Here is a 53,919-nt window from a genome sequence, read left to right on the forward strand (position 1 = left end):
CCTGAAAGCAGCGCACTGACCGGTGTGCCGCCGACCACGGGCCTGCTTCTGACCGGCGGCGGCGCCCGCGCCGCCTATCAGGTGGGCGTGCTCGAAGCCATTGCCCATATCCGCCGCAGCTGCGGGCATGGCCATGACCCCAACCCTTTTCCCATCCTGACCGGCACCTCGGCGGGCGCGCTCAATGCGGCGGCGCTGGCCTGCGGCGCCGACCATTTCGATCTCACGGTGCGCAGAATGGCCCATCTCTGGAGCCATCTGCATGCCGAGGACGTCTACCACGCCGATGCGCTGAGCATGCTGCGCAGCGGCGCGCGCTGGCTGAGCCTGCTGTCGCTGGGCTGGGCGCTGACGCGCCTGCGCACCATGCGCCCGCGCTCGCTGCTCGACAACGCGCCGCTGGGCCGGCTGCTGCAGACCGATCTGGTGCCGCTGGAACGCCTGCCCGAAGTCATCGCCGGCGGGCATCTGCGCGCGCTGGCCGTCACCGCGTCCAGCTATTCGTCGGGCGAGCATGTGACCTTCTACGAAACCCATGCCCAGCTCCAGCCCTGGGTGCGCTCGCAGCGCCGCGCCGTCGGCGGCCACATCACCCACGCCCATCTGCTGGCCTCTTCGGCCATTCCCTTCATCTTCCCCGCGACCGCGCTGGAGATGGGCGAGCACACCGAATACTTCGGCGACGGCTCCATGCGCCAGACCGCGCCGCTGGCCCCGGCCATCCATCTGGGCGCCGACCGCGTGCTGGTGATAGGCGCGGGGCGCATGCACGGCCCGCAGGAAAGCCCGCCGCCCAGCGCCACGGCCAGCTATCCCACGCTGGCGCAGATCGCCGGCCATACGCTGTCGAACATCTTTCTCGATGCGCTGGCGCTGGACATCGAGCGCGCCCGGCGCATCAATGGCACGCTGGCGCTGATTCCGCCCGACGTGCGCGCGCGCAGCAACCTGCGACCGCTCGATCTGCTGGTGATTGCGCCTTCGCAGCGGCTGGATGCGATTGCCGCGCGCCATGTCGGCGATCTGCCGCGCAGCATGCGCAGCCTGCTGGGCGCTCTGGGCGTGACCACCGATGCCAACGACGCGCGCGGCGCGGGCCTGGCGAGCTACCTGCTGTTCGAGCCCGGCTACATCCGCGAGCTGATGGCGCTGGGCCGCAAGGACACCCTGGCGCAGCGCGAGGAAGTCGTGCAATTCTTCCAATGGAACCAGGCCGCCAAGGCGCCCGCGGCCAGCCCGCGGGAAGCGGCCTGGGCCTAGGCCGCGCAACCCCACTTCAGCCACGGACCGCGCAAGCCTCTAAAATCACGGGTTCCCCTAGAGAAAGCCGCTTCCGATGTCTGCACGCAAGATCTTCGCCACCACAGCCCTGCCCTACGCCAACGGCAACTTCCATATCGGCCACATCATGGAGTACATCCAGGCCGACATCTGGGTGCGTTTCCAGCGAATGCAGGGCAACGACGTGAATTTCGTCGGTGCCGACGACGCCCATGGCGCGCCCATCATGATCGCCGCCGAGAAGGCCGGCGTCACGCCCCAGCAGTTCGTCGCCAACATCGCTGCAGGCCGCAAGCAGTACCTCGACGGCTTTCACATCCAGTTCGACAACTGGCACAACACCGATGGCGAGGAAAACCATGTGCTCGCCAAAGAGATTTATCTGGACCTGAAAAAGGCCGGATTCATCGACACCAAGGTCATCGAGCAGTTCTTCGATCCCGAGAAGAACATGTTCCTGCCCGACCGCTTCATCAAGGGCGAATGCCCCAAGTGCCACGCCAAGGACCAGTACGGCGACAACTGCGAAGTCTGCAGCGCCGTCTACGCGCCCACCGACCTGATCAACCCCTACTCGGCACTGTCCGGCGCCCAGCCCGTGCTCAAGAGCTCGGAGCATTTCTTCTTCCGCCTGTCGGACCCGCGCTGCGTGGAGTTCCTGCAGGAATGGACGCAGAACGGCAAGCATGTGCAGCCCGAGGTGGCCAACAAGGTCAAGGAATGGTTCAGCGTGCGCACCAATCCTGACGGCTCGACCAGCGAAGGCCTGGGCGACTGGGACATCTCGCGCGATGCGCCCTATTTCGGCATTGAAATTCCCGATGCGCCGGGCAAGTACTTCTACGTGTGGCTGGATGCGCCCGTGGGCTACCTGGCCTCGCTGAAGAACCTGCTGGACCGCCGCGGCGAAGACTACGCGGCCTACATGGCCGACGAAAAGCTCGAGCAGTACCACTTCATCGGCAAGGACATCGTGACTTTCCACACGCTGTTCTGGCCCGCGATGCTCAAGTTCAGCGGCCGCAAGACGCCCACGCAAATCTTCGTGCACGGCTTCCTCACCGTGAACAACGGCGAGAAGATGAGCAAGAGCCGCGGCACGGGCCTGGACCCGCTCAAGTACCTGAGCCTGGCGATGAACCCCGAATGGCTGCGCTACTACCTCGCCGCCAAGCTCAACGGCCGCAACGAAGACATAGACTTCAACCGCGAAGACTTCATGGCGCGCGTCAACAGCGACCTGATCGGCAAGTTCGTCAACATCGCTTCGCGCGCCGCGGGCTTCCTGTCCAAGCGCTTCGAAGGCAAGCTCGCCGCCCTGGGCGCCGAAGGCCAGGCGCTGCTGGAGCAGCTGCGCACCCAGGCGCCGGCGATCGCCGACGCATTCGAGAAGCGCGACACCGCGCGCGCCGTGCGCGAAATCATGCAGCTGTGCGACCGCGTCAACGCCTACGTCGATGCCAACAAGCCCTGGGAGCTCGCCAAACAGGAAGGCATGGACGCACGCCTGCAGGAAGTCTGCACGACCTGCATCGAAGCTTTCCGCCTGCTCGCCGTGTACATCAAGCCGGTGCTGCCGGCGGTCGCGCAACAGGTCGAGGTCTTCCTCAATGTCGCGCCGCTGGGCTTTGCCGACGCACAGAACCTGCTGGGTGCAGGCCATGCGATCGGCAGGTACGAGCATCTGCTGCAGCGCGTCGATGTGAAGCAGCTCGACGCGCTGTTCGAAGCACCGCCCGCGCCGGTCGTGGAAAAAGTGCTGCCCGGCGGTGAAGAGATCGCGCAAACGATTGGCATCGATGACTTCACCAAGGTCGACCTGCGCATCGCGAAGATCGTCAACTGCGAAGCCGTCGAAGGCTCGACCAAGCTGCTGCGCCTCACGCTCGACGCGGGCGAAGGCCGCATGCGCAATGTGTTCAGCGGCATCGCCAGCCACTACCAGCCTGCCGACCTGATTGGCAAGCACACGGTGCTGGTCGCCAACCTCGCGCCACGCAAGATGAAGTTCGGCGTTTCCGAAGGCATGGTGCTCGCCGCGAGCCATGCCGACGAAAAGGCCCAGCCCGGCATCTACGTGCTCGAGCCCGTGGCCGGCGCCACGCCCGGCATGCGTATCAACTGAGACAGCCCACCATGGCCTGGCTGCCGCAATGGCGCTGGCTGCTCGCGGCCGGCGCGCTGAGCCTGCTCGGCGGCTGCGCCGTCGTTGCCGTGACTTCGGCGGCCGTGAGCGTCACGGCCGGCGTGGTGGGCCTGGCGGCCGATGCCGCCATAGGCACGGCCCGCATCGCGGGCAAGGGAATCGGCAAGGCGGCCGACGCGATGATGGGCGACGATGCGCCCGCGGCTGCGGACAACAGCGGTGTGAACGTCAAGTACAACATTGCACCTGCGCCCTGAACTTTGACGGCACAGCGTGCTCCAAAGCTGCTGCGCTTCGACAGGCTCAGCGCGAACGGAGAGGGAGGTTGTGCCTTCTTCCCCGTTCGCCCTGAGCCTGCCTCGCCGGCCGCGTCGAAGGGTGAACGGCCTGCCCTATAAATTCCTTCAAGGCCCATCGCGCTGCACCAGGCTGCGCCCGGTGCGCAGCACCCGCCCATCCGTGCCGAACGTCACGGTGAACAGCATCTCCGTGGTCGGCGGATCGATAAAGCGCCAGTCCCACTCGGTCTCCTGCTTGCGTTCATAGGTCATGCGCTTGGCGGGCTTGCCCAGCATGCGGCGCACTTCCTGTTCGGTCATTCCCGCGCGCACCTGCTCGAACGTGTGCGGCGCCACCACCTGGCGCAGTGCCGTCATCTTGCCGTTGGGGCCTATGGTGATCATGTAGTTCTGGTGGCCCGCCGGCTGGCGGTTGTACTCGAAGGTGCGCGCGCCATCGGCTTCCTGCCAGATGTTTTCGGGCTCGCCGAAGCGGTCGCGCACATCGACTTCGGTCGATACATCCTCTTCGAGTTCGGCGATGCGCTGCGGGTCGCAAGCCGCCAGCGAAAGCAGGCCAAAAGCCGCGCCCAGACTCCAGATCCAGCGATAGATTGGTCGCATAGCTCCATGTCCCGTAAAATCATGTATTCCTACGAGGTTAACAGTCCATGTCTTTTTTCGCCCGCCCCGATTACAAATCCGACACCACCCAGTTCATCGAGCAGTTGCGCGCGCAAAAGCCCGATCTCGAGGCACGCCAGCTGGAGGGCCGCGCCCTTCTGTGGGACAAGAACGTGGACAGCGAGATCTGGCAAGACTACCGTGCCGGCCGCGTGGAACAAAAGCCCTACGTTTACCAGACCAAGGCCTGAGCCTGACGACCGCCAGGCGCCCGCCTGCTGAGTCATGAGTGGCCCGACAGACGCAGCGCTCGCCATAGCCCCGGGCGAAGCACTCGCGCCCGACGGCCTGGTCGACATCGTCGACCGGGTGGCTTTGGCGCGCCTGTATGGCGAGCCGCTGTTCGCGCTGCCCAACGACCTCTATATTCCGCCCGACGCGCTCGAAGTCTTCCTCGAAGCCTTTGAAGGCCCGCTCGACTTGCTGCTCTACCTGATCCGCAAGCAGAACTTCAACATTCTCGACATTCCGATGCTGAGCGTCACGCGCCAGTATCTGCGCTATGTCGACGAGATCCGCAGCCGCAACCTCGAACTGGCCGCCGAATACCTGCTGATGGCCGCGATGCTGATCGAGATCAAGTCGCGCATGCTGCTGCCGCCCAAGAAGTCGGCCGACGCGCTCGAAGCCGAGGACCCGCGCGCCGAGCTGGTGCGCCGGCTGCTCGAGTACGAGCAGATCAAGCTGTCGGCCGCACGCCTGGGCCAGTTGCCCCAGCATGGCCGCGACTTCCTCAAGGCCCAGGTGCATATCGAGCAAAGCCTGCAGCCGCGCTTTCCCGACCTGGTGCCGGGCGAGCTGCAGCAGGCCTGGCAGGACATCCTCAAGCGCGCCACGCTGATCCAGCACCACCGCATCACGCGCGAGGAACTGAGCGTGCGCGAATACATGAGCCAGATCCTCAAATCGCTGCAGGGCAAGCGCTTCGTGCCGTTCGAAGACCTTTTCCAGCCCGCGCGCGGCTCCACCGTGCTGGTCGTGACTTTCATCGCCCTGCTCGAGCTGGCCAAGGAAACGCTGATCGAGATCACCCAGGCCGAAGCCTTCGCACCGATTTACGTGCGACTGGCCTACACACCGCTCTAGGGCTGGCTTGCCCTGAGCTGACCGTCATCCTTCCACGGACGTTTCACCATGGCATTGCACGATTTCGACGTACTCATTGTGGGCAGCGGCCTGGCCGGCCTCACGGCCGCGCTGGAACTCGCGCCCACGCTCCGCGTCGCGGTGCTGACCAAGCGCAGCCTCGACGACGGCGCGAGCAACCAGGCCCAGGGCGGCATTGCCGCCGTGCTCGCCGAAGACGACAGCTTCGACGCCCATATCAACGACACGCTGATCGCGGGCGCGGGCCTGAGCGACCTGCCCGCGACGCGCCAGGTGGTCGAGAACGCGCCCGCGGCGATTGCCTGGCTGCAGTCGCTGGGCGTGCCGTTTTCAGAAGAGAACGGCGAGCTGCACCTCACGCGCGAAGGCGGGCACAGCGCGCGGCGCATCGTGCACGCGACCGACGCCACGGGCGCGGCCGTGCAGCGCCAGCTGATAGACACCGTGCGCCGCACGCCGGGCATCACCGTGCTCGAAGACCACACGCTGGTCGACGTGATCACGTCCAAGCGCCTGGGTCTGGGCGGCGCGCCGCGCTGCCTGGGCCTGTATGCGCTCAACGGCACGACCGACGAAGTCGACACCTTCCGCGCACCCCACACCATCCTGGCCACGGGCGGCGCGGGCAAGGTCTACCTCTACACCACCAATCCCGACACCGCGACCGGCGACGGCATCGCGGCCGCCTGGCGCGCGGGCTGCCGCGTGGCCAATCTGGAATTCATCCAGTTCCACCCGACCTGCCTCTACCATCCGCACGCCAAGTCGTTCCTGATCAGCGAAGCCGTGCGCGGTGAAGGCGGGCGGCTCTTGCTGCCGGCCGCGCTCGGCGGCCAGCGCTTCATGGACGCGCATGACGAACGCGCCGAACTCGCGCCGCGCGACATCGTCGCGCGCGCCATCGACTTCGAGATGAAGAAGCACGGGCTCGACTGCGTCTACCTCGACATCTCGCACCAGAGCCCCGAGTTCCTGCAGGCCCACTTCCCCAATATCCTGGCCAAGTGCCTGGAACTGGGCATAGACATCACGCGCGAGCCGATTCCTGTCGTGCCCGCGGCGCACTACACCTGCGGCGGCGTGCTCACCGACCTTGCCGGGCGCACCGATGTCACCGGCCTGATGGCGATAGGCGAAGCCGCCTGCACGGGCCTGCACGGCGCCAACCGCCTGGCGAGCAACTCACTGCTCGAATGCATGGTGTTCGCGCGCAGCGCCGCCGACGCGATCCGCGCCGCGGCGCCCGCCGAGACCGGCGCCCTGCCTGACTGGGACGACAGCCAGGTCACCGACGCCGATGAAGCCGTGGTGATCGCGCACAACTGGGACGAGCTGCGCCGCTTCATGTGGAACTACGTGGGCATAGTGCGCAGCAACAAGCGCCTGGAGCGCGCGGCGCGGCGCATCGCCTTGCTCACGGCCGAAATCGACGAGTTCTATGCGCGCTTTCATGTCACGCGCGACCTGCTCGAGCTGCGCAACCTGGTGCAGGTGGCCGAACTCATCGTGCGCTCGGCGCAGATGCGCCACGAAAGCCGCGGCCTGCATTACAGCCGCGACTACCCCGCGCTGGCCGCGCCCAGCGCCCCGACCATCCTGGTGCCGCCGGCCCCCCGCTGAGCGCGCACCGCCCCTTTTTTTACCGAGGAGACTTCCATGCCCCATCTTTACGTCGAATACAGCGCCAACCTGGCCGACCTGCCCGAACAGCAGTTGCTCACCGAACTGGTGAACTCCGTCTGCGGCCACCCCTCCATCATCGATGAGTTCGATGTCAAGGGCCGCATCACCAAGACGCAGCAATACGTGATCGGCAATGTGGCGGGCGCGCGCGGCTTCATCCATGCCGAACTGAAGCTGCTGTCGGGCCGCACGCCCGAAGCCAAGAAGGAGCTGTCGGACGGCATTGGCGAAATACTGCGCCGCCTCACGCCCCACCCCGAAGGCATGCTGGTCCAGGTGAGCGTCGAGATCAGCGACATGGACCGCGGCAGCTACCACAAGAGCAAGCTGTAAGCGCTGTTGGCGCGGCGCGGACCGGACAGCCAGGCAGGCCCACGGCCTACAGCGCCCGCCGCGACCGCGCCACATAGTGTGGAGCTACCCTCAAAAGGAGCCCACGATGCCACGACAGCCTGCCAAGTCCAAGCCCGCCAAAAACAGCGAATCTGCCTCCAGAGGCCAGGGGGGTGAACTCCAGCAGCAGGCTGGCGGCACCCACCCCGTGCTGACCACCCAGCAGGGCATTGCCGTTCCGGACAACCAGAACTCGCTGCGCAGCACGCCGCGCGGGCCTACCCTGCTCGAAGACTTCATCCTGCGGGAGAAGATCACCCATTTCGACCATGAGCGCATTCCAGAGCGCGTGGTGCACGCGCGCGGCAGCGGCGCGCATGGCTTCTTTGAACTCACGCATTCGCTGGCCGAACACACGACCGCCAAGGTGCTGTCCGAAAAAGGCCTGCGCGTGCCCGTGTTCTGTCGCTTCTCCACTGTGGCGGGCGGCGCGGGCTCGGTCGATACGCCGCGCGACGTGCGCGGCTTCGCCGTCAAGTTCTACACGCCCGAAGGCAACTGGGACCTCGTGGGCAACAATATTCCGGTGTTTTTCATCCAGGACGCGATGAAGTTTCCCGACCTGGTGCATGCCGTGAAGATGGAACCCGACCGCGCATTCCCCCAGGCCGCGAGCGCGCACGACACGTTCTGGGACTTCATCTCGCTGATGCCCGAATCCATGCACATGGTGATGTGGATCATGAGCGACCGCACCATTCCGCGCAGCCTGCGCATGATCGAAGGCTTTGGCGTGCACAGCTTCCGCCTGGTCAACGCCCAAGGCAAGAGCACCTTCGTCAAGTTCCACTGGCGCCCGGTGCTGGGACTGCAGTCGACGGTCTGGGACGAAGCCGTCAAGCTGCAGGCCGCCGACAACGACTTCCACCGGCGCGACCTGTTCGAATCCATCAGCGCGGGCAACTTCCCCGCCTGGGATCTGGCCGTGCAGCTGTTCTCCGAGGAAGAAGCCGACGCCTTCGACTTCGACCACCTCGACGCGACCAAGCTGGTGCCCGAGGAGCTGGTGCCGCTGCAGGTCATTGGCCGCATGACGCTGGACCGCTGGCCCGACAACTTCTTCGCCGAGACCGAACAGGTCGCGTTCTGCCCGGCCAATGTGCCGCCGGGCATCGATTTCTCCAACGACCCGCTGCTGCAGGGCCGGCTGTTCTCCTATCTCGACACCCAGCTTTCGCGCCTGGGCAGCGCCAACTTCACGCAGATTCCGATAAACGCGCCCCAATGCCCGTTCGCCCACAACCAGCGCGACGGCCATATGCAGATGCAGCGCCCCAAAGGCCGCGTCGCCTATGAGCCTTCGAGCCTGCAGGCCGACAGCCCGCGCGCCAGCGCTGCCACCGGCATGCGCCATTTCGCCGAAGCGCCCGACGACGGCGTCAAGGGCCGGGTGCGCGCCGAGAGCTTTGCCGACCATTTCAGCCAGGCGCGCATGTTCTTCCAGAGCCAGGGCCACATCGAGCAGGCGCACATGGCGTCGGCGCTGGTGTTCGAGCTGTCCAAGGTGGAAACGCCCGCGGTGCGCGAAGCCGTGGTCGGCCAGCTGCAGCATATCGACAAGGGCCTGGCCGAACGCGTGGCCAAGGGCCTGGGCATGGCCAAGCTGCCGGCGCCGCCGCCCGCGGCCCAGCCTGCCAAGGAGATGCCGGTCTCGCCGGCGTTGCGCTTGATCGACCGCATGAAACCGACGCTGGCCGGCCGCTGCATAGGGCTGCTGGTCGCCGACGGCTCGAATGCCGAATCGATCGCCAAGATACGCAAGGCCGTCGAAGCCGCGGGCGCGACGCTCAAGGTGGTCGCACCCAAGATACAGGTGCAGCTCAGCGACGGCAGCACGCTCGCCGCCGACGGGCAACTCGCGGGCACGCCTTCGGTGCTGTTCGACGCCGTGGCTTCGGTGATTCCGCTGGAGCAGGGCTCGCTGCTGTCGCACGAGGCCGCGGCCGTCGACTGGTTCCGTGACGCGTTCGGCCACCTCAAGGCGATTGCCGCGTGCAAGGGCACGCGGCAGATTCTCTCGGCCGGCGGCATCGAGCCCGACGCGGGCGTGTTCACTCCCGACCAGATCGCGGAGTTCCTCAAAGCCGCGCAGACCCGTCAGTGGGTGCGCGAACCCAAGCTGCGCTCGCTGGCCTGAACGACTACGCCCCAAGATGCAGCGGCCCTCGTGCGCGGGCCGCTGCACAGGCCGGCGATTGACGTTACAGTCTGCGGCCTATGTCGACTCCCGATTCCCTCTCTTCCCTGTCGACCGCCTCCAGCGATCGCCAGCGGAAAATCCTGCTGGCGCTGAGCCTTCTGCTGATCGCCTGCAATCTGCGTCCCGTGTTTGGCAGCCTCTCCGTGGTGCTGCCCGAAATCATGCGCGACACCGGCCTGAGCGCTGCGGGCGCGAGCCTGCTGACCACGCTGCCCATCCTGTGCCTGGGCCTGTTCTCCGCGCCCACACCCTGGCTGTCGCGCCGCTTTGGTGCCGAGCGCGTGCTGCTGCTGGCCTTGCTGCTGATAGGCACGGGCACCTTGCTGCGCGCCGCGGGCAGCCTGCCCTTTCTGTTTGCATCCGCCGTGCTGGCCGGCGCGGGCATCGCCATGGGCAACGTGCTGCTGCCCAGCCTGGTCAAGCGCCATTTCGCACGGCATGCGGCGCTGATGACCGGCATGTACATCCTGGCGATCTGCATTGGCGCGACGATCGCCACCGCATCGACCGTGCCGCTGGCCACCAACCTGTTCGATGGCGCCTGGCCCTATGCGCTCGCGGTCTGGGCCCTGCCCGCGCTGCTGGTGCTGGCGCTGTGGCTGCCCCAGGCGCTGCGCATGCACACCGAGCCCACCGATGCGGCCGCGCGCGCCGGCAGCCTGGGGCGCGACCCGCTGGCCTGGCAGGTCACGGCCTTCATGGGCCTGCAGTCTTCGCTGGCCTATATCGTCATCGGCTGGCTTGCGCCCATCCTGCGCGAGCGCGGCCTCGAAAGCGACATGGCCGGCTATGTGGTGGCCATCACCACGCTGTCGCAGCTCGTGACGTCGCTGGTCGTGCCTTCGATCGCCGCGCGCTGCCGCGACCAGCGCGCGCTGGCCGTGGGCCTCACGGCGCTGGCCTTCGCGGCGCTGATGGGCTTGATCCTCGCGCCGCTGGCTTCGGTCTGGCTCTGGGCGCTGCTGCTGGGCTGCGGCCAGGGCGGTTTGTTCGCGCTCGCGCTGAGCCTGATCGTGATGCGCAGCGGCAATGCCCAGGTCACGGCCCAGCTGTCGGCCATGGCCCAGGGCTGGGGCTATATGCTCGCGGCGTTCGGACCGCTGCTCACGGGCCTGCTGCACCAATGGACAGGCAGCTTTGCGTCGAGCATCTGGCTGATCGCGCTGCTGTCGGCCGCCATGGCCTGGAGCGGCTGGGGCGCGGGCCGCAATCTGCTGGTCCGGCCCGGCACGCGATGAACGCCGCCGCCGGCCGCGCGCTGTGCACGCGCTGCGCGCGGCCGCAGCGCAACTGCATCTGCGCGCTGGCGCAGCGCGTCGACTGCGGCCCGCAAGTGCTGATACTGCAGCACCCGCTTGAAGTGAATGAAGCCAAGGGCACGGCGCGGCTGCTGCATCTGTGCCTGGCGCGCAGCCGGCTGGAAATCGGCGAGCAGTTCGATGCGCAATCGCTTGAAAACTGGCTGACGCAGGACTGGCACGGCGGCCCTGGCACAGCGCGCAGCGTGCTGCTCTACCCCGAGTCAGCTCCCGACCCGGCGCTGCCGCTCATACCTGCGCCGCCGCTGCCCGAAGAATGGCTGCAGGCACCTGAGCGCCTGCGCCTGGTGGTGATCGACGGCACCTGGCGCAAGAGCCGCAAGATGCTTTATCTCAATCCGCTGCTGCAGCAGCTGCCGCGCCTGACGCTGCACGATCTGCCCGCCTCGCGCTATGCGATACGCCGTGCGCACCGGCCGGGCCAGTTGTCGACGCTCGAAGCCACAGCCTGCGCGCTGGCGCAGCTGGCACCGGACAATCAACAGATCGACCAACTGCTGCTGGCCATGGACGCGCTGGTGCGGCGCGAGCAGCAGTGGCGGCCTCAGGCCTGAGGCGCTGACGCCAGTTCGGCCGCGAGCCAGCCGCGCAGGCTGTTGAGAAATGCCCAGGCCTGCACGCGCGGCAGGTCGTCCAGATGCAGCACGGCTTCGCTCACACGCCCTGCCTGCAAGGCCATGGCCCGGCCCACGCCGGGCAGCAGGCCGCAGGCCACGGGCGGCGTGATCCAGCGGCCATCGATCAGCGCCGCGATATTGCCGCGCGTGCATTCGGTGATCTGGCGCTGTTCGTTGAACAGCAGGGTATCGAAGACCAAGGGATCGGACGGCGCGAACGCGTCGTAATGCGCGCGGCGCGTGGTCTTGTGGCGCACGAACTGGCCATGGGCCCAGCGGTCTTCGAGCGGCGCCGCGGCCAGCTGCAAGCGCACGGGCGCTGGCGTGGGCGCGCAGGCAAACGCTTCGGCGACAGCCTCGCCCTGCGCATCGAGCTGCAGCCGCACGCGCCACAGCCCGTTCGGGTGCGCGGCGGCAACGGCTGCCAGACTTTGCGCCACGCGCCCCGACCAGGGATAGGAAAAATGCGCGGCCGTGGCCTGCAGGCGCTGCAGATGCTCGGGCAGATGGCGCCAGGCGCCGTCTTCCAGCGCCAGCGTTTCGAGCAGCGCGAAAGGCGCGCTCGCGCGCTCGACGAAGGCGCTCTTGTGCAGCCATTCACGCCATTCGCCATCGGCCTGTGCGCCCGAAGTAATGCCGCTGCCAATGCCGCAGACCGCCTGCACGCCGCGCAGCACCACGGTGCGAATCGGCACATTGAACGTCGCGTGCATGCCGCCCGCGCCCGTGGGCCGCAGCACGCCCAGCGCGCCGCAATAGACGCCGCGCGACTGCGGTTCGAGCGCGTGAATCATCTGCATCGCCGCGACCTTGGGCGCGCCCGTGATCGAGCCGCAGGGAAACAGCGCGGCGAACACATCGGCGAGGCGCGTTCCGGCGCGCGTCGTGGCCTGCACATCGGAAGTCATCTGCCAGACGCTGGGCAGGGCCTGCGTGTGGAACAGCCGCGGCACCTTGACGCTGAACGGCTGGGCAATGCGCGACAAGTCGTTGCGCAGCAGGTCTACGACCATCACGTTCTCGGCACGCTCCTTGGGCGCGCTGCGCAGGGCCTGGGCCAGCGCAGCGTCCTGTTCGGGCGTTTCGCCGCGCGGCGCCGTGCCTTTCATGGGCCGGGCGAGAATGCGCTCGCCGTCCCAGTCGAAGAACAGCTCAGGCGAGACCGACAACACCTGTTCTTCGCCCGTGTCCACGCATGCCGCATAGCCTTGGGGCTGGGCGCGCAGCAGCGCATCGAACAGCGCTTCGGGCGTACCCTGCAACAGCTCGCCGTGCAACGGCGCCGTGTAGTTGACTTGATAGAACGCGCCGTTCGCGATCGCTTCATGGATCTGCGCCATCGCCGCGTCGAACGCCGGGCGCTTGAGCGTGCTGCGCCAGTCGATGCGCGCCGCTTCACTGGCATGCGGCGCAGCGTCGTCATCCCAGGGCAAGGCCTCGGAATAGGCCGCGAACCAGGCCAGCGGCCCATCGGCGGCATGGGTCACAAGCGCCGGATCGAATGCCGCGGCGGCTTCATAGCGCACAAAGCCCACGCACCAGGCGCCGGCGCGCGCGGCGTTCTCGGCCGCGTCGAGCACGGCGCGCACTTCGCCGGGCGCATGCGCCACCCACACCTGGTGCGGTGCGCCGAAACGCCGGCGCAGGCGCGCATCGGCCGCGCCCTGCGGCAAGGTGAAATCAATCCGAGTGTCCATGGTCCAATGCGCTTTCAACGCCCGCGAAGCCGGCGCGGGCCGCCATCAAACCGGCATTATCCCGCCCGGACTCAGGCTGCGCCCAGATGCGGCACCAAGCCCGCAATCGGCGCTCCGCTCTTGAGCGCAGCGGTGAACGCCAGCATGCGGTCTATGGGCTGGCGCGCGCGCGGAATCAACGCGGGATCGACATGGATCGCATTGCGCCCGGTCTCGAGAATGTCGACCAGGCCGGCCAGGCCGTTCATCGCCATCCAGGGGCAGTGGGCGCAGCTCTTGCAGGTGGCGCTGTTGCCCGCCGTGGGCGCCTCGATGAAGCGCTTGTGCGGAAACAGCGTGCGCAGCTTGTGCAGCATGCCGTTGTCGGTGGCGACGATGAACTCGCTGGCGTCCATGTCGCGCGCGGCGTTCAGGATGCCCGACGTCGAGCCCACGGCGTCGGCCAGCGCGACCACATCGGCCGGGCTTTCGGGGTGGACCAGCACCTTGGCGCCGGGATGCTCGCGCTTGAGCGCTTCGAGCTCGAAGGCCTTGAATTCGTCGTGCACGATGCAGGCACCGTTCCACATCACCATGTCGGCGCCGGTCTCGCGCTGGATGTAGCCGCCCAGGTGGCGGTCGGGCGCCCAGAGGATCTTCTGGCCGTCGGCCTTGAGCGCGCGCACGATGTCGAGCGCGCAGCTCGAAGTCACGACCCAGTCGGCGCGCGCCTTCACGGCGGCGCTGGTGTTCGCATAGACCACGACCGTGCGATCGGGGTGCTGGTCGCAGAACGCGCTGAACGCATCGACGGGGCAGCCCAGGTCGAGCGAGCAGGTCGCGTCGAGGTCGGGCATCAGCACGGTCTTGTGGGGCGACAGGATCTTGGACGTCTCGCCCATGAATTTGACGCCCGACACCACCAGCGTCTGCGCCGCGTGGTCGCGGCCAAAGCGCGCCATTTCGAGCGAATCGCTGACCAGGCCGCCGGTTTCCTCGGCCAGATCCTGCAGGTCGGGGTGCACGTAGAAGTGCGACACCATGACCGCGTTCTTTTCCTTGAGCAGCGCGCGGATGCGCTCCTTGAGCGCCACGCGCTCGGTGGGCGAAGGCTCGGCCGGCACGCGCGCCCAGGCATGGCGCGTGGCGCAGACCCCAGCGTCGCTCAGCGGCTGCTCATATTCCACGTCCAGACGCGGATCGGCAACAAGTGAAGTCATCACAGCTCCTCCATGCGCATCGAGAAGTCGGTCGCACGCACATCCTTGGTCAGGCCGCCTATCGAAATGCGGTCCACGCCGGTTTCGGCCAGCGCGCGCAGGCCGTCGAGCGTCACGCCGCCCGAGATTTCGAGCACCGCGCGCCCGGCGTTGATTTCCACGGCCGTGCGCAGCATGTCGAGCGGCATGTTGTCGAGCAACACCATCTTCGCGCCCGCATCGAGCGCCTCGTGCAGCTCGTCGAGGTTCTCGACTTCGATCTCGATGAATGCGGCGGTGCTGGCCACGGCCTGGGCCGCGCCCAGCACGGCGGCGATGCCGCCTGCGGCCGCGATGTGGTTTTCCTTGATCAGCACGGCGTCGTGCAGGCCTATGCGGTGGTTGGTGCCGCCGCCGCTGTGCACCGCGTACTTCTGCGCCAGCCGCAGGCCGGGCAGCGTCTTGCGCGTATCGACAATCTTGGCGCGCGTGCCCGCGACCACAGCCACATACTCGGCGGTCTTGGTCGCCACGCCCGACAGCAGCTGCAGGAAGTTCAAGGCCGTACGTTCGGCCGACAGCAGCGCGCGCGCCTGGCCTTCGGCTTCGAGCACCAGCGCATTGGCCGCGAGCCGCTGGCCTTCGTGCGCATGCCAGGTGATCTTCACGCCCGGATCGAGCGCGCGCAGCGCCTCCTCGAGCCAGGGGCCGCCGCACAGAACGGCGCTTTCGCGCACGATCACGCGCGCGCGCGCCCGGCGTGCCGGGTCTATCAGTGCAGCCGTGAGATCGCCTGCGCCCACATCTTCTTGCAGCGCCAGCGCCACATCGTGGCGGGCCAATGCGCGGATGGCCTCTTTGTCGGTCCAGTCATTCATGGGCCCGAAGTCTAGACGCATAGCGCGCGCAGCGAACAGGAAATTGTGACCATTTCCAAGCCCGTGGGCAGGCCGCAACGTTGCACTCTGTCAGCCGACAGGCGATAGCCGGCGCGCCAGGGCCGCGGCCTCGTCCTGCAAGGCTTGGAGCAGCGGCTGCACTTCGGGCAGCGCGGGCCGGTGCAGCGGCAGCAGCGCATGCACGCGAAACGGAATCGAGAACGCCAGCGGCCGCCACAGCAGGCGCTCGCTGGCGCAGGCCAGGGCCGTGAGCGGATTGACGATGGCCAGCCCCAGCCCCTGCTCGACCATGGCGCAGACCGCGACCGCATTGTGCGTCTGCACGCGCAGATCGCGCGCCACCCCGGCCTGCGCGAACACCGCGTCGATCTGCCGGCGATAGGGGTCGTCGGCCGACAGGCTCACGAACGGCTGGCCGGCGAAATCCTCGGCACGCAGCAGCGCACGCGACGCCAATGCATGGCCCGCGGGCAGCACGCAGACTTCGTCGAGCGCGAGCAGCGGCAAGGCTTGCGTGCCCGCGGGCGCGGTTTCGTGCTCGCTCAGGCCCAGGTCGAAGCGCTGCGCGGCCATCCATTCCTCGAGCAGCGGCGACTCCTGCGGCGTGACCGCGAGCCGCGCCTGCGGATAGCGGGCGAGCAGCCGCGCGGCGGCGCCGGGCAGCAGCGCATGGCTCAGCGCGGGCAGGCACAGCACGCTGATCTGCGCCTCTTCGGCCCGGCCCAGCGCCAGCGCCTTGTCGACCACGCGCTCCAGCCCCTGCCACGAGCGCTGCACTTCATCCCACAGCGCCAGCGCGCGCGCATTGGGCCGCAGCCGGCCCTGGCTGCGCGCGAACAGCGCATAGCCCAGCAGCTGCTCCAGGCGCGCGAGCTCGCGGCTCACCGTGGGCTGGGAGCTCGCGAGCAGCGTCGCCGCGCCCGTGGCGCTGCCCGTGGTCATGACGGCGCGAAACACTTCGATATGGCGGTGGGTGATACGGGAAATCATCGCCAAAGCATATCGAAAATGAATGACATGGGAAAAACAAAGCATTGGACGGCATGAACAGACGCGCGCATGATGGCGGCCATTTCGCGGGCAACCTGGCCCGCGCCCTTCCCCCTTTTCGCCTCTGGCCGCACTGCAATGACCTGCCCTTTCACTTCCGCCCAACTGTGGTCGCTGGCCGACCAATTCGGCACGCCGCTGTGGGTGTATGACGCCGCGACCATACGCGCGCGCATCGCCGAGCTGGCGCGCTTCGACACCATCCGCTTCGCGCAGAAGGCCTGCTCCAACATCCACATCCTCAAGCTGATGCGCGAACAGGGCGTGAAGGTCGACGCGGTCTCGCGCGGCGAAATCGAGCGCGCGCTGGCCGCGGGCTACCAGCCCGGCGGCGCCCACGCCGAAATCGTCTTCACGGCCGACGTGATGGACGAAGCCACGCTGGCCACCGTGGTCGAACACAAGGTGCCGGTCAACGCCGGCTCGATCGACATGCTGCACCAGCTGGCCGAGGCTTCGCCGGGCCACGCGGTCTGGCTGCGCATCAACCCCGGTTTCGGCCACGGCCACAGCAACAAGACCAATACGGGCGGCGAGCACAGCAAGCACGGCATCTGGCACACCGACCTGCTCGAAGCGCTGGCCGCGATTCGCAGCGGCGGCCTGCACCTGGCCGGCCTGCACATGCACATCGGTTCGGGCGTGGATTACAGCCATCTGTCGGAAGTCTGCGGCGCCATGGTCCAGCTGGTGCAGACCACCAAGGACGCAGGCCACGACCTCGAAGCGATTTCGGCCGGCGGCGGCCTGTCGATCCCCTACCGCGCAGGCGAGCCGGTGATCGACACCGCCCACTACCACGGCCTCTGGGACGCGGCGCGCAAGCAGGCCGAAGCCATCGTGGGCCATGCGCTGGGCCTCGAAATCGAACCCGGCCGCTTCCTGGTCGCCGAATCGGGCGTGCTGCTGGGCACGGTGCGCGCCACCAAGAACGCGGGCAACAACCACTTCGTGCTGGTCGACACGGGTTTCAACGAACTCATGCGCCCGTCGATGTACGGCAGCTTCCACGCGATGCACATCGAGCGCCGCGACGGCGCGAGCCTGCCCGCGCGCGACAGCGTGGTCGCGGGCCCGCTGTGCGAGTCGGGCGACGTGTTCACCCAGGGCGATGGCGGCGTGGTGCTGCCGCGCTCGCTGGCGGGCGCGACCGTGGGTGATCTGCTCGTGATCCACGACACCGGCGCCTATGGCGCGTCCATGTCGAGCAACTACAACACCCGCCCCCTGGCCGCCGAGGTGCTGGTCGACGGCGAACGCGTGCAGCTGATCCGCCGTCGGCAGACGGTGGAACAGTTGCTGGCGTTGGAATTGGGGCTTTGAGTCCAGCCTTGGAAAATACGTGACCCCAAACGCATGCAGCGACCTGTATAGCAGAGCGTCTCGGGAGCGCGAGCGAGCCGCCGCCGGGCCGCCCCAAGGCGGCGAGGGCCCCCTTGGGGGGCAGCGCAGCCACGCGCAGCGAGCAAGCGTGGGGGCGATTTATTCTTCGCGCGGGTCCCGCGCCATCAACGACTGCACGGCTTCGCTCACATGCAGCCGGCCGTCGAGCAAGGCCACCACGGTTTCCGTGATCGGCATGTCGACACCCACAAGCTGCGCGCGCCGCAGCACGGTGCGCGCGCTGTAGACGCCTTCGGCCACATGGCCCAGCGATTGCACGGCCTGGTCCAGCGTCTGGCCCTGGGCCAGCAGCAGGCCGACCTTGCGGTTGCGTGACAGATCGCCCGTGGCCGTGAGCACCAGGTCGCCCAGGCCCGACAAACCCATGAAGGTTTTTTCGGTCGCGCCCAGCGCCAGGCCCAGCCGCGTCATTTCGGCCAGGCCGCGCGTGATGAGGGCCGCGCGCGCATTGAGCCCGAGCTGCAGGCCGTCGCACAGACCGGTGGCGATCGCCAGCACGTTCTTCACCGCGCCGCCGACTTCGACACCGACGATGTCGGTGCTCGCATAGACACGCACATGGCTGCTGTGGAAAGCCGCAACCAGCGCTTCGCTGACCTGCGGATGGCTGCTCGCCGCGACCAGCGCCGTCGGCTGCTGGCGCGCGACTTCGAGCGCAAAGCTAGGGCCGCTGAACACGCCGGCGCGCAATTGAGGCGCGACGGCGGCGCAGACTTCATGCGCCATCAGGCCGGCAGCGCCGGTCTGGGCCGCCGCTTCGAAGCCCTTGCTGAGCCAGGCCACGGGCGCGCGGCTCTGGGCCAGGCGCTGCAGCCATTCGCGCAGCGCCGCCATGGGCGTGGCGACAATGATCAATTCTGCCTGGGCTGCAGCGGCCGTGATGTCGCCATCGATGACCGTGAGACCAGGGGGGAAGGCAATGCCCGCGAGATAGCGCGAGTTTTCGCGCGCCGCGCGCATGGCCTGGGCCTGGGTCGCATCGCGCGCCCAGAGCTGGACCGCATGGCCCGCGGGATGCGCCGCAGCGCTCATGGCCAGCGCCGTGCCCCAGGCTCCGGCACCGATGACGAGAATGTTCATGGTGTGCAGCGAGGGTCGCGCGGCGCAGCGCCGCGCGCCCCCGAAAGCCGGCTTATTGCAGGGCGGGGTTGGGATTGGCGTCAGCGCCGCCCTGGGCAGCCGCGGCCTGGGCCTGCTGCTGCTCGTACATCGCCTGGAAGTTGATTTCGGCGAGGTGCACGGGCGGGAAGCCGGCGCGGGTCACCACGTCGGCCACATTGCCGCGCAGGTAGGGATAGATGATCTGTGGGCAGGCGATGCCGATCACGGCGCCCATCTGGTCTTCAGGCAGGTTGCGGATCTCGAAGATGCCGGCTTGCTTGGCTTCGACCAGGAAGACAGTCTTGTCGTTGATCTTGGTCTGCACGGTCGCGGTCACGGCGACTTCGTAGACGCCTTCGGCCACGGGAGTGGCTTCGACACCCAGCTGGATGTCGACGCTGGGCTGTTCCTGCTCGAGCAGGATCGCGGGCGAATTGGGCTGCTCCAGCGACAAATCCTTGAGGTAAACGCGCTGAATCTGGAATACGGGATTTTCTTGGTCGGCCATGGCGTCGGTCTTTCTCACTTAAACGAACCGGAATCAAAACAAAGCCCGCCCGGGAGACGCTCCCGCAGCAGGCACTTGGGAAAAGCATTATGCAGCCGCGGACAGCGCCGCGGCCAATCTGCGCAGGCGATCAGGCCGCGAGCAGGGGCTGCAGGCCGCCCTGCGCGTCGAGCGCGATCAGGTCGTCACAGCCGCCCACATGGGTCTCGCCGATGAAGATCTGCGGCACCGTTCGACGGCCCGTGGTCTGCATCATGTGGTCACGCGCGACCGGGTCCATGTCGATGCGGATTTCCTCGATCTGCTCCACGCCCTTGGACTTCAGAATCTGCTTTGCACGGATGCAATAAGGGCAGACGGCGGTGGTGTACATCTTCACAGCTTGCATCAGGAGTTCTTTCTTCAAAGCGGGACAATGCCCGTAGATGGGGCTGGTTCAGCCTTTTTCAATCGGAAGATTGGCTTCGCGCCAGGCCTTGATGCCGCCGGCGAGCGCCTGGGCACGGGGATAGCCGAGCTTGCGCGCAATGCCTTCGGCGCGCTGTGCGCGCGGGCCCTTGGAGCACACCAGGATCACCGGCAAGGCCTTGTTCTTCACGATGCTGGGCAGGCGGTCCTGCAGCTCGCCCAGAGGCACGTTGCGCGCGCCGTTCACATGGCCCGCGGCAAATTCCTCGGGCTCGCACACGTCGATCACCACGGCCTTCTCGCGGTTGATCAGCTGTACCGCATTCGCGGCCGACAGCGTGCCGCCCGTGCTTCCTTTGAGCAAGGGCACAAGCAGCATGCCGCCGGAAACCAGCGCCAGCAAAATTAAATACCAGTTATCGATGATGAAATTCACGTCATTCCTTGGGTTGGCAAACCGGTCAATTTTAGAATGGCAGACTTTGACCTCCGGTCATCTCCTGCTTTGTCGTCTTAAGGGACCCCATGTTCAAGCTCGTTCTGATACGCCACGGTGAATCCACCTGGAACCTCGAAAACCGCTTCACCGGCTGGACCGATGTGGATTTGACCCCCACCGGCGTGGAACAGGCGAAGAACGCCGGCCGCCTGCTCAAGGCCGAAGGCTATGACTTCGATGTCGCCTACACCAGCGTGCTCAAGCGTGCCACGCGCACCCTCTGGCACACGCTGGACGAAATGGACCGCACCTGGCTGCCCGTGGTTCACAGCTGGCGCCTCAACGAACGCCATTATGGCGGCCTGCAAGGCCTCAACAAGGCCGACATGGCCAAGCAATACGGCGACGCGCAGGTGCTGCAATGGCGCCGCAGCTACGACATTCCGCCACCGGCGCTCGAGCCCACCGACGAACGCAGCGAACGCGGCGATCTGCGCTACGCGAAGCTGCAGCCCGAGCAGATTCCGCTGACCGAATGCCTCAAGGACACCGTGGCCCGCGTCATTCCGTTCTGGAACGAAGCCATGGCGCCTGCCATCCTGGCCGGCAAACGCGTCGTGGTCGCCGCGCACGGCAACTCGATCCGCGCATTGATCAAGTACCTGGACAACATCTCCGATGACGAAATCGTCGGCGTGAATGTGCCCAACGGCATCCCGCTGGTGTATGAGCTCGATGACAACCTCAAGCCCCTGCGCAAGTACTATCTGGGCGATGCCGAAGCCGCCGCCAAGGCCGCTGCGGCCGTCGCCGCGCAAGGTAAAGCCTGATTCAGACGTCATACGTCCGGCACGGCATTAAACAAGACGGCACAATAGAGCATCGGTGCGTCATGCGCCGGTGTCTCAAGGCTGCCCCGGTCAACCGCGTGGGGCAGACACCTGTCAGGTGTATATTGAAGCGGTAAAGGTGTTTTATGGGCCAAAAACTCAAAATTGCTGGATGGGTCTCCGCGGGCGTTCTTGCCGGTGCATTGACCACGGTATCCCTGCAAACCATGGCCCGTGGCGCCATGGCTCCCCTTCCACTGGAAGAAATCCAGCAGTTGTCGGCGGTATTCGGTCTGATCAAGACCGACTACGTCGAGCCTGTGGATGACAAGAAGCTCATCACCGATGCCATCTCCGGCATGGTGGCCAGCCTTGACCCGCATTCCCAGTATTTCGACAAGAAATCCTTCAAGGAATTCAAGGAAGGCACGTCCGGTCGATTCGTGGGCGTTGGCATAGAGATCACGCAGGAAGACGGCCTGATCAAGGTGGTTTCGCCCATCGAAGGCTCGCCCGCGTTTCGCGCCGGCCTCAAGACCAACGACTTGATCACCAAGATCGATGACACGGCCGTCAAGGGCCTGTCGCTCAACGATGCCGTCAAACGCATGCGTGGCGAACCCAATACCAAGGTGTTGCTGACCATCCTGCGCAAGGACGAAAGCCGCAGCTTCCCGGTCACGATCACGCGCGAGGAAATCAAGACCCAGTCCGTCAAGGGCAAGGTCATCGAGCCCGGCTATGCATGGATTCGCCTGAGCCAGTTCCAGGAACGCACGGTCGACGACTTCGTGCGCAAGGTCGAGGAAATCTACGCCAAGGACCCCGGACTCAAGGGCCTGGTGCTCGATTTGCGCAACGATCCGGGCGGCCTGCTCGACGCGGCTGTCGCCATCTCGGCGGCCTTCCTGCCCGATGGCGTGACCGTGGTCTCGACCAACGGCCAGCTCGAGGAAAGCAAGGCGACCTACAAGGCCGCACCCGAGTTCTACCTGCGCCGCGGCCAGGGCGACCCGCTGCAACGCCTGCCCGCGGCCCTCAAGAAGGTGCCTGTGGTGGTGCTGGTCAACGAAGGCTCGGCCTCGGCCAGCGAAATCGTTGCCGGCGCGCTGCAGGACCACAAGCGCGCCACGGTGCTCGGCAGCCAGACTTTCGGCAAGGGCTCGGTGCAGACCGTGCGTCCGCTGGGGCCCGACACCGGCATCAAGCTGACCACCGCGCGCTACTACACGCCCAGCGGCAAATCGATCCAGGCCAAGGGCATCGTGCCCGACGTGATGGTCGATGAAACCGCCGAAGGCGACATGTTCGCCGCGCTGCGCATGCGTGAAGCCGACCTGGACAAGCACCTGGGCAGCGGCCAGGGCGACGAAAAGGCGGCCGAAGTGGCGCGCGAAAAGGCGCGCGAGGAAGCCCGCAAGCGCCTCGAAGCCGAAACCAAGAAGCCCGCGGCCGACCGCAAGCTGCCCGAATACGGCACGGCCGAAGACTTCCGCCTGCAGCAGGCCCTGCGCCAGCTCAAGGGCGAGACCGTGGTCGTCAGCAAGACGCTGACCGAGCGGGAGCTCGAAAAGAAGGAAGAGTAAGCCGCCCGCTGCCCTCGGGGCAGACTGAGCGCACCGGCCGGGCAGCATGCCCGGCCTTTTTCATGGACCCTCGCATACCCACACCGCCATGACTGATGACCAGCTGCTGCGCTACTCGCGGCACATCCTGCTCGACGAGATCGGCATCGAAGGCCAGGAGCGCATTCTTGCCGCCCATGCCGTGATCATCGGCGCCGGCGGTCTGGGCTCGCCCGCGGCCCTGTACCTCGGCGCCGCAGGTGTGGGCCATATCACCGTGATCGACGACGACAGCGTCGATCTGACCAATCTGCAGCGCCAGATCGCCCACACCAGCGACCGCGTGGGCAGTCCCAAGGTGGAGTCGATACGCGCCGCGGTGCATGCCATCAATCCTGAAGTGCGCATCACGGCGCTGCAGCAGCGCGCCGATGCCGAGTTGCTCGATCGCCTGCTGCCGACCGCGACCGTCGTGCTCGACTGCTGCGACAACTACCGCACGCGCCACCTGGTCAACGCGGCCTGCGTGCGCCACGGCATACCGCTGGTGGCCGCCGCGGCACTGCGCTTCGATGGCCAGTTGATGGTCATAGACCCGAACGAGAAGGACGCGCCCTGCTATGCCTGCGTGTTTCCGCCCGAAGCCGATTTCGAGGAAGAACAATGTTCGACCATGGGGGTATTTGCGCCCTTGGTCGGCACCATGGGCAGCCTGCAGGCGGCCGAAGCGCTCAAATTGATCTCCGGCTGTGGCCCGTCCGCCACGGGGCGATTGATGATGTTCGACATCCGACGCATGGATTGGTCGAGCATGCAAGTCACCAGAATGACCCTTTGCCCTGTTTGTGGTAACCATTCGTAGGAATCGGCCTACTTTTGCAGCGTGCAGTCGCTGGCAAAATGATTCGATGGACGTCCAAGCGAAATGCGGGCTGCCACGCCTGTCGCAGTGTCCCGAAGCTGCGCCAGCCGCCTATTACCTGGACACCACCGTGAAATTGCGTACGTATATTGTTGAAGACAATGCCACCATCCGTGAGAACCTGATTGCCACGCTCGAAGAGCTGGCCGAGATCGAGTCCGTAGGCATCGCCGAAACAGAATTCGAAGGCACTGACTGGCTCACGCGCCACACCGCGCAATGGGATGTAGCGATTCTTGACCTGTTCCTGCGCCAGGGAAGCGGTCTGGGCGTGCTGGCTGCCTGCAGCAAACGCCTTGCGCACCAAAAAATCGTGGTGCTCAGCAACTACGCGACGCCCGACGTGCGCACGCGCTGTGCACAACTGGGCGTCGACGCAGTCTTCGACAAATCCAACGAAATCGACGCCTTGGTCGACTACTGTGTCGAGCTCAGCGCCCAACACAAAGCCAACAAGCTCAATCGATCAGCCGATTCTTGAGCGCGTAATAGGTCAGATCGCTGTTCGACGACAGCGCCATCTTCTCCATCAGCCGCGTGCGGTAGGTGCTGACCGTCTTCACGCTCAGCGACAACGACTTGGCGATATCGCCCGCGGTTTCGCCGCGCGCAAGCTTGAGAAACACCTGGAACTCGCGCTCCGAGAGTTGCTCATGCGCAGGCGCATCGTCCTTGCGGTTGAGTTGCTGGGCCAGCAGGTCGGCGACTGCCGGCGTCAAATAACGCCGTCCCAGCGCGATCGTGCGAATCGCTTCGGCGATCTCCTGGGGATCGCATTCCTTGTTGAGATAGCCGCTTGCGCCCTGACGAATCAGGTTGATCGCGTAATGCTCTTCAGGGTAGCCACTGAGAATCAGAATCCCCATTTCGGGCGCCTTGGCGCGCAGCATGGCAAGTGCATCCAGCCCGCTTTGGCCGGGCATCGACAAGTCCATCAACAGCACATCGATTTCCTGCTCACGCACCAGATCGATGGCTTCACGGCCATTCGAGGCCTCTCCCACTACGCGCAAATCAACATGTTCCGACAAAAATTGGCGCAGGCCGGAACGAACGATGGCGTGGTCATCCACAATGCCTATCTTGATCATTGAAGTCTTTCTCCCTAAGACGGGCGACTGCCCTTCAGTTACCACAAAGTGAACACTTAGTTACGACACACGCATTGCAAATGCGGTGTATCGACGTGTCTTGATTATGCAGAATATCTCGCTGAAACTCCTCAGCAGGAGGAACAACATGCGTTGGTCACAATTACGCAGGCTCGCAATCAGCTTGCCACTCGCCATTCTCGCGGCTGTTTTGCTGGTCGGCATCAACGAGGCAGGTTACAAGCGTTCGCGCGATGCGCTGGACAACTTGTCACACATTCACAACGCCCGCGCCTCGCTCAGCATGCTGCTGCAGAACATGCTCGATGCCGAAACCGGCATGCGCGGCTACCTGCTCACCAACGATGAGCGCTACCTCGAGCCTTACGAAAAAGCCGTGGCGTCGGTCAACGGCAACCTCGACAACCTGCGCAACATCTTCATGACGTCGCGCCCGGACCTCGACTCCTTCGCTCCGCTGTCACGCCAGGTCGCGCGCAAGCTCTCGGAAATGGAGTTGAGTCTGCGCCTGTACCGCCAGGGCAACGAGGAGGCCTGGCGCTTCGTGCTGTTCACCGACCTGGGCAAGGAGAACATGGACGCGATCCGCGCCTATAGCCGGACCTTGATGGAAAGCACCACCGAACGCAGCCGCGTGAGCCAGTCCGACATCGAGCAATCGCTGCTGCTGTCGCGCATAGGCATCGCGACCGTGACGGTGATCGGCCTGCTGGCGTTCTACATGTATCTGCGCCAGGCCCACAGCCTGCAGGCCTCGAACGAGCGCGAGCAGGCGCTGCAGCATGACGAACGCATGCGCCTCGAAGAACTGGTGCGCGAACGCACGTCCACGCTGACCGAACTCGCCAACCATCTGCAACAGGTGCGCGAGGATGAGCGCGGCCACCTGGCGCGCGAACTCCACGACGAGCTCGGCGCGCTGCTGACCGCGGCCAAGCTCGATGTCGCGCGGCTGAAGTCGCGCATCGACATGAGCTCGCCGGAAATCTCCGAGCGCGTGCAGCATCTGATCGAAGCGCTCAACAGCGGCATTGCGCTCAAGCGCCGCATCATCGAAGACCTGCGCCCTTCGTCGCAGGCCAACCTGGGGCTGATCACTTCGCTCGAAATCCTGACGCGCGAATTCGCCAACCGCAGCAACATCGAAGTCGAAGCCAACCTCGAAGCCGTGGTGCTGTCGGAGACCACCCAGCTCACGGTCTACCGCATCGTTCAGGAGTCCCTGACCAACATCGGCAAGTACGCCAAGGCCAGCCATGCGGTGGTCACGGTGCACAACTACCCGACCTATGTCGCCGTGCAGATTCAGGACGACGGCGAAGGCTTCGATACCGCCACGGTACGCCTGAACTCCCACGGTCTGGCGGGTATGCGCCACCGCGTTGAAGCCGCAGGCGGGCGCCTGACCGTATCTTCCGAAGTGGGCAAGGGCACGACCATTTCGGCGGTGATTCCGCTGACCACGGCGACGCCCGGAATCGCCTGAAATCCTCCGCCAGGCATGGGCCTGGCAGCATGGCGCGGCGTTGTAGGAGCAGGACCACTCAGGCAACCACCATAAGGCTGACGAGGTCGCCCGTTGGACACTGGCAGCGCGGCGCCGGTCCGACTCCTACAGTAGTTGTTACAGCAACGCCTGCAGCAAGCACTCTTTCAAGCTTGCCGGTGCGGGCTTCTAAGGAGAATTGCATGTTGCATTACGCCGTCGTTTTTCTGGTCATCGCCCTGATTGCAGCCATTTTTGGCTTTGGCGGTATCGCCGCAGGCGCAGTGGGCATTGCCAAGATCCTGTTCTACATCTTCGTGATCATGGCCGTCGTCACGTTCGTGCTGAGCCTGTTGAAAAAACGCTGAGCCTGAACACCACGCTGCCAAGACCGTAATTTATTAGGAGGAATCCATGAGCTCGAACACCCCTGCAGACAACGCCCAAAAAGCCGCTGACGCCACCAAGGATCTGGTCAACAACGCCGCGGAAGCCGCCAAGGAAGGCGTGAACGCCACGCGCAAGGTTGCCTCCGAAGCCGTCGACAAGGCCCAGGAAGGTCTCGAAGCCGCTCAAAAGCAGATCAACCCCGTGATTGACGACCTCGCCGCTCGCGCCCAGGAACTCGCCAACCGCAGCATTCACTTCTGCGCCGACAGCTCCGAGCGTGCGCGCCGCCAGATCCAGTCGGCCGCCGAAGCCACCAACCGCTATGTGGTTGACCAGCCGGCCAAATCTCTGATGCTTGCCGCCGCCGCCGGCGCAGCCGTCGCGACTGCCCTGCTGTGGGGCTCGCGTTCACGCCATTGAGCCTGCACGCTCACTCGTTTCCCTCTAGGCCCAGCGCCTACCAATTCTAAAAACGCTTTTATCCACCTCGAAGGAAGACACCATGAAATTCACCCGCGCCATTGCTTTCGCTGTAGTTACCGGTGCCACCCTGGTTGCCGCCACCGGCTGTTCCGTGTTCCGTGACCAGCAGTCTGTCGGTTCCTATGTGGACGACGCCGGCATCACTACCGCGGTCAAGGCCAAGATGGCCGAAGACAAGTCGGTGTCGGCCACTTCGATCAGCGTCGAAACGCTCAACGGCACGGTGCAGCTGTCCGGCTTTGCCAAGTCGCAAACCGAAAAGAGCCGTGCGGAACAAATCGCACGCTCGACCAATCACGTGCGTGAAGTGCGTAACAGCATCGTGGTTCGCCCCTGATTTCTCGGGCCTGGCAACAGGCCCGACATCGCCCTACAAAAAGGGCCGGAAGCGATTCCGGCCCTTTTTGTCGTTAGAGTAGGCCCATGCAGGTATTCAATTGCGACCAATGCGGTCATCTGGTTTTTTTTGACAGCGTTCAGTGCCTGCACTGCGGAGCGGCGCTCGCGTTCCTGCCGCAATCACTCGAAATGGTGGCCATGAAGCCGCTTGATGGCGGCTGGTGGCAGCGGGCCTCGCCCAAGGACACGGGCAAGGCCGAAATCTTCCGCTTCTGCCGCAACCGCACGCTGTACGACAGCTGCAACTTCACGGTGGTCGGCGGCGATGCCCACGCCCAGTGCGTTTCCTGCCGCCAGACACGCTGGCTGCCCGACCTGTCCGATCTGTCCAATCTGCGCCGCTGGAAGCAGATCGAGGCCGCCAAACGCCATCTCTATTACTGTCTTGCACGGCTGGGTCTGCAGCCCGGCCAGGGCGAGCGCGCGCCGCAATACGATCTGCTGGAAGAAGTTCCGGGCCAGCCCCCGGTGATGACCGGACACGCGAGCGGCACGATCACGCTGAATGTGGCCGAAGCCGATGACGAAGAACGCGCGCGCCGGCGCCTGGCATTGAATGAGCCCTACCGCACGCTGATCGGCCATCTGCGCCACGAGTGCGGGCATTTCTTCTGGGACCTGCTGGTGCGCGACAGCGCGCATCTCGAAGGCTTTCGCGCGCTTTTCGGAGATGAGCGCGAGGACTACGAGCAGGCACTGCAGAACTATTACGCCAAGCAGGACAAGCTGGTCGGCTGGCAGGAGAAGTTCATCAGCAGCTATGCCCAGTCCCATCCTTGGGAAGACTGGGCCGAGACCTGGGCGCACTATCTGCACATGGTCGACCTGCTCGAGACGGCGGCCAGCTACCAGACCCATGTGACCGTGCCCGACCCCTCACAGCCGCATGACCAGTTGGTGCAGGACCCGTTTGGCACCACCCCGCCTGACTTCAACGCCATGCTGGAGCAATGGGTGCCGCTGACGCTGTTGCTCAACAGCCTCAATCGCAGCCTTGGCCACCAGGACGCCTACCCGTTTGCGCTTTCGGCAGGCGCAAGGCGCAAGCTGCTGTGGGTGCATGAACTGCTGCAGCAACGACTGCTGCAGCGACAGCCGCAGCCTTTGGCCCGGTCCGAATAATTGCCGCTCAGGGGCCAGCAGGGCCGGAGACTTTCTGGCGCAGGCGCGCGTAGACGTCGGCCGACACAAACTTGTCGACTTCACCGCCCAGGGTGGCGATCTCGCGCACAAAGGTGCTGCTGATGAACTGGAACTTGTCGCTGGGCGTGAGGAACACCGTCTCGACTTCGGGCATCAGCGTGCGGTTCATTCCCGCGAGCTGGAATTCGTAGTCGAAGTCGGTGACCGCGCGCAGGCCGCGCACCATGGCCTTGCCGCCGCGCTGCACGACAAAGTCACGCAGCAGGCCCGAAAAGCTTTCGACCGTCACCTGGGGATAGGGCTTGACCGCTTCGCGCACCATGGCGATGCGCTCGTCCAGACTGAACATGGTCTTCTTGTGGTGGCCCGCGGCCACGGCGACGATCACCCGCCCGAAGAGCTGGGTCGCGCGGCGCACCACATCTTCATGGCCCAGGGTGATCGGATCGAAAGTGCCGGGATAGACGGCGAGCACGTTTTCGGCCATGGCGTGGGAGTCTCCAAAGTAGCAAAAGGGTGGCGCTGCACCCCTTAGGTGCAGGCCTTGCGCGCATTATGCCCAAGCGCTGCGCGCGTGCTCAGTCGGCGGCTGCAGACGCTTCGTCGACTGCTTCGGCAGCCGCCACGACCGGCCCCTTGCGCAGCAAATGCGCATGCACCGCTCCGGCCTTGAGATAGCGCTGGCGCGTGAGGCCCAGCGGCGCAAGCGCGGCCTCGCCCCACTCCGCGGGCGCTTCGAGGTAGACCCAGCCGTCGGCGCCGATGGCGCTGCGCGCGGCGCGCAACGCCGGCAGGAACAGCGCGTTCTCGGTGAACGGCGGATCGATCAGCACCAGGTCCAGGCTGTCGGCCGTGATCTGCTGCAGAATGCTCAGCCCGTCGCCGCGCTGCACCTTGACGGCGGTCGCGCCCAGGCGCTGCTGCAGGGTACGCAGCTGCGCGACCAGGCCGGCATCGAGCTCGACCATGCTCACGTCCTTGGCGCCGCGCGATGCGGCCTCGAAGCCGAGCACGCCCGTGCCCGCGAACGCATCGATGCAGCGCCAGCCCGTGAGGTCCTGGCCCAGCCAGTTGAACAGCGTTTCGCGCACACGGTCGGGCGTGGGCCGCAGTCCGGGGCGCTGGGCCACGGACAGGCGCGTGCGCCGCCACTGGCCGCCGATGATGCGGATCTCGCCCGAGCCGCCGGTCGTGCCGGCCTTGGCCGCGGCTTCGGCCTTGGCGGCTTTCAACGCCTTGCCCTTGAGCGGCGCGGGCGCTTCGACGACTTCGGGCAGGTCACGCGTGCGCACGCGTGTCTTGTGTTCGAGTGCCTTGATCGCATCGGCCACGGCCATGGATTGCACATCGATATGAATACGGGAACGGCTCATGGTTTGCTTCCTCCGACCACCACAGTCACCATGCGATCGGGCTGGAGCATGCGGGCCATCGCGGCACGCACCTCGTTGGCGGTCAGAGCCTCGACGCGTTTTGTCCAATGCTCGAGGTAATCGAGCGGTAAATCATTCCAGGCGATGTTCGCCACGTTCGACAGCAGCTTGCGGTTGCTGTCGATGCGCAGCGCGAAACCGCCGATCAGGTTGTCCTTGGCCGCGCGCAGTTCTGCGTCGGTCGGGCCCTTGGCGACGAACTCGGCCAGCACCTGCTGCGAAACCTTGACGGCTTCGGGTGCCTGGTCGCCGCGGGTCTGCAGGCCGATCTGGAACGCGCCCGCATGCAGGCCGGGCGCGAAGCCGCTGTACACGCTGTAGCTGAGCCCGCGCTTTTCACGCACCTGGGCCATCAGCCGCGACGTGAAGCCGCCGCCGCCCAGAATGTGGTTGCCGACCATGACGGCCAGAAAGTCAGGATTGCGCCGCGTGATGCCGGGCTGGCCGATCAGCACATGGGCCTGGGCCGAAGCGAAGGGGATATCGATGGTGCGTGCCGCCGAGAGTGCCGCCACTTCGGGCAGCGCGGGCTGCTGCGGGCAGGCCGAACCCGCGGGTCGCGCAGCGGCATCATGCGCCTGCAAAGGCGCGAGCAGCTGGGTGACCAGCGCATCGGCCTGGGCGCGATCAAGCGCTCCGACGATGCTCACGCGCGCGCCGCAGGCGTTGATCAGCTTGCGGTGGAAAGCCTGCATGGCGCTCACATCAATGCGCGCCAGCGTGGCTTCGGACGTCTGTTGGCCATAGGGATGACCGCCGTAGACGGCCGCGGAAAAGGCCTTGGCGGCGACCGTCGCGGGGCGGGTATCGGCCTCCTTGAGCGCCGCGCTCCAGCGCGCGCGGTCGCGCTGCCAGATGTCCTGCGGCCAGCTGGGCTCGGCGATCTGGCGTGCGGCCAGGCGCGTGGCCTTGGCCAGCAGGTCGGGCTCGGTCAGCGAGCGCAGCAGATAGCTGAAGCCGTCATCGTCGGCGCCCGCGCCGAAGTTTGCGCCCAGATCGGCCCAGGCTTCGCCCAGCGCGTTCTCGTCCTGGGCAGGAGCGTCGCCGCTGGCGCGCACGCCCTTGGACGCCATCAAGGCCACGGCCGCGGCCAGGCCCGATTGATCGGCGGGATCACGGCGGTTGCCGGCGTCGAATGCCACCTGGACATCGACCATGGGAATGCCCGGGCTGTCGACCAGCCAGACCTGGGCGCCGCTGGGCTGGGTCCAGTGCTGGATAGGCAGCAAGGCCCAGGCCGGCTGGGCAGCCATCAGGCCGCCCGTGAGTGCCAGCAGCAAGCTGGCGGTGCGTGTGGGAAAAGCTTTCATGCGTTCACTCCGAAGCAGGCTCAATGCAGGGGCTGCTCGGAGGCAGACTCGGGACGGCGGGGCTTGGCCGGATCAAGGGGCTGCGGCTCCAGCGTGGCGATGGTCAGTTGGTCGTCGCCGAAATAGCGCGCGGCGACGTCCTGGACCTGGGCCGACGTGATCTGTTTCAACTGCTGCAGCAAGCGCTCCTCGGCATCGACCGGCATGCCCATGCTCCAGTAGCTGCCCAGCGTCTGTGCCTGGCTGAACACCGAATCGCGCTCATAGACCGTACCCGCAACCCATTGCGTCTTGACGCGCGCGAGTTCGGTCGCATCGACGCCTTCGCGCGCCACGCGCTGCACTTCGGCACGCAGCGCGGTTTCGACTTCGGCGACCGTCTTGCCGGCCGCGGGAATGCCCGTCAGCATGAACATGCTGGGACCGCGGCCCAGCAACGACGCCGAGCTGCTGGCAGAATCGGCGACCCGCTGCGGGCCCTGCTCCAGCGCGCGCTCCAGGCGTGCGCCGCTGTAGCCGCTAAGCACTTCCGACAGCATCATGAGCGCCAGCGCGTCCTTGTCCTGCGGACCCAGATTCTCGAGCCGCGAAATGCCCGGAACCTTGAAGCCCAGCGTCACGAAAGCCTGTTCGGCCGGCAGCTTGAGCGCCACGCGGCGCAGGCCCTTTTGTTCGGGCTCGACCTGGGGCTTGCGCGCCGGCGTGGCCTTGGCGGGAATGCTGCCGTAGTACTTCTCGGCCAGGCGCCTGACCTTGGCGACATCGACATCGCCGGCCACGACCACCACCGCGTTAGAGGGTACATACCACTTGCGAAAGAATGCGCGCGCGTCATCGGGCGTCATCGCTTCGAGATCGCTCATCCAGCCGACCACGGGCCGGCGATAGGGCGAAGCCGTATAGGCCGTGGCATAGAGCTGCTCGAACAGCGCGGCGCGCGGCTGGTCGTCGGTGCGCATGCGCCGCTCTTCCTTGACCACTTCGAGTTCCTTGCGGAATTCCTCGTCGGGCCACTGGTTGTGGGCAAAGCGATCCGATTCGAGGCGCATCACATCTTCAAGGCGCTGCGACGGAATCTGCTGGTAGTAGCCGGTGTAGTCGCGGCTGGTGAACGCGTTGTCGCGCCCGCCCAGCGCCGCCACGCGGCGCGAGAACTCGCCCGCGGGCAAGGCCTTGGAACCCTTGAACATCATGTGCTCGAGCACATGGGCCACGCCCGAAGTGCCGTCGACCTCGTCCATGGAGCCCACCCGCACCCAGACCATGTGCACGGCCGTGGGCGCGCGTCGGTCGGGCTGCACGATCAGCTGCATGCCGTTGGCCAGCGTGAATTGCTGGGCCTTGGACGCTGCGGCCGCAGCGGATTGAGGGCTCGAAGAGGCGGATTTTTGCGGGCTCGCAGGGGGCAAATTTTGCGCCCCGGCGCTCAGGCAGGCCACGAGGCCCAGGAGGGTAAGAGCACGTTTCATAGAATGCTCAGATTCTACGAACCCGCCAATGTTCAGTTTTTTCAAAAAAAAGCCCCTTCCTTCCGCCGTACCACCCGCCGATGAGCCGGTGAGTACGCCCGCGTCCGCGCCTATTGAGCACGAGCATGTTCCGGAAATTGTTCCGGACATTATCCCGGAGTCTGCCGCCAGCGCGTCGGATACGGGCACCGCGCCAGGTCCGCAGGAGATTTCCGCGCCACCGGCCGAGCCCGCGCCGGGGGCCATGAACCGCCTGCGGCAGATGTTCGGCGCGGCCAAACCCGTGCAGCCCGAGACGCCGGTCGCGGCGCCCCCAGTCGTTGCCGCCCCGGCACCGGCTGCGCCGCCTGTCGTGGTCAACACGCCGGCTGCGCCTGCCCAGGCCCTTCCCGCGCAGGAGCGCGCCAACTGGCTGGGCCGGCTCAAGGCCGGGCTGCGCAAGACCGGCAACAACATCTCCACGGTGTTCACCGGCACCAAGATCGACGAAGCGCTGTATGAAGAGCTCGAAGATGCGCTGCTGATGGCCGATACGGGCGTCAAGGCCACGCAGCATCTGCTCGCCGACCTCAAGCGCCGCGTCAAGGAGACCAAGGCCACCGAGCCGTCGGCCGTCAAGGAGCTGCTGGCCCAGTCGCTGGCCGACCTGCTGCAGCCGCTGGAGAAACCGCTGGTCATAGGCCAGTTCACGCCCACCGTGATCATGGTCGCGGGCGTCAACGGCGCGGGCAAGACCACCTCCATAGGCAAGCTCACCAAGCACCTCGCCGATGAAGGCGCCAGCGTGCTGCTGGCCGCGGCCGACACCTACCGTGCGGCCGCGCGCGAGCAGTTGGGCGTCTGGGCCACGCGCAACACCGTCGAAATCGTGAGCCAGCAAGGCGGCGACCCGGCGGCCGTGAGCTTCGATGCCGTGACCGCGGGCAAGGCGCGCAAGAAGGACGTGGTGCTGGTCGATACCGCGGGTCGCCTGCCCACGCAGCTGCATCTGATGGAAGAACTCAAGAAGATTCGCCGCGTGGTCACCAAGGCCGACGCCACGGCACCGCATGAAGTGCTGCTGGTGATCGACGGCAACACCGGCCAGAACGCGCTGGCCCAGGTGCGCTCGTTCGACGACGCACTGCAGCTGACCGGCCTGATCGTGACCAAGCTCGACGGCACGGCCAAGGGCGGCGTGCTGGCAGCCATTGCCCAGGAACGCCCCATTCCGGTGTATTTCATCGGCGTGGGCGAGAAGCTCGAAGACCTCGAAACCTTCAATGCCAAGGAATTCGCCCAGGCCTTGCTGAGCTGAGGCGCGGCCTCAGCTGTCGACGCCGTCGCGCACCCACTGCGCGTAATCGGCCAGGCACTGCTCGGTGCGCACCAGCAACTGCGGCACTTCGTAGGGATGCTCGGCGCGCAGGCGCTGGGTCAGCCCCTGCAAGGCGTCGGGCAAGGTCTTGAACACCACGCGCCATTCACGGTCTTCATGCAGCGCCTGCTGCCAGACGTAATGGGATGTAACGATTTCGGTCTGGGCGCAGGCCGCGAGCCGCGCCTGCACCAGGCTGCTGGCCAATCGCTGCGCGTCTTCTGCACTGGCTACCGTGGTGGTCACGACGCAGATCGCGATCCAGGAGTATTCTGCTGACATACATGCAGTCTAGGACAGCGCCAAGCCACGCTGCAAGCAGGGTTGGCACAAGTTGTCAATGGTTAAGGAACTTCTGCCTTAGCACTCTCTCCAATAGACTGCTAATATGAAGATATGGAAGAAAGGACTTCAATGACCTCCACATCCGCAAACATTGCGACGACCACGCTGGCTCCCACCAATCCCTGGGCGCTGGTACCTCCGCTGGGCAACCTGGACGCCTACATCACGGCAGTCAATCGTCTTCCCATGCTCACGCTGGAAGAAGAGCAGGACTACGCGCGTCGCCTCAAGAATGACAGCGACCTCGATGCAGCCGGCCGCCTGGTGATGTCGCACCTGCGCCTGGTGGTGGCCATCTCGCGCCAGTACCTGGGCTATGGCCTGCCGCATGGCGACCTGATCCAGGAAGGCAACGTGGGCCTGATGAAAGCCGTCAAGCGCTTCGATCCCGAACAGGGCGTGCGCCTGGTGAGCTACGCCATGCACTGGATCAAGGCCGAGATCCACGAATACATCCTGAAGAACTGGCGCATGGTCAAGCTGGCCACGACCAAGGCCCAGCGCAAGCTGTTCTTCAACCTGCGCTCCATGAAGCAAGGGCTCAAGGCCGATGCCGCGGCGCTCGACGAGAGCACCCACCGCGACACGCTGAGCCCGCATGAGATCGACACCGTCGCGCAAAAGCTCAACGTCAAGCGCGAAGAAGTCATCGAAATGGAAACCCGCATGTCGGGCGGCGACGTGCTGCTCGATCCGTCTCCTTCCGATGACGGCGAGAACGCTTTCGGGCCCATCGCCTACCTCGCCGATGGTTCGCATGAACCCACGGCGATGATCGAGTCGCGCCAGCGCGACGCGCTGGCCACCGACGGCATCAGCCTGGCGCTGGGCGGTCTGGATGAGCGCAGCCGACGCATCGTCGAGGAGCGCTGGCTCAAGGTCAATGACGACGGCTCGGGTGGCATGACGCTGCACGAACTCGCCGCGGTCTATGGCGTCAGCGCCGAGCGCATCCGCCAGATCGAATCGGCGGCGATGAAGAAGATGAAGAAGACGCTGGCCGAATACGCTTAAGTCTCGCGGCTGGGATAATCGGCGCACCGCCTTTGCAGGCGGTGCGCTTTTTTCATGGCGCGTCGCCTGCACAAGACCCTGTATTTCAATAATGATGATCCGAGGAGCACGCATGATTTCGAGATTGACCCGCCGCACGCTGCTGGCATCGGCAGCCAGCGCCGCGGCTGCCGCCTGCGTCCCCGCCCTGGCGGCCGGCCCGGCCGCCTGGCCCACGCGCCCGGTCAAGCTGATCGTCGGCTTTCCTGGCGGATCGTCGCCCGACCTGGTCGCACGCACGCTGGCCGAGCCGCTGGCCAAGATGCTGGGCCAGCCGGTGGTGGTCGAGAACAAGGTGGGCGCCGGGGGCAACATCGGCGCCGATGCCGTTGCCCACGCGACCGACGACCATACGCTGGGCCTGATGATCAACGGCAACATGACCATTGCCAAGCTGATCAATCCCAAGGCGACTTACGACCCGCTCAAGGACCTGCAGCCCGTGAGCCTGATCGCCACCGCGCCGCTGGCGCTGGCCGCTTCGGCCCAGGCCCCGGGCAGCACGGCCGCCGAATTCTTCGCGGCTGCGCGCGCCAGCGGCGACAAATGGAGCTACGGCAGCCCGGGCATAGGCACGGTCGCGCATATCGGCATGGAGCTGCTCAAGGCACGCGCGGGCATCGCGCCGGTGCATGTGCCCTACCCCGGCAACCCGCAGGTCATCAACGCCATCATCGGCGAGCAGGTGCAGCTCGCACTGCTGCCCCCGGCCATGGCCGCGGCCCAGGCACGCGCGGGCAAGCTGCGCGTGATCGGCGTGACATCGACCAGCCGCTCGTCGCTGGTGCCTGAATATCCCAGCCTGTCGGAAGCCGGCATTGCCAACTACCAGATGGAAATCTGGAACGCGGTCGCCGCGCCGCGCTCCATGCCCCAGTCCATCGTCGAACGCCTTGGCACGCTGCTGAGCGAAATCGCGCGCCACCCCGACATCCGCGCCAAGCTGTTCGCCCAGGGCTGGCAGGTTGCTGGCACGTCGTCAGAAGGCCTGGCCAACCGCATTCGCACCGATGCCAAGGTCATGGGCGACATCATTCGCAGTCAGAAGATAACCGCGCAATGACCTGATCAGGCCTTTTCCGCGAGCAGCATGCGCACGTCGGCGGTCAGGCCCTGAGGGCCTGTGCCATAGCGCTCGTAGACGCGCAGGCGGCCTGCGGGGTCGTAGACATAGCTGCCGGCCGAATGGTCCAGCGTATAGCTCTCCGGGGTCGGGCCGTCGACCTTCTTGTAGAAGATCTTGAAGTCCTTGGCGATCGCCGCGGTCTGCTCGGGCGTGCCGCGCAGCGCGACAAAGCCGGGGTCGAAGCTTTCCATGTAGGCCTTGAGCATTTCGGGCTTGTCGCGCTCGGGGTCCAGCGTGACGAAAATGCCCTGCAGGCGCTCGCCGTCGGCGCCCAGCAGCTTCTTGACTTCGGCCAGTTCCTGCAGCGAGGTCGGGCAGACATCGGGGCATTGGGTATAGCCGAAGAACACCACCACCACCTTGCCCGCGAAGTCCTTGAGGCTGCGCTGCTGGCCCGAGGCATCGGGCAAGGAGAAGTCGCGCGCGTATTCAGCGCCGGTCACGTCCACGCCCTGGAAGCTGGCCTTGGGTTCGCGGCTGCAGCCCGCGAGCAGGCCCGCCGTCCCGGTGCCGACCGCCGAGGCCAGCAACAACTTCAATACACGTCGTTTATCCATAGTCGTTCAAAAAATATAGTGATCCGCCAATAGTGCAGCGAACAGCAGGCTCAGGTGGATCAGCGAAAACCGGAAGGTCTTGCGGGCCAGGGCGTCGGAGTAATTGCGCCACAGCCGAAAGCCATACGCACAGAACCCCAGGCCCAGCACCACGGCCGCCACCAGGTAGAGCCAGGAACTCATGCCGAAGACGAACGGCAGGAGGCATCCGGCAAACAATACCAGCGTATAGAGAAACACCTGCAAACGGGTGAATTCATTGCCGTGCGTCACGGGCAGCATGGGCAGGCCGGCCTGGCGGTAATCCTCGACACGGTACAGCGCCAGCGCCCAGAAATGCGGCGGCGTCCAGAGGAAGATGATCAGGAACAGGATCAGCGACTCGGGCGTGACCTGGCCGGTCACCGCGGCCCAGCCCAGCACCGGCGGCATCGCGCCCGAGGCGCCGCCGATCACGATGTTCTGCGGCGTCAGCGGCTTGAGGATCAGCGTATAGACCACGGCATAGCCGACAAAGGTCGCGAGCGTGAGCCACATGGTCAGCGGATTAACCCAGACATAGAGAACCGCCGAGCCCGCCGCGCACAGCAGCGTGGAAAACGCCAGCGCCTGGCCGTCAGACAGCTGGCCCTTGGCCGTGGGCCGCCAGGCCGTGCGCTTCATCTTGGCGTCTATGCCTTTTTCGACCAGGCAGTTGAACGCCGCGGCCGCGCCCGCAACCAGCCAGATGCCGGCGCAGGCCACGGCCATCAACGCCAGCTGGTCCAGTGCCGGCCAGCCGGGTATGGCCAGCACCATGCCGATCAGCGCACAGAAAACAATCAATTGCACCACGCGCGGCTTGGTCAGCGCGTAGAACTGCGCAAAGCGCGAAGGAACGGAAACGGAGGCAGCGAGGCTCATGCGGGAACTCGAATGGAAAACTCAGCGGGTCGGGGCAGCAGCATCGGGGCGACCCGCCGTGTCCCAGGACGAAGCCGCGCGCAGCAGGCGGTCGAGGTCGCGCTTGGCCTTGGCGGCGGTCGATTTGTCCAGCGATGCGGGCATGCGCATCATCCAGTGGCCCATGGGATCGACGAGATAGAGGTGGTCTTCAATGCGCTGGCCTGGCGCGGGCTCTAGCCAGCCGGCCAGCGCCTGGCCATCGACGCGCAGCACCTGGCCCTGGGCCATGGCCGGCGCCAGCGCGGCAGGCGGCTGGGCGGCGTCGTTGACGAGCCAGACCCAGTCGAGCCTGTCCTTCTCGCGGCCCAGGCTTTCGCGCAGCTGGCGCTGCAGATACAGGTGTTCCTCGCAGGCCGCATTGCATTGCCCACCCGCGACGCTGACCAGCAGCCATTGCCCCTTGAGCGATGCCAGCGGCACGGACGCACCAGCGAGCGTGCGCGCCTGCACATCGGGCAATGCACGCTGCGGCTGTATCAGCTCGCCGAAGTTGCGCCGGCCTTCGGGCCGGACCACGTAGTAGGTGAAGTAGGAGGCAATGACCGGCGCCGCGCAGACCAGCAGCACGCCTATCATCTGCCAGCGCCCGGAGCGCGTGCGCTGCACGGCCTGCATCGCCTCGCCTGCCGCGGGCAGGCCATGCACGCTCAGGCCCAGCGGCTCGGCAGCGGCGCGCTCAGGCGGCGGGCTGCTGGCGCGGGCGAATGAAGCGTCGGAAGAGTTGAAACCAGACATAGAGAACCGCCATCAGGAGACTGATACCAAACCATTGAAATGCATAGCCGTAATGCTTGTCCACTCCCGCGTCGATGCGGGGCCAGTCGCGCTGCAGGCCTTCGCTGTCCGCGCCTGTCTGCAGCACGCTCATCGCGAGCACGGGCAGACCGGTTTGCGCGCGGAAATGGGCCATGTCGAGATTCTGTCGGATAGGCGACGTTTCGGAAACAGGGTCTGCACCGGGTGCCATTTCGTACAGCCGCGCGGGCGCGAGCGCGAGCAGGCCGGCGACGGCCACCGGGCCCGCGGGCGTGGCTACCGGAGCCAGCGCCGTGCGGTCCTGGAAGTTTCGGGGTATCCAGCCGCGCTGCACCAGCACCACCGCGGGCGTGGGCCCGTCGAGGGCCAGAGGCGTCAGCACGAAGAAGCCGGGACGACCATGCATCTGCCGGTTGTCGAGGTAGACAGTATGCGGCGCGAGCCAGCGGCCCTGCAGCGTCACAGGGCGGTGGACCAGATCGGCCGCCGGCGCTTTCTGCAATGCCTGTTCAAGTGCCGGCCCATCGAGCGGTGCCTGCTGGCCACGCGCTTCAATGGCCGCGGCCAGCGCCTGCTTCTGCGCCGCGCGGTCGAGCTGCCAGCGGCCCAGCGCGGCGGTGCCGACGATTGCCAACACCGCGGCCAAGGTGATCACCCAGAAGCGCGCGCCTACTGGCGAACCCGCTGGCCTTGTGCTTTTACTCACCGGATAATGGTCTCCATGAAAATCTTCATCGCCTTGGCCTTTCTGGGCATTCTCGCCAGCCTGGGCAGCGCCTTGTTCTTCATGATGCGCCGGCCGCGCGAGGGTGTCGAGGATAACCGCCGCCGCAGCCAGCATATGGCGCGTGCGCTGGCGCTGCGCGTGGGCTTGTCGGTGCTGTTGTTCCTGTGCCTGCTGATCAGCTGGAAGCTGGGGTATATCCAGCCGACGGGGCTGCCGGTGGGACGCTGAAGCGGCAGAGCCGGCGCAAGGCCGGCTCTTGCAACATGGTGGCCGAGGCCACCGCCATCTGTTCACATCCAGTAGACCAACACGTAAAGACCCAGCCACACCACGTCAACGAAGTGCCAGTACCAGGCCGCGCCTTCGAAGCCGAAGTGCTTTTCGGCCGTGAAGTGGCCTTTTTGCAGCCGCAGCGTGATGAAGAACAGCATCAGCATGCCGACGAACACGTGGAAGCCGTGAAAGCCCGTGAGCATGTAGAAGGTCGAGCCGAAGATGCCCGACGACAGCTTGAGGTTCAGGTCGGTGTAGAGGTGGTAGTACTCGTAGCCCTGCACGCACAGGAAGATGAAGCCCAGCACCACGGTGGCCCACATGAAGGCGATGGTGCGACCACGGTGGCTTTCGCGCAACGCGTGGTGGGCGATGGTCAGCGTGACGCCCGAGGTCAGCAGCAGCGCGGTGTTGATGGTTGGCAGCCAGAACGGGCCCACGGTCTGGAACGGCTCCACGGTGCCCGCGGGCGAGGCCGTGGCACCGGCCGCCATGCTGGGCCAGACGGCCTTGAAGTCGGGCCACAGCAAGGCGTTCTCTATGCCGCCCAGCGTGGGCACCGAATGCGCGCGGCCCCACCACAGCGCGGTGAAGAACGCGCCGAACAGCATCACTTCGGAGAAGATGAACCAGCTCATGCTCCAGCGGAACGACAGGTCGATCTTGCGGCCGTAGAGCCCGCTTTCGCTTTCATGGATCGCGTCGCGGAACCATTGGTAGAGCACGACCAGCCACCAGGCCAGGCCGAAGAACAGACTCCATTTGCCCCACTCGTGGCCGTTGATCCATTGCCCCGCGCCGAGGATCACGAAGAACAGGCCCGCGGCCGCCATGATCGGATGGCGCGATTCACCGGGCACGTAGTAGTAGGGCGTTGCGCCTTGGGTAGTTCCACTCATTTCCTGCTCCTGACTCTCTAGGTCCTTGCGTCCGTCTGTAGCTTGGCGCTCAGACGATCCAGTTCACAATCAAGATCAAGCCTGCGACCAATACGACAATGGCCACCAGCCCCCCCACCACCACCTGCAGCGCAGTGATGCTTTCAACGTCTTTCTGGTATTCGCTGCCCTTGCGCACGCCCAGCAATGCCCACAGCATGGTGCGCGCCGTGCGCAGCGCCGAGGCTTTCTTCTTTTCCTGCGGGCCGGTCACAGCGTGGGCTCCTGAACGCCGGGTGCCGCGGCCTGGCGCGCCACCGGTTGCTTGAGGCCGCCCGCGGGTGCGGGCGGCGTCTTGCCGCCGACTTCGAAGAAGGTGTACGACAGCGTGATGGTCGTGACGTCCTTGGAAATCTTCGGATCGATCACGAAGGCCACGGGCCATTCCTTTTTCTCACCGGGCTCCAGCGTGTACTGGTTGAAGCAAAAGCACTCGAGCTTGATGAAATGCGCGGCCGCCTGGTGCGGCGCGTAGCTGGGAATCGCCTGCGCGGCCATGCGGCGGTTCTGCACGTTCTGGAATTCGTACTCGACCACCGTGAGCTCGCCCGGATGCACCTGCACAGAGCGCTGGCGCGGCTTGAAGTCCCAGGGGCCGCGCGCATTCGCGTCGAACTCGACGGTGATGGTGCGGCTCATGTCGACCTGGGAGTTGGCCGGCAGCTTGGCGTTGGGACCGATCTGGCCGTTGCCCGGCACCTGGCGCTCGGAGATCGCGAGGATGTTGATGCCCAGCGCTTCGCAGACATGCTTGTAGATGGGAATCAGCGCATAGCCGAAGGCGAACATGCCGACGGCGATCACCGCCAGCTTGCCGACCATCTTCGTGTTTTCCTGGCGCATTCCCACGGCTATCCTTTTACTGCGCACCCAGCCACAGCATCTTGGCCACGAAGCCCGCCAGGAAGACGGCGGCGATCGAGGCCAGGATCAGTGCGAGGCGCAGATTGCTTTTGCGTTGTTCGGGCGACATTGCCATGTTCTCATCCAATCACGCGGGTTGCGGTCGGGTCGAGCTTGGGAGGGTTCTCGAACGTGTGGAACGGTGCGGGCGAAGGCACTTCCCATTCCAGACCCTCGGCGCCTTCCCAGGGGCGCTGCGGCGCTTTCTCGCCCTTGCCGCGCATCGCGGGCACGACCACGAACAGGAAGAAATACACCTGGATCAGGCCGAAGCCGAACGCACCGATGGACGCCAGCATGTTGAAGTCGGCGAACTGCATCGGGTAGTCGGCATAGCGGCGCGGCATGCCCGCCAGGCCCAGGAAGTGCATGGGGAAGAACGTGATGTTGAAGAACACCAGCGAGCCCCAGAAATGGATGCGGCCGCGGGTTTCGGAATACATCACGCCGGTCCACTTGGGCGCCCAGTAGTAATAGGCGGCAAACATCGAGAACAGCGAGCCCGCGACCAGCACGTAGTGGAAGTGGGCGACGACGTAATAGGTGTCCTGCAGCTGGATGTCGATGGGCGCCATCGCGAGGATCAGACCCGTGAAGCCGCCCATGGTGAACACGAAGATGAAGCCCACCGCGAACAGCATGGGCGTCTCGAAGGTCATGGAGCCGCGCCACATGGTCGCGATCCAGTTGAACACCTTCACGGCCGTGGGCACCGAGATCAGCATGGTCGCGTACATGAAGAACAGCTGGCCTGTGACCGGCATGCCCGTGGTGAACATGTGGTGCGCCCAGACGATGAACGACAGGATGGCGATGGACGCGGTCGCGTAGACCATGGACGCATAGCCGAACAGCCGCTTGCGCGCGAACGCGGGAACGATCTGGCTCACGATGCCGAAGGCCGGCAGGATCATGATGTAGACCTCGGGGTGACCGAAGAACCAGAAGATGTGCTGGTACATCACCGGGTCGCCGCCGCCCGCGGGGTTGAAGAAGCTGGTGCCGAAGTGGCGGTCGGTGAGCGTCATGGTGATCGCGCCGGCGAGCACGGGCATCACGGCGATCAGCAGGTAGGCGGTGATCAGCCAGGTCCAGGCGAACATCGGCATCTTCATCAGCGTCATGCCGGGCGCGCGCATGTTGAGGATGGTGACGATGATGTTGATCGAGCCCATGATGGACGAGGCGCCGAGCACGTGCATCGCGAAGATGCTGGTGTCCATCGACGGGCCCATCTGCAGCGTCAGCGGTGCATAGAGCGTCCAGCCGGCGGCGGGCGCGCCGCCGGGCATGAAGAACGAGCCGACCAGCATCGCGCCCGCGGGCACCATCAGCCAGAAGCTGAAGTTGTTCATGCGCGCGAAGGCCATGTCGGACGCGCCGATCTGCAGCGGAATCATCCAGTTGGCGAAGCCCACGAACGCCGGCATGATGGCGCCGAACACCATGATCAGGCCGTGCATGGTGGTCAGCTGGTTGAACAGCTCGGGGTTCACGAGCTGCAGCCCGGGCTGGAACAGCTCGGCGCGGATCAGCAGCGCGAGCACGCCGCCCACCATCAGCATGGTGAACGCGAACAGCAGGTACAGCGTGCCGATGTCCTTGTGGTTGGTCGCGTACATCCAGCGGCGCCAGCCGGTCGGCGGCGCGTGGTGGTGATCGTGGTGGTCGTCGTGGCCCGCGTGGTCCGCATGGCCTGCTGCCGGCCCGTGGTTGTCAATTACTGCGCTCATCTTCGATTCCTCGGTACGTTGGGGCCGGCTTACTTGCTGCGCTCAGCGACGATTTCGGACGGCTGCACCATCTGCCCGGTCTTGTTGGACCAGGCGTTCTTGGTGTAGCTCGCGACGGCTGCGAGGTCGGTATCGCTGAGCTGCTTCCACGACGGCATGGCACCGTTGGCAGCGCCCTGGAGCAGGATGCGGATCTGCTGGACATGGTCGGTGTTGAGCACCACGGCCGAGCCGTCGAGCGGCTTGATGGGGCCCGCGCCCTTGCCGTTGGCCTGGTGGCAGGCCGCGCAGTTGGCTGCGTAGACCTTCTCGCCGCGCGCCAGCAGCGGCGCGAGTTCCCAGACGCGCGTCGGGTCGTCGAGCTTGGCGGCCGCGAGCTTGCGCTGGCCTTCGACCCATTGCGTGTATTCCGCCGAATTGACCACCTTCACGTGGATGGGCATGTAGGCATGCTCCTTGCCGCACAGCTCGGCGCACTGGCCGTAGAAGTCGCCGACCTTCTCCGCACGGAACCAGGTGTCGCGCACGAAGCCCGGAATCGCATCCTGCTTGATGCCGAAGGCCGGCACCATGAACGAGTGGATCACGTCGTTGGCGGTGGTGATCACGCGCACTTTCTTGCCGACCGGAACCACCATCGGGTTGTCGACCTTGAACAGATAATCGGCGGGGGCGTTGCGCACATCGCCGCTGTCGGACATCGCGCGGTGGCTGCTGTCGAGCGTGGACACGAAGCCCAGGCCTTCGCCTTCACCGTTGATGTAGTCGTAGCCCCACTTCCACTGGTAGCCCGTGACCTTGATGGTCAGGTCGGCATTGGTCGTGTCTTTCTGCGCCACCAGCACCTTGGTGGCCGGCAGGGCGATCACGATCACGATGAGGAAAGGCACGATGGTCCAGATGACTTCGACCGTGACCGACTCGTGGAAATTCGCGGCCTTGGCGCCGCGGGATTTGCGATGCTTCCAGATCGAATAGAACATCACGCCGAACACGGCGACGAAGATAAACGTGCAGATGCCCAGCATCATCCAATGCAGGTATTGCTGCTCCTGTGCGATGCGCGTCACCGCGGGGTGCAGGTTGAGCTGATTGACGGCCGGGCCGCCCGGCAGGTCCTGGACGGCGTGGGCCGCCGTTCCCATCCCTATGCCTGCCATCGCGACAAATGCTTCCAGCTTGGAGGAAATGCTTTTCATAGTTCTCACTTGCTTCTAAGCCTCAAGTTATCCCGGGTACCGCGTGGGTCGGCCCCCTGGTCCGCACCTTGCGCTGGCGCACGGCAACGGCTGCGCCGCGCCTGGAAGACGCCCGCTTGAAAAAAGGAAGTCTGGCGCGTGTAAGGGAGCTTCTGCACGAATCGAGCGGCAAGTGTGCGCTGCGGATCAGGATGGGATGCTAGGCGCAAACCGCAGCGATAGCGGTAGCTATCGCGAGGATTTGCAACGACGCAGACCGCCTGAGGCCGCAGATGCACACGGCGCGATGATTCGTGCAGAAGCTCCTTAGCATGCGCCGTGGATTGCAGACAATGCAGCGGCCGCGTTGTCCTGGCGACAACCGCGACGCAGCGTTTCAAACGAAATTCATCCCATGCGCGAGCCAGTCGCCCGTCAACCCGCTGGCCCGTCCCCGTGGCAAAGCGAAACACCAATTTTTTCTCCCATCGTGGCAGCAACGCCGAGGGTTCCTTCCCTGCCATGAAGTGAGGTCCGCAGGGAAAGCTCTTTCACGTGATCAACCTGGGCGACTTGCTCGCCCCGGTGATCCGCTCTTATGTGTCATTGCAAAAATTGTATGTCGGGAAGCTGCCAAAGCAATGACCGGAAAGTGACATTCGGACTAGCGCAAACCCGGGTTGCGCCCGCCACGCAACATGGAGCGCATGTCTTCGAGCGACACCGCGCTGCTTTCACTGACTTTCAGGCGCGGCGTGGGCTTGTAGGCATGGCCATACACAATTTCAAAAGTCAGCGCCAACTGACCATCGTGCGCGGGCGATGCCAGCCGCTGCTGCAGCGCCTCTTCGAGCTGGCGGCGCCACTGGCGTCCGCGCAGCCCCTGGAAGCGCGCCGGGTGCAGGTTGCAGCCGAGTTCGCGCAGCTCCTGCAGCAGGCGCTGCGGCGTGGCGAAGGTCAGTGTGATGTGCTCCATGTCCATCACCGGCTCGGCGAAACCGGCTTGCACCAGCATGTCGCCCCAGTCATGCATGTCGGTGAACGCATGGCCGGGAACGGGCCAGCCCAGGTCGGCATAGACCGCGTGCAGCTCGCGCAGCGTGTCGGGGCCCAGGCAGGAGAACATCACGTAGCCGTCGACCGCGAGCGCCTGGTGCCACTGGGCGATCAAGCCCTGCGGGTCGGCTGCCGTGTGCAGCGCCATATTGGCCCAGAGCATGTCGACGCTGGCCGCTGCGGGCGGGCCGAACTGCACGGCACCGCCGAGCCAGCGCGCGGGCTGCCACCAGCGCTTGCCCAGCTGTTCCTGGGCCTGGGCCATGCGCCGCGGCGCGCCTTCGTGCACCTGCACGCCGGCCTGCGGGTAGCGTGCGGCAAGCAGACCGTGGGCCTGCAGACCGCCACGCACCGGCTCCCAATGGCACCAGTTCTTGGGCGCCTGCACGATCCACTCGAGCCGCTCGTCCATGCGCCGCGCGATCTCCTCATGCAGCCAGGGCGACAAGGGCGGCGCGGCCTGATGCCAGCGCGCGGCGGCCACGGGATCGATGGTGGGAGGAAGCAGATCGGAGGACATACAGACAGGAAGAGCAGGCCACAGGAACGTTTTTTGGGCAGCGCTCGCGCATGCCCCTGCCGCCATTGGGCCACAGCGCGAAAAAACACGTCGGACGCACGGTGGCGGCGTATAGTTTTGGCCATGTTTTTTCGCCCCGGCACATGGCTGCTCCAGGGCCTGGCGCAGGCGCGGCAGGCCCTGCCCAGCGAATGCGGCATCTGCGGGCGCTGGCCCAGCCAGCGCGTGTGCGCCGACTGCGCGGCGCGCTGGGCCGAAGTGCAGCCGCGCTGCAAGCATTGCGCGCTGGCCCTGCCCGGCGGCGCGAGCGAATGCGGCGCCTGCCTGCGCGCGCCGCCGGCGTTCGACGCGGCCTGGGCGGCGGTGGACTACGGCTACCCCTGGTCGCTGCTGCTCGCCCAACTCAAGTTCCAGCAGGACCCGGGCGCGGCCTGGGCGCTGGCGCAGTTGCTGGCGCGCGCGCCCGGCGTGGCGGCGGCGCTGGCCTCGGCCCGCTGGATCATTCCCGTGCCGCTGTCGGCCCAGCGGCTGCGCGAGCGCGGCTTCAACCAGGCCGCGCTGCTGGCCGGTGCGCTGGCGCGCTCGCCGAACGCGGGCGATTACGCCCATCTGCTGGTGCGCACGCGCCACACGCCGGCGCAAAGCGGCCTGCACCGCGACCTGCGGCTGCGCAATCTGCGCGGGGCCTTCGAAGTGCCGGCGCGGCAGGCCGCGCGCATCGCAGGCCGGCGCGTGGTTCTGGTCGACGACATCATGACCACGGGCGCGACGCTCGATGCCGCCGCGCAGGCGCTGCGGCGCGCGGGTGCAATCCACATTTGCGCCATGGTTGTCGCGCGCACCCAGCGCCTGCACCGACAATAGGGGCATGTTTCATATCGTTCTGGTCGAGCCCGAAATCCCCCCGAACACGGGCAATGTCATCCGGCTCGCGGCCAACACCGGCTGCACCCTGCACCTGATAGAGCCGCTGGGCTTTTCGATGGAGGACCGCCTCATGCGCCGCGCGGGGCTCGACTACCACGAGTACACCCAGGTCAAGCGCCATGCGGGCTGGACCGTTTTCCTGCGCGATGAACAGCCCGACCCGGGCCGCATGTTCGCGATGACATCGCACGGCAGCAGCCCGCTGCATTCCGCGCAGTTCGAAGCCGGCGACTGGCTGATCTTCGGCTCGGAAACGCGCGGCCTGCCCGTGGCCTTGCGCGAAAGCTTTGCACCGGGCCAGCGCCTGCGCCTGCCCATGCTGCCCGGCCAGCGCAGCCTCAACCTGTCGAATGCCGTGGCCGTGAGCGTCTTCGAAGCCTGGCGCCAGCTGGAATTTCCGGGCGCAAAGCTCGACTAGACGCCGCGCATCAAGCCGGCGCGCCGTAGCTGTGGATCAGTGATTCCGCGACACAGACCGGGCGCTCGCCGCCTTCGCGCTCCACCGTCACCGCCCAGGTCATCTGCAGGCCGTCGGGCTCTATGCGCTCGGCCTGCTGCAGCGTCAGCCGCGCGCGCAGCCGGCTGCCCACGGGCACGGGCGCGGGAAAGCGCACGCGGTTGAGCCCATAGTTCACTCCCATGCGCGCGCCCGCAAACGCGAACGCGCTTTCAAAGAAGCGCGGCAGCAGCGACAGCGTCAGAAAGCCATGCGCGATCGGCGTGCCGAACGGCCCGGCCGCCGCACGCGCTGGATCGACGTGTATCCATTGCTGGTCGCCCGTGGCATCGGCGAACTGCTGGATCTGCTGCTGGGTGACCGTGATCCAGTCGGTCACAGCGACTTCCTGGCCAAGGCAGGACAGCACTTCGGAATAGGAGGTAAAGGTACGCATGCGACCCACTGTAGTGGGCGCGCGGCCCGGCCGTTGTCTGGCAGGCGACAAGGCCGCGAAACCCCTTACTGCGCGCTGCGCTGCACGAAGAACAGGCCGCAGCCCACGGCCATCAGCAGGCCGCCGAACACCCGGTTCTGGATGCGCAGCGCGCGCGGGCTGCGCATCAGCCGACGCAAGGCGCTGGCGCCAGCCGCATAGCCGTGCATCACCGTGGCGTCGACCGCGAGCATGGTCACGGCGAGGATCAGCAGCTGCGACCACAGCGGGCGGCTGGGCGTCATGAACTGCGGCAGCACCGCGACCATGAAGATGATGCCCTTGGGATTGGTGGCGTTGGTCAGAAAACCGGTCAGCAGGCGGCTGCGCAGGCTCAGCGCGATCGCTGGCGCGCTGTCTTCGGTCAGCGGGCCGGTGCTCGATCGCCACTGCGAAAAGCCCAGATAGATCAGGTAGAGCGCGCCCACCACCTTGACGATGTTGAACGCCCAGGCCGAGGCCGCGAGCAGCGAACCCACGCCCACGCCCGCCACCACGAGCACCAGCAGCAGACCCAACTGCAGCCCCCAGATGGTCGGGCTCGCGTGGCGCAGGCCGTAGCGCAGGCCATGGCTCATGGACAGCACCGCGCCCGAGCCCGGAGACACCGCGATGATCCACGCGGCAAGGAAAAAGGCCAACCAGGTCTGCAGGTCCATGAATCGGAAACGTGATGCGAAAAAACCGTTGATTTTAGGCGCGGTGCTCCAACCCGCGCCCACCGGGGGCTAGCCCCCCGTGCTACGCTGCGCGCCATCATGTTCAACCCATCCCAAGCCGATGTCCGGCGCTTTTTCTGCGGAGTCCGCGCCAAGATGCTCGCCGACGCGCCGATGGAAGCCATCGAAACCCTGGCCAGCCTCTGGATCGCCGAGCACCCCGAGTACTTTGCCGACCTTGCCGACGCCGATGCAGCCGTGGCGCGCAACTACGAAGACCCGCCGGGCCAGACCAACCCCTTCCTGCACCTGTCGATGCACCTGTCGATCAGCGAACAGTGCAGCATCGACCAGCCGCGCGGCATACGCCAGGCCGTCGAGCTGCTCACGCGCCGGCTCGACTCTCTGCACGAAGCCCACCACGCGGCGATGGAGTGCCTGGGCCAGATGCTCTGGGAAAGCCAGCGCGCGGGCCGGCCGCCGGATGGGGATGGGTATATCGCCTGCGTGCAGCGCAGGGCAACCAAAGACTGAAGCCAGCACGCACCCTTCGACGCTTTCGGCGCTGGGCCTGTCGAAGGGCTGCTATCTACCAGTAGCTCAGCGGAACTTCGACTGCGGCACCGTCTTCAGATCGCCATCCAGACGCCCGATGTAGCCCGCGAGCTGCTTGAGTTCCTGGTTGGTGAATTGCTGGGCAATGCCGGCCATGACGCCGTTGGTGCGGCCGACCTGGGGGTTCTTGTCGATCTTGTACGACTTGAGCGCGACATAGAGGTAGTCGGCATGCTGGCCCGCGATCTTGGGGTAGCTCGGGTCTATGGGCTTGGCGAAGTTGTCGCCGTGGCAGGAGATGCAGGCGCCGCGCTTGAGCAGTTCGGCCACCTGCACGCTGGGCTCGCGCACGGGCTTGGCGGCGGCGCTGGCCGGAACCTGCTTTTCATAGAATGCCGAGACATCGGCGATGTCCTGGTCGGTCAGCGAATTGGCGATGCTGCGCATGGTCGGGTGCTTGCGCTCGCCCTTCTGGTAGGCGACCAGCGCGGCGGCGATATAGCCCGCGCCCTGGCCAGAGATCATGGGCACCTTGTGCACTTCGGGAAAGCTGGCCTGGTACCCTTCGATGCCATGGCAGCCTATGCACATGGCCACCTTGGAAGCTCCGGCTTTCGCATCGCCCCGAACCTCCTGCGCCTGGGCCGTGCCGGTCACGCAGGCGACAGTCAAGGCAAATATCGTGGTCAAAGTCTGATTCATTTTGCGAGCACAATCCTTTGGAAGTTCTGCTTTGCCTCGTGGAGCGAAATGATTATAGGCAGCAACCGTCAAACTACCCCATCAATACTTACGCTGATATACCGCCATGAAATTTCAAGGTTCACAAAATTACGTAGCGACCCAGGATCTGATGCTGGCGGTGAACGCAGCCGCTACCTTGCAGCGGCCGCTGCTGGTCAAGGGCGAGCCCGGCACGGGCAAGACCATGCTCGCCGAGGAAGTGGCGCAGGCGCTCGATCTGCCGCTGTTGCAGTGGCACATCAAGTCGACGACCAAGGCCCAGCAGGGGCTGTATGAATACGATGCCGTGAGCCGCCTGCGCGACAGCCAACTGGGCGATGAACGCGTCAAGGACATTCACAACTACATCATTAAGGGCGTGTTGTGGCAGGCATTTACCGCCGACCACCCCGTGGCATTACTGATTGACGAAATCGACAAAGCGGATATTGAATTTCCCAACGATTTGCTGCGCGAAATCGACCGCATGGAGTTTTACTGCTACGAAACCCGGGAAATGATCCGCGCCAAGCACCGTCCGCTGGTTTTCATCACCTCGAACAACGAGAAGGAGCTGCCCGACGCCTTCCTGCGCCGCTGCTTCTTCCACTACATCAAGTTCCCCGACGCCGACACCATGCGCCAGATCGTCGGCGTGCACTTCCCCAAGCTGCAGGCCGAACTGCTGTCGGCCGCGATGAAGACGTTCTACGACGTGCGCAATCTGCCCGGACTGAAGAAAAAGCCTTCGACCAGCGAGCTGATCGACTGGCTCAAGTTGCTGGTGGCCGAAGATATCCCTCTCGAGGCGCTGCAAAGCAGCGACAACAAGGTCAGCGTGCCGCCGCTGGTGGGCGCGCTTCTGAAGAACGAACAGGACGTGAGCCTGTTCGAAAAGCTGGTCGCGATGAACCAGCGCAACCGCTGAAGAAGGATACGCATGACGAATGTTCGACAACTGCTGGTGGAAGGCCTGTCCGATGCCGCCGGCTTCGTGGTCGGTGCGCTGCTCGGCTACGGCCTGGGCCGGCTGCTGGGCCTGGACCTGTTCGCGTCCGGCTACGGACCATCGACGCTGGCTGCGATCGTGCTGATCGGCCTGTTCGGCGGCGGCGGCCTGCAGGCCGCGCGCATCTGGCGCACCGAACGCAACAAGCCCGAATCGAAATGACCGCGCCCTTCGCCTCCCCCGTGCTGCTGCAAGGCCATGGCCTGCGGCTGGAACCGCTGGGCCTGCAGCATGAAACCGGACTGCGCGCCGCCGCGGCCGACGGCGAGCTGTGGAACCTGCGCGTGACCTCGGTGCCGCGGCCCGAAGACACCGCGGCCTATATCACCCTGGCGCTCGACATGCAGGCGCGCGGCGAGCGCCTGCCCTGGGCCGTGCTCGACGCCAACACCGGCCGGGTCATAGGCTGCACCAGCTACCACGACATTGTCGCCGCCGTGCGCCGCGTGGAGATCGGCTGGACCTGGTATGCGCGCAGCGTGCAGCGCAGCCATGTGAACACCGCCGCCAAGCTGCTGCTGATGACGCATGCGTTCGAGACGCTCAACTGCACGGTCGTCGGCTGGCGCACCGACATCCTCAACCACACAAGCCAGCGCGCGATCGAGCGCCTGGGCGCGCAGCGCGACGGCGTGCTGCGCTCGCATGCGCTGCGCCGCGACGGCAGCATCCGCGACACCGTCATGTACAGCCTGCTCGCCAGCGAATGGCCCGACGTGCGTGCACGCCTGAGCACGCGCCTGCAGGCCCCTTCAGCGCCCCTGCCCGCCGGAGACTGATCCATGCTGATTGACTTCTTCTACACGTTGCGCGCAGCCAAGCTGCCGGTGTCGGTCAAGGAATATCTGAGCCTGCTGGAAGCGCTCGAGGCCGGCGTGGTCGGCCCCAAGAGCGCCGACGGCTGGAGCCTCGATGATTTCTACCATCTGAGCCGCACGGTACTGGTCAAGGACGAGAAGCACTACGACAAGTTCGACCGCGCGTTCGCCGCCTATTTCAAGGGCGTGGAGATGGTCGCCGACCTGACGCGCGAACTGCCCCAGGAATGGCTGCGCAAGCTGCTCGAGCGCGAACTGAGCCCCGAAGACAAGGCCGCGATCGAAGCGATGGGCTGGGACGAGCTGATGGAGACGCTCAAAAAGCGCCTCGAGGAGCAAAAGGAACGCCACGAAGGCGGCAGCAAGTGGATAGGCACGGGCGGCACCAGCCCGTTCGGCCATGGCGGCTACAACCCCGCGGGCGTGCGCATCGGCGGGCCGGGACGCAACAAGAGCGCGGTCAAGGTCTGGGAGCAGCGCGCCTACCGCGACTACGACGACCAGCAGGAGCTGGGAACGCGCAACATCAAGGTTGCGCTGCGCCGGCTGCGCAAGTTCGCGCGCCAGGGCAACGAGCTCGAACTCGACCTGCCCGACACCATACGCAGCACGGCCGCGAATGCGGGCTACCTCGACATCAAGATGGTCCCCGAGCGGCACAACAACGTCAAGGTGCTGCTGCTGATGGACGTGGGCGGCACCATGGACGAGCACATCAAGCGCGTAGAGGAGCTGTTCTCGGCCGTCAAGAGCGAGTTCAAGCACCTCGAGTTCTATTACTTCCACAACTGCGTCTACGACTACATGTGGAAGAACAACCGCCGCCGCTTCGCCGAGAAGTTCGACACCTGGGACATCATCCGCAAGTACAACAAGGACTACAAGCTGATTTTTGTGGGCGACGCAACGATGAGCCCGTACGAGATCCTGCAGCCCGGCGGCAGCGTCGAATACCAGAACGAAGAGGCCGGCGCCGAGTGGCTGCAGCGCCTCACGCATGCGTTTCCGCGCTTCGCCTGGATCAACCCCGAACCCCAGGGCGTGTGGCAATACCGGCAGAGCATCAGCATCATTCAGCAGCTCATGAGTGACCGGATGTACCCTTTGTCACTGAAAGGCTTGGAGGACACCATCCGCCTGCTGTCAAAATAGGCGCATGCCCCAGCCCCTCTTCACACGGACGCCGGCGATTCGCTCGGCGTTTTTTTTGACCACGGTGCTGCTGCTTTCCGGTTGCAGCCTGTTGCCGTCGAAGGAAAAATCGCACGATGCCCAGGCCGTCGCCAGCATCTCCGACAACCCGAGTTTCACGCTGAAAGTCGAGGCGCCCGATGACGTGCGCACGCTGCTCGAAAAGCACATGGAGCTGCAGCGCTTTCGCCAGCAGCCCGACCTGCAGCGGCGCGAGCTGTCGCGCCTGCTGGGCGCGGCCGACCGCAATATCCGCAATCTGATAGGCACGCTGGGCTATTTCAGCCCGACGATTGCGCTCGAAATCCAGGACGCACCCGATGAAAGCGACGAGCGTTTCGTCGTCATCGTGCGTGTGGACCCGGGCCCGCCGGCGCAGATCTCCGCGGCCCAGGTCGGCTTTTCCGGCCCCACCGCACAAGACCCCGAAGGCGCGGCGCAGCGCGCGCGCATCCAGGCCGCGTGGCCGCTCAAGCCCGGCCAGCGCTTCACGCAGTCCGCCTGGGGCGGCGCCAAGAGCCAGGGCCTGCGCAGCCTGCAGCTGCGCCGCTACCCCACGGCCGCGATCGCCAACAGCCAGGCCGTGATCGATGCCGACACCCAGGAAGCCCAACTCGACGTGACCTATGCGCCCGGCCCGGCCTATTCGTTCGGCGCACTGCGCATCGACGGCGGCGAACGCTACGACACGCTGGGCACCAGCC

The 53,919-nt window shown here is 65.7% G+C and carries 61 protein-coding genes (1 of these 61 only partly in view); 32 read left to right on the forward strand and 29 right to left on the reverse strand.

Annotated features, from left to right (window positions below; all coding sequences use genetic code 11):
• Window positions 1-15: 15 nt before the first annotated feature.
• The 3 genes from KHY18_RS13565 to KHY18_RS13575 all read left to right on the forward strand — a co-directional run bounded on the left by KHY18_RS13565 (window position 16) and on the right by KHY18_RS13575 (window position 3,684).
• A complete protein-coding gene (locus KHY18_RS13565; RefSeq protein WP_213300719.1) occupies window positions 16-1,260 on the forward strand; it encodes a patatin-like phospholipase family protein in 1,245 nt (414 codons plus the stop codon).
• A gap of 76 nt (window positions 1,261-1,336) precedes the next feature.
• The gene (gene metG, locus KHY18_RS13570) at window positions 1,337-3,406 is read left to right on the forward strand and encodes a methionine--tRNA ligase (RefSeq protein WP_213300608.1); all 2,070 of its coding nucleotides are present in this window, start codon (window positions 1,337-1,339) and stop codon (window positions 3,404-3,406) included.
• A gap of 11 nt (window positions 3,407-3,417) precedes the next feature.
• Entirely contained in the window at window positions 3,418-3,684 is a 267-nt protein-coding gene (locus tag KHY18_RS13575) for a hypothetical protein (RefSeq protein ID WP_213300610.1), read from the forward strand.
• Between the two features lie 147 nt (window positions 3,685-3,831).
• Here KHY18_RS13575 and KHY18_RS13580 read toward each other — a convergent pair whose 3' ends face one another.
• Complete coding sequence (locus KHY18_RS13580) at window positions 3,832-4,329, reverse strand: outer membrane protein assembly factor BamE (RefSeq protein WP_213300612.1); 498 nt, start codon at window positions 4,327-4,329, stop codon at window positions 3,832-3,834.
• Window positions 4,330-4,376: 47 nt separating this feature from the next.
• On the opposite strand from KHY18_RS13580, the gene KHY18_RS13585 reads away from it, so the two are divergent.
• The 7 genes from KHY18_RS13585 to KHY18_RS13615 all read left to right on the forward strand — a co-directional run bounded on the left by KHY18_RS13585 (window position 4,377) and on the right by KHY18_RS13615 (window position 11,645).
• The gene (locus KHY18_RS13585) at window positions 4,377-4,580 is read left to right on the forward strand and encodes a DUF3460 family protein (protein WP_213300614.1); all 204 of its coding nucleotides are present in this window, start codon (window positions 4,377-4,379) and stop codon (window positions 4,578-4,580) included.
• A gap of 34 nt (window positions 4,581-4,614) precedes the next feature.
• On the forward strand, window positions 4,615-5,475 hold the full coding sequence (locus KHY18_RS13590) for a segregation and condensation protein A (RefSeq protein WP_213300616.1): 861 nt from the start codon (window positions 4,615-4,617) through the stop codon (window positions 5,473-5,475).
• Window positions 5,476-5,523: 48 nt separating this feature from the next.
• Complete coding sequence (gene nadB, locus KHY18_RS13595) at window positions 5,524-7,116, forward strand: L-aspartate oxidase (RefSeq protein WP_213300617.1); 1,593 nt, start codon at window positions 5,524-5,526, stop codon at window positions 7,114-7,116.
• A gap of 36 nt (window positions 7,117-7,152) precedes the next feature.
• Window positions 7,153-7,512, forward strand: coding sequence for a 5-carboxymethyl-2-hydroxymuconate Delta-isomerase (locus KHY18_RS13600; RefSeq protein ID WP_213300619.1), 360 nt, complete (start codon window positions 7,153-7,155; stop codon window positions 7,510-7,512).
• A 106-nt stretch (window positions 7,513-7,618) separates the two neighbouring features.
• Complete coding sequence (locus KHY18_RS13605) at window positions 7,619-9,709, forward strand: catalase (protein WP_213300621.1); 2,091 nt, start codon at window positions 7,619-7,621, stop codon at window positions 9,707-9,709.
• Window positions 9,710-9,789: 80 nt separating this feature from the next.
• Window positions 9,790-11,010, forward strand: coding sequence for a CynX/NimT family MFS transporter (locus tag KHY18_RS13610; RefSeq protein ID WP_249729119.1), 1,221 nt, complete (start codon window positions 9,790-9,792; stop codon window positions 11,008-11,010).
• Window positions 11,007-11,645 carry a tRNA-uridine aminocarboxypropyltransferase gene (locus tag KHY18_RS13615; RefSeq protein WP_213300624.1) on the forward strand — a complete coding sequence of 213 codons (639 nt, stop codon included), beginning with the start codon at window positions 11,007-11,009 and terminating at the stop codon, window positions 11,643-11,645. Before KHY18_RS13610 ends, KHY18_RS13615 begins: the two co-directional genes overlap by 4 nt.
• Here KHY18_RS13615 and pabB read toward each other — a convergent pair.
• From pabB to KHY18_RS13635, 4 genes are all read right to left on the reverse strand, one after another.
• On the reverse strand, window positions 11,636-13,405 hold the full coding sequence (gene pabB / locus KHY18_RS13620) for an aminodeoxychorismate synthase component I (RefSeq protein ID WP_213300627.1): 1,770 nt from the start codon (window positions 13,403-13,405) through the stop codon (window positions 11,636-11,638). The genes KHY18_RS13615 and pabB overlap by 10 nt on opposite strands.
• A gap of 71 nt (window positions 13,406-13,476) precedes the next feature.
• On the reverse strand, window positions 13,477-14,604 hold the full coding sequence (gene nadA / locus KHY18_RS13625) for a quinolinate synthase NadA (protein ID WP_213300630.1): 1,128 nt from the start codon (window positions 14,602-14,604) through the stop codon (window positions 13,477-13,479).
• Entirely contained in the window at window positions 14,604-15,461 is an 858-nt protein-coding gene (gene nadC, locus KHY18_RS13630; protein ID WP_213300632.1) for a carboxylating nicotinate-nucleotide diphosphorylase, read from the reverse strand. The genes nadA and nadC overlap by 1 nt, the downstream gene beginning before the upstream one ends.
• Before the next feature lie 90 nt (window positions 15,462-15,551).
• Window positions 15,552-16,472 (reverse strand): LysR family transcriptional regulator, encoded by a 921-nt coding sequence (locus tag KHY18_RS13635; RefSeq protein WP_213300634.1) that lies wholly within the window; start codon window positions 16,470-16,472, stop codon window positions 15,552-15,554.
• Window positions 16,473-16,610: 138 nt separating this feature from the next.
• Between KHY18_RS13635 and lysA the strand changes: the two genes are divergently transcribed.
• Entirely contained in the window at window positions 16,611-17,855 is a 1,245-nt protein-coding gene (gene lysA, locus KHY18_RS13640; RefSeq protein WP_213300637.1) for a diaminopimelate decarboxylase, read from the forward strand.
• A 159-nt stretch (window positions 17,856-18,014) separates the two neighbouring features.
• Here lysA and KHY18_RS13645 read toward each other — a convergent pair whose 3' ends face one another.
• The 4 genes from KHY18_RS13645 to KHY18_RS13660 all read right to left on the reverse strand — a co-directional run bounded on the left by KHY18_RS13645 (window position 18,015) and on the right by KHY18_RS13660 (window position 20,389).
• On the reverse strand, window positions 18,015-19,016 hold the full coding sequence (locus KHY18_RS13645; protein WP_213300639.1) for an NAD(P)H-dependent glycerol-3-phosphate dehydrogenase: 1,002 nt from the start codon (window positions 19,014-19,016) through the stop codon (window positions 18,015-18,017).
• Between the two features lie 52 nt (window positions 19,017-19,068).
• Window positions 19,069-19,545, reverse strand: a complete 477-nt coding sequence (secB, locus tag KHY18_RS13650) for a protein-export chaperone SecB (protein WP_213300641.1) — start codon at window positions 19,543-19,545, stop codon at window positions 19,069-19,071.
• 130 nt (window positions 19,546-19,675) lie between these two features.
• Window positions 19,676-19,933 (reverse strand): glutaredoxin 3, encoded by a 258-nt coding sequence (grxC, locus tag KHY18_RS13655; protein WP_213300644.1) that lies wholly within the window; start codon window positions 19,931-19,933, stop codon window positions 19,676-19,678.
• A gap of 48 nt (window positions 19,934-19,981) precedes the next feature.
• Window positions 19,982-20,389, reverse strand: coding sequence for a rhodanese-like domain-containing protein (locus KHY18_RS13660; RefSeq protein ID WP_213300647.1), 408 nt, complete (start codon window positions 20,387-20,389; stop codon window positions 19,982-19,984).
• Window positions 20,390-20,478: 89 nt separating this feature from the next.
• Between KHY18_RS13660 and gpmA the strand changes: the two genes are divergently transcribed.
• The 4 genes from gpmA to KHY18_RS13680 all read left to right on the forward strand — a co-directional run bounded on the left by gpmA (window position 20,479) and on the right by KHY18_RS13680 (window position 24,190).
• Entirely contained in the window at window positions 20,479-21,222 is a 744-nt protein-coding gene (gene gpmA / locus KHY18_RS13665; RefSeq protein ID WP_213300650.1) for a 2,3-diphosphoglycerate-dependent phosphoglycerate mutase, read from the forward strand.
• A 146-nt stretch (window positions 21,223-21,368) separates the two neighbouring features.
• Window positions 21,369-22,808, forward strand: coding sequence for a S41 family peptidase (locus KHY18_RS13670; RefSeq protein ID WP_213300652.1), 1,440 nt, complete (start codon window positions 21,369-21,371; stop codon window positions 22,806-22,808).
• 88 nt (window positions 22,809-22,896) lie between these two features.
• Window positions 22,897-23,649, forward strand: coding sequence for a HesA/MoeB/ThiF family protein (locus KHY18_RS13675; protein ID WP_213300655.1), 753 nt, complete (start codon window positions 22,897-22,899; stop codon window positions 23,647-23,649).
• Between the two features lie 130 nt (window positions 23,650-23,779).
• A complete protein-coding gene (locus KHY18_RS13680; protein WP_213300722.1) occupies window positions 23,780-24,190 on the forward strand; it encodes a response regulator in 411 nt (136 codons plus the stop codon).
• Here KHY18_RS13680 and KHY18_RS13685 read toward each other — a convergent pair.
• Entirely contained in the window at window positions 24,168-24,800 is a 633-nt protein-coding gene (locus tag KHY18_RS13685) for a response regulator (protein WP_159911228.1), read from the reverse strand. The genes KHY18_RS13680 and KHY18_RS13685 overlap by 23 nt on opposite strands.
• A 148-nt stretch (window positions 24,801-24,948) precedes the next feature.
• Here KHY18_RS13685 and KHY18_RS13690 point away from each other — a divergent pair, with 148 nt between their 5' ends.
• From KHY18_RS13690 to KHY18_RS13710, 5 genes are all read left to right on the forward strand, one after another.
• A complete protein-coding gene (locus KHY18_RS13690) occupies window positions 24,949-26,307 on the forward strand; it encodes a sensor histidine kinase (RefSeq protein ID WP_213300657.1) in 1,359 nt (452 codons plus the stop codon).
• A gap of 203 nt (window positions 26,308-26,510) precedes the next feature.
• A complete protein-coding gene (locus tag KHY18_RS13695) occupies window positions 26,511-26,675 on the forward strand; it encodes a DUF1328 domain-containing protein (RefSeq protein WP_213300659.1) in 165 nt (54 codons plus the stop codon).
• A 46-nt stretch (window positions 26,676-26,721) separates the two neighbouring features.
• Complete coding sequence (locus KHY18_RS13700; RefSeq protein WP_213300661.1) at window positions 26,722-27,117, forward strand: hypothetical protein; 396 nt, start codon at window positions 26,722-26,724, stop codon at window positions 27,115-27,117.
• A gap of 82 nt (window positions 27,118-27,199) precedes the next feature.
• A complete protein-coding gene (locus KHY18_RS13705; RefSeq protein WP_213300663.1) occupies window positions 27,200-27,517 on the forward strand; it encodes a BON domain-containing protein in 318 nt (105 codons plus the stop codon).
• An 86-nt stretch (window positions 27,518-27,603) separates the two neighbouring features.
• Window positions 27,604-28,701, forward strand: a complete 1,098-nt coding sequence (locus tag KHY18_RS13710) for a zinc-binding metallopeptidase family protein (protein WP_213300665.1) — start codon at window positions 27,604-27,606, stop codon at window positions 28,699-28,701.
• 7 nt (window positions 28,702-28,708) lie between these two features.
• Here KHY18_RS13710 and coaD read toward each other — a convergent pair whose 3' ends face one another.
• From coaD to KHY18_RS13730, 4 genes are all read right to left on the reverse strand, one after another.
• Window positions 28,709-29,209, reverse strand: coding sequence for a pantetheine-phosphate adenylyltransferase (gene coaD / locus KHY18_RS13715; RefSeq protein WP_213300668.1), 501 nt, complete (start codon window positions 29,207-29,209; stop codon window positions 28,709-28,711).
• A gap of 91 nt (window positions 29,210-29,300) precedes the next feature.
• Window positions 29,301-30,095: a 16S rRNA (guanine(966)-N(2))-methyltransferase RsmD gene (gene rsmD / locus KHY18_RS13720; protein ID WP_349630292.1), complete on the reverse strand. Its 795-nt coding sequence runs from the start codon at window positions 30,093-30,095 to the stop codon at window positions 29,301-29,303.
• Window positions 30,092-31,465, reverse strand: a complete 1,374-nt coding sequence (locus KHY18_RS13725) for a M16 family metallopeptidase (RefSeq protein ID WP_213300671.1) — start codon at window positions 31,463-31,465, stop codon at window positions 30,092-30,094. Before KHY18_RS13725 ends, rsmD begins: the two co-directional genes overlap by 4 nt.
• 20 nt (window positions 31,466-31,485) lie before the next feature.
• Window positions 31,486-32,934 (reverse strand): M16 family metallopeptidase, encoded by a 1,449-nt coding sequence (locus tag KHY18_RS13730; RefSeq protein ID WP_213300673.1) that lies wholly within the window; start codon window positions 32,932-32,934, stop codon window positions 31,486-31,488.
• 28 nt (window positions 32,935-32,962) lie between these two features.
• Between KHY18_RS13730 and ftsY the strand changes: the two genes are divergently transcribed.
• Window positions 32,963-34,231 carry a signal recognition particle-docking protein FtsY gene (gene ftsY / locus KHY18_RS13735; protein WP_213300675.1) on the forward strand — a complete coding sequence of 423 codons (1,269 nt, stop codon included), beginning with the start codon at window positions 32,963-32,965 and terminating at the stop codon, window positions 34,229-34,231.
• Between the two features lie 9 nt (window positions 34,232-34,240).
• On the opposite strand, the gene cutA is transcribed toward ftsY, so the two are convergent.
• On the reverse strand, window positions 34,241-34,573 hold the full coding sequence (cutA, locus tag KHY18_RS13740; RefSeq protein ID WP_213300677.1) for a divalent-cation tolerance protein CutA: 333 nt from the start codon (window positions 34,571-34,573) through the stop codon (window positions 34,241-34,243).
• A 132-nt stretch (window positions 34,574-34,705) separates the two neighbouring features.
• Here cutA and rpoH point away from each other — a divergent pair, with 132 nt between their 5' ends.
• Window positions 34,706-35,650, forward strand: coding sequence for an RNA polymerase sigma factor RpoH (gene rpoH, locus KHY18_RS13745; protein WP_159911244.1), 945 nt, complete (start codon window positions 34,706-34,708; stop codon window positions 35,648-35,650).
• Between the two features lie 112 nt (window positions 35,651-35,762).
• Window positions 35,763-36,752: a Bug family tripartite tricarboxylate transporter substrate binding protein gene (locus KHY18_RS13750; protein WP_502768890.1), complete on the forward strand. Its 990-nt coding sequence runs from the start codon at window positions 35,763-35,765 to the stop codon at window positions 36,750-36,752.
• Window positions 36,753-36,757: 5 nt separating this feature from the next.
• On the opposite strand, the gene KHY18_RS13755 is transcribed toward KHY18_RS13750, so the two are convergent.
• Genes KHY18_RS13755 through KHY18_RS13770 form a run of 4 tightly spaced genes read right to left on the reverse strand, consistent with a single transcriptional unit; the run spans window position 36,758 to window position 39,728 of the window.
• Window positions 36,758-37,372, reverse strand: coding sequence for an SCO family protein (locus KHY18_RS13755; RefSeq protein WP_213300681.1), 615 nt, complete (start codon window positions 37,370-37,372; stop codon window positions 36,758-36,760).
• 6 nt (window positions 37,373-37,378) lie between these two features.
• Window positions 37,379-38,275, reverse strand: coding sequence for a heme o synthase (gene cyoE / locus KHY18_RS13760; RefSeq protein ID WP_213300683.1), 897 nt, complete (start codon window positions 38,273-38,275; stop codon window positions 37,379-37,381).
• Window positions 38,276-38,296: 21 nt separating this feature from the next.
• Window positions 38,297-39,052 carry a redox-active disulfide-containing membrane protein gene (locus KHY18_RS13765; RefSeq protein ID WP_213300685.1) on the reverse strand — a complete coding sequence of 252 codons (756 nt, stop codon included), beginning with the start codon at window positions 39,050-39,052 and terminating at the stop codon, window positions 38,297-38,299.
• A complete protein-coding gene (locus KHY18_RS13770; RefSeq protein ID WP_349630293.1) occupies window positions 38,994-39,728 on the reverse strand; it encodes an SURF1 family protein in 735 nt (244 codons plus the stop codon). Before KHY18_RS13770 ends, KHY18_RS13765 begins: the two co-directional genes overlap by 59 nt.
• Before the next feature lie 57 nt (window positions 39,729-39,785).
• Between KHY18_RS13770 and KHY18_RS13775 the strand changes: the two genes are divergently transcribed.
• Complete coding sequence (locus tag KHY18_RS13775; protein ID WP_213300687.1) at window positions 39,786-40,028, forward strand: twin transmembrane helix small protein; 243 nt, start codon at window positions 39,786-39,788, stop codon at window positions 40,026-40,028.
• 62 nt (window positions 40,029-40,090) lie between these two features.
• Here the strand turns inward: KHY18_RS13775 and KHY18_RS13780 are convergent, their stop codons facing one another.
• From KHY18_RS13780 to KHY18_RS13810, 7 genes are all read right to left on the reverse strand, one after another.
• Window positions 40,091-40,972 carry a cytochrome c oxidase subunit 3 gene (locus tag KHY18_RS13780; protein WP_213300690.1) on the reverse strand — a complete coding sequence of 294 codons (882 nt, stop codon included), beginning with the start codon at window positions 40,970-40,972 and terminating at the stop codon, window positions 40,091-40,093.
• A gap of 49 nt (window positions 40,973-41,021) precedes the next feature.
• On the reverse strand, window positions 41,022-41,225 hold the full coding sequence (locus KHY18_RS13785; RefSeq protein ID WP_213300729.1) for a DUF2970 domain-containing protein: 204 nt from the start codon (window positions 41,223-41,225) through the stop codon (window positions 41,022-41,024).
• Window positions 41,222-41,860 (reverse strand): cytochrome c oxidase assembly protein, encoded by a 639-nt coding sequence (locus KHY18_RS13790; RefSeq protein WP_213300693.1) that lies wholly within the window; start codon window positions 41,858-41,860, stop codon window positions 41,222-41,224. Before KHY18_RS13790 ends, KHY18_RS13785 begins: the two co-directional genes overlap by 4 nt.
• Before the next feature lie 10 nt (window positions 41,861-41,870).
• Window positions 41,871-41,984: a cytochrome oxidase small assembly protein gene (locus KHY18_RS13795; RefSeq protein ID WP_213300695.1), complete on the reverse strand. Its 114-nt coding sequence runs from the start codon at window positions 41,982-41,984 to the stop codon at window positions 41,871-41,873.
• Between the two features lie 10 nt (window positions 41,985-41,994).
• Entirely contained in the window at window positions 41,995-43,647 is a 1,653-nt protein-coding gene (gene ctaD, locus KHY18_RS13800; protein WP_213300697.1) for a cytochrome c oxidase subunit I, read from the reverse strand.
• 29 nt (window positions 43,648-43,676) lie between these two features.
• Window positions 43,677-44,846: a cytochrome c oxidase subunit II gene (gene coxB, locus KHY18_RS13805; protein ID WP_213300699.1), complete on the reverse strand. Its 1,170-nt coding sequence runs from the start codon at window positions 44,844-44,846 to the stop codon at window positions 43,677-43,679.
• Window positions 44,847-45,489: 643 nt separating this feature from the next.
• Window positions 45,490-46,401: a class I SAM-dependent methyltransferase gene (locus KHY18_RS13810; RefSeq protein ID WP_213300701.1), complete on the reverse strand. Its 912-nt coding sequence runs from the start codon at window positions 46,399-46,401 to the stop codon at window positions 45,490-45,492.
• 123 nt (window positions 46,402-46,524) lie between these two features.
• On the opposite strand from KHY18_RS13810, the gene KHY18_RS13815 reads away from it, so the two are divergent.
• A complete protein-coding gene (locus tag KHY18_RS13815) occupies window positions 46,525-47,265 on the forward strand; it encodes a ComF family protein (protein WP_213300703.1) in 741 nt (246 codons plus the stop codon).
• Window positions 47,266-47,269: 4 nt separating this feature from the next.
• The gene (locus tag KHY18_RS13820) at window positions 47,270-47,746 is read left to right on the forward strand and encodes a tRNA (cytidine(34)-2'-O)-methyltransferase (RefSeq protein WP_213300704.1); all 477 of its coding nucleotides are present in this window, start codon (window positions 47,270-47,272) and stop codon (window positions 47,744-47,746) included.
• 10 nt (window positions 47,747-47,756) lie between these two features.
• Here the strand turns inward: KHY18_RS13820 and KHY18_RS13825 are convergent, their stop codons facing one another.
• A complete protein-coding gene (locus tag KHY18_RS13825) occupies window positions 47,757-48,221 on the reverse strand; it encodes a MaoC family dehydratase (protein ID WP_213300706.1) in 465 nt (154 codons plus the stop codon).
• 65 nt (window positions 48,222-48,286) lie between these two features.
• The gene (locus KHY18_RS13830; RefSeq protein WP_213300708.1) at window positions 48,287-48,919 is read right to left on the reverse strand and encodes a LysE family transporter; all 633 of its coding nucleotides are present in this window, start codon (window positions 48,917-48,919) and stop codon (window positions 48,287-48,289) included.
• Window positions 48,920-49,018: 99 nt separating this feature from the next.
• Between KHY18_RS13830 and KHY18_RS13835 the strand changes: the two genes are divergently transcribed.
• Window positions 49,019-49,453 carry a DUF1841 family protein gene (locus KHY18_RS13835; protein WP_213300710.1) on the forward strand — a complete coding sequence of 145 codons (435 nt, stop codon included), beginning with the start codon at window positions 49,019-49,021 and terminating at the stop codon, window positions 49,451-49,453.
• A gap of 66 nt (window positions 49,454-49,519) precedes the next feature.
• Here KHY18_RS13835 and KHY18_RS13840 read toward each other — a convergent pair whose 3' ends face one another.
• Entirely contained in the window at window positions 49,520-50,176 is a 657-nt protein-coding gene (locus KHY18_RS13840; RefSeq protein WP_213300712.1) for a c-type cytochrome, read from the reverse strand.
• 106 nt (window positions 50,177-50,282) lie between these two features.
• Here KHY18_RS13840 and KHY18_RS13845 point away from each other — a divergent pair, with 106 nt between their 5' ends.
• The 5 genes in view from KHY18_RS13845 to KHY18_RS13865 are tightly spaced (at most 12 nt apart) and all read left to right on the forward strand, a layout consistent with a single transcriptional unit that may run on beyond the window.
• Window positions 50,283-51,125: an AAA family ATPase gene (locus KHY18_RS13845; protein WP_213300713.1), complete on the forward strand. Its 843-nt coding sequence runs from the start codon at window positions 50,283-50,285 to the stop codon at window positions 51,123-51,125.
• Window positions 51,126-51,137: 12 nt separating this feature from the next.
• Window positions 51,138-51,368, forward strand: coding sequence for a hypothetical protein (locus KHY18_RS13850; protein WP_213300714.1), 231 nt, complete (start codon window positions 51,138-51,140; stop codon window positions 51,366-51,368).
• Window positions 51,365-51,985, forward strand: coding sequence for a GNAT family N-acetyltransferase (locus tag KHY18_RS13855; RefSeq protein WP_213300716.1), 621 nt, complete (start codon window positions 51,365-51,367; stop codon window positions 51,983-51,985). The genes KHY18_RS13850 and KHY18_RS13855 overlap by 4 nt, the downstream gene beginning before the upstream one ends.
• 3 nt (window positions 51,986-51,988) lie before the next feature.
• Complete coding sequence (locus KHY18_RS13860) at window positions 51,989-53,176, forward strand: vWA domain-containing protein (protein ID WP_213300717.1); 1,188 nt, start codon at window positions 51,989-51,991, stop codon at window positions 53,174-53,176.
• Window positions 53,177-53,180: 4 nt separating this feature from the next.
• Window positions 53,181-53,919 carry the beginning of an autotransporter assembly complex protein TamA gene (locus KHY18_RS13865; protein WP_213300718.1) on the forward strand. Its footprint extends 1,139 nt past the window's final position, so 739 of the gene's 1,878 nt are visible here — the first part of the coding sequence; it begins with the start codon at window positions 53,181-53,183; its stop codon lies beyond the right edge, outside the window.

The sequence above is a fragment of the Acidovorax sp. CCYZU-2555 genome (genome assembly GCF_018413525.1).
Lineage (GTDB): Bacteria > Pseudomonadota > Gammaproteobacteria > Burkholderiales > Burkholderiaceae_C > Comamonas.

Bases quoted from the DNA above. Each gene is read 5' to 3' on its own strand.
- metG (WP_213300608.1), top strand. From the start codon at position 1,337: ATGTCTGCACGCAAGATCTTCGCCACCACAGCCCTGCCCTACGCCAAC.
- KHY18_RS13575 (WP_213300610.1), top strand. From the start codon at position 3,418: ATGGCCTGGCTGCCGCAATGGCGCTGGCTGCTCGCGGCCGGCGCGCTG.
- KHY18_RS13580 (WP_213300612.1), bottom strand. From the start codon at position 4,329: ATGCGACCAATCTATCGCTGGATCTGGAGTCTGGGCGCGGCTTTTGGC.
- KHY18_RS13585 (WP_213300614.1), top strand. From the start codon at position 4,377: ATGTCTTTTTTCGCCCGCCCCGATTACAAATCCGACACCACCCAGTTC.
- KHY18_RS13590 (WP_213300616.1), top strand. From the start codon at position 4,615: ATGAGTGGCCCGACAGACGCAGCGCTCGCCATAGCCCCGGGCGAAGCA.
- nadB (WP_213300617.1), top strand. From the start codon at position 5,524: ATGGCATTGCACGATTTCGACGTACTCATTGTGGGCAGCGGCCTGGCC.
- KHY18_RS13600 (WP_213300619.1), top strand. From the start codon at position 7,153: ATGCCCCATCTTTACGTCGAATACAGCGCCAACCTGGCCGACCTGCCC.
- KHY18_RS13605 (WP_213300621.1), top strand. From the start codon at position 7,619: ATGCCACGACAGCCTGCCAAGTCCAAGCCCGCCAAAAACAGCGAATCT.
- KHY18_RS13610 (WP_249729119.1), top strand. From the start codon at position 9,790: ATGTCGACTCCCGATTCCCTCTCTTCCCTGTCGACCGCCTCCAGCGAT.
- KHY18_RS13615 (WP_213300624.1), top strand. From the start codon at position 11,007: ATGAACGCCGCCGCCGGCCGCGCGCTGTGCACGCGCTGCGCGCGGCCG.
- pabB (WP_213300627.1), bottom strand. From the start codon at position 13,405: ATGGACACTCGGATTGATTTCACCTTGCCGCAGGGCGCGGCCGATGCG.
- nadA (WP_213300630.1), bottom strand. From the start codon at position 14,604: ATGACTTCACTTGTTGCCGATCCGCGTCTGGACGTGGAATATGAGCAG.
- nadC (WP_213300632.1), bottom strand. From the start codon at position 15,461: ATGAATGACTGGACCGACAAAGAGGCCATCCGCGCATTGGCCCGCCAC.
- KHY18_RS13635 (WP_213300634.1), bottom strand. From the start codon at position 16,472: ATGATTTCCCGTATCACCCACCGCCATATCGAAGTGTTTCGCGCCGTC.
- lysA (WP_213300637.1), top strand. From the start codon at position 16,611: ATGACCTGCCCTTTCACTTCCGCCCAACTGTGGTCGCTGGCCGACCAA.
- KHY18_RS13645 (WP_213300639.1), bottom strand. From the start codon at position 19,016: ATGAACATTCTCGTCATCGGTGCCGGAGCCTGGGGCACGGCGCTGGCC.
- secB (WP_213300641.1), bottom strand. From the start codon at position 19,545: ATGGCCGACCAAGAAAATCCCGTATTCCAGATTCAGCGCGTTTACCTC.
- grxC (WP_213300644.1), bottom strand. From the start codon at position 19,933: ATGCAAGCTGTGAAGATGTACACCACCGCCGTCTGCCCTTATTGCATC.
- gpmA (WP_213300650.1), top strand. From the start codon at position 20,479: ATGTTCAAGCTCGTTCTGATACGCCACGGTGAATCCACCTGGAACCTC.
- KHY18_RS13670 (WP_213300652.1), top strand. From the start codon at position 21,369: ATGGGCCAAAAACTCAAAATTGCTGGATGGGTCTCCGCGGGCGTTCTT.
- KHY18_RS13675 (WP_213300655.1), top strand. From the start codon at position 22,897: ATGACTGATGACCAGCTGCTGCGCTACTCGCGGCACATCCTGCTCGAC.
- KHY18_RS13685 (WP_159911228.1), bottom strand. From the start codon at position 24,800: ATGATCAAGATAGGCATTGTGGATGACCACGCCATCGTTCGTTCCGGC.
- KHY18_RS13690 (WP_213300657.1), top strand. From the start codon at position 24,949: ATGCGTTGGTCACAATTACGCAGGCTCGCAATCAGCTTGCCACTCGCC.
- KHY18_RS13695 (WP_213300659.1), top strand. From the start codon at position 26,511: ATGTTGCATTACGCCGTCGTTTTTCTGGTCATCGCCCTGATTGCAGCC.
- KHY18_RS13700 (WP_213300661.1), top strand. From the start codon at position 26,722: ATGAGCTCGAACACCCCTGCAGACAACGCCCAAAAAGCCGCTGACGCC.
- KHY18_RS13705 (WP_213300663.1), top strand. From the start codon at position 27,200: ATGAAATTCACCCGCGCCATTGCTTTCGCTGTAGTTACCGGTGCCACC.
- KHY18_RS13710 (WP_213300665.1), top strand. From the start codon at position 27,604: ATGCAGGTATTCAATTGCGACCAATGCGGTCATCTGGTTTTTTTTGAC.
- coaD (WP_213300668.1), bottom strand. From the start codon at position 29,209: ATGGCCGAAAACGTGCTCGCCGTCTATCCCGGCACTTTCGATCCGATC.
- rsmD (WP_349630292.1), bottom strand. From the start codon at position 30,095: ATGAGCCGTTCCCGTATTCATATCGATGTGCAATCCATGGCCGTGGCC.
- KHY18_RS13725 (WP_213300671.1), bottom strand. From the start codon at position 31,465: ATGAAAGCTTTTCCCACACGCACCGCCAGCTTGCTGCTGGCACTCACG.
- KHY18_RS13730 (WP_213300673.1), bottom strand. From the start codon at position 32,934: ATGAAACGTGCTCTTACCCTCCTGGGCCTCGTGGCCTGCCTGAGCGCC.
- ftsY (WP_213300675.1), top strand. From the start codon at position 32,963: ATGTTCAGTTTTTTCAAAAAAAAGCCCCTTCCTTCCGCCGTACCACCC.
- cutA (WP_213300677.1), bottom strand. From the start codon at position 34,573: ATGTCAGCAGAATACTCCTGGATCGCGATCTGCGTCGTGACCACCACG.
- rpoH (WP_159911244.1), top strand. From the start codon at position 34,706: ATGACCTCCACATCCGCAAACATTGCGACGACCACGCTGGCTCCCACC.
- KHY18_RS13750 (WP_502768890.1), top strand. From the start codon at position 35,763: ATGATTTCGAGATTGACCCGCCGCACGCTGCTGGCATCGGCAGCCAGC.
- KHY18_RS13755 (WP_213300681.1), bottom strand. From the start codon at position 37,372: ATGGATAAACGACGTGTATTGAAGTTGTTGCTGGCCTCGGCGGTCGGC.
- cyoE (WP_213300683.1), bottom strand. From the start codon at position 38,275: ATGAGCCTCGCTGCCTCCGTTTCCGTTCCTTCGCGCTTTGCGCAGTTC.
- KHY18_RS13765 (WP_213300685.1), bottom strand. From the start codon at position 39,052: ATGTCTGGTTTCAACTCTTCCGACGCTTCATTCGCCCGCGCCAGCAGC.
- KHY18_RS13775 (WP_213300687.1), top strand. From the start codon at position 39,786: ATGGTCTCCATGAAAATCTTCATCGCCTTGGCCTTTCTGGGCATTCTC.
- KHY18_RS13780 (WP_213300690.1), bottom strand. From the start codon at position 40,972: ATGAGTGGAACTACCCAAGGCGCAACGCCCTACTACTACGTGCCCGGT.
- KHY18_RS13795 (WP_213300695.1), bottom strand. From the start codon at position 41,984: ATGTCGCCCGAACAACGCAAAAGCAATCTGCGCCTCGCACTGATCCTG.
- ctaD (WP_213300697.1), bottom strand. From the start codon at position 43,647: ATGAGCGCAGTAATTGACAACCACGGGCCGGCAGCAGGCCATGCGGAC.
- coxB (WP_213300699.1), bottom strand. From the start codon at position 44,846: ATGAAAAGCATTTCCTCCAAGCTGGAAGCATTTGTCGCGATGGCAGGC.
- KHY18_RS13810 (WP_213300701.1), bottom strand. From the start codon at position 46,401: ATGTCCTCCGATCTGCTTCCTCCCACCATCGATCCCGTGGCCGCCGCG.
- KHY18_RS13815 (WP_213300703.1), top strand. From the start codon at position 46,525: ATGTTTTTTCGCCCCGGCACATGGCTGCTCCAGGGCCTGGCGCAGGCG.
- KHY18_RS13820 (WP_213300704.1), top strand. From the start codon at position 47,270: ATGTTTCATATCGTTCTGGTCGAGCCCGAAATCCCCCCGAACACGGGC.
- KHY18_RS13825 (WP_213300706.1), bottom strand. From the start codon at position 48,221: ATGCGTACCTTTACCTCCTATTCCGAAGTGCTGTCCTGCCTTGGCCAG.
- KHY18_RS13830 (WP_213300708.1), bottom strand. From the start codon at position 48,919: ATGGACCTGCAGACCTGGTTGGCCTTTTTCCTTGCCGCGTGGATCATC.
- KHY18_RS13835 (WP_213300710.1), top strand. From the start codon at position 49,019: ATGTTCAACCCATCCCAAGCCGATGTCCGGCGCTTTTTCTGCGGAGTC.
- KHY18_RS13840 (WP_213300712.1), bottom strand. From the start codon at position 50,176: ATGAATCAGACTTTGACCACGATATTTGCCTTGACTGTCGCCTGCGTG.
- KHY18_RS13845 (WP_213300713.1), top strand. From the start codon at position 50,283: ATGAAATTTCAAGGTTCACAAAATTACGTAGCGACCCAGGATCTGATG.
- KHY18_RS13850 (WP_213300714.1), top strand. From the start codon at position 51,138: ATGACGAATGTTCGACAACTGCTGGTGGAAGGCCTGTCCGATGCCGCC.
- KHY18_RS13855 (WP_213300716.1), top strand. From the start codon at position 51,365: ATGACCGCGCCCTTCGCCTCCCCCGTGCTGCTGCAAGGCCATGGCCTG.
- KHY18_RS13860 (WP_213300717.1), top strand. From the start codon at position 51,989: ATGCTGATTGACTTCTTCTACACGTTGCGCGCAGCCAAGCTGCCGGTG.